The sequence below is a fragment of the Rhizobium sp. BK316 genome, from assembly GCF_014193695.1.
In the GTDB taxonomy this organism is placed as follows: domain Bacteria; phylum Pseudomonadota; class Alphaproteobacteria; order Rhizobiales; family Rhizobiaceae; genus Rhizobium.
Map to the genome: position 1 here is coordinate 168,755 of NZ_JACHZR010000005.1, position 57,671 is coordinate 226,425.

The 57,671-nt window shown below is 60.2% G+C and carries 51 protein-coding genes and 1 tRNA gene (2 of these 52 running past the window's edge); 33 read left to right on the top strand and 19 right to left on the bottom strand.

The genetic code is table 11. The features are described 5' to 3' along the window. Window positions 1–475, bottom strand: the 5' portion of a protein-coding gene (locus tag FHT87_RS24055; protein ID WP_183735248.1) for a DUF1036 domain-containing protein. The gene continues 11 nt to the left of window position 1, outside the view; only the first 475 of its 486 coding nucleotides appear in the window; it begins with the start codon at window positions 473–475; the stop codon falls past the left edge of the window. A 203-nt stretch (window positions 476–678) separates the two neighbouring features. Between FHT87_RS24055 and FHT87_RS24060 the strand changes: the two genes are divergently transcribed. The 3 genes from FHT87_RS24060 to FHT87_RS24070 all read left to right on the top strand — a co-directional run bounded on the left by FHT87_RS24060 (window position 679) and on the right by FHT87_RS24070 (window position 2,143). Then, window positions 679–1,467 carry an N-formylglutamate amidohydrolase gene (locus FHT87_RS24060; protein WP_183735464.1) on the top strand — a complete coding sequence of 263 codons (789 nt, stop codon included), beginning with the start codon at window positions 679–681 and terminating at the stop codon, window positions 1,465–1,467. 17 nt (window positions 1,468–1,484) lie between these two features. Continuing rightward, window positions 1,485–1,790 (top strand): DUF1244 domain-containing protein, encoded by a 306-nt coding sequence (locus FHT87_RS24065; protein ID WP_183735249.1) that lies wholly within the window; start codon window positions 1,485–1,487, stop codon window positions 1,788–1,790. Between the two features lie 89 nt (window positions 1,791–1,879). Continuing rightward, window positions 1,880–2,143, top strand: a complete 264-nt coding sequence (locus FHT87_RS24070; protein WP_007822869.1) for a DUF2312 domain-containing protein — start codon at window positions 1,880–1,882, stop codon at window positions 2,141–2,143. A gap of 156 nt (window positions 2,144–2,299) precedes the next feature. Here the strand turns inward: FHT87_RS24070 and FHT87_RS24075 are convergent, their stop codons facing one another. Further along, window positions 2,300–4,180: a DUF882 domain-containing protein gene (locus tag FHT87_RS24075; protein WP_183735250.1), complete on the bottom strand. Its 1,881-nt coding sequence runs from the start codon at window positions 4,178–4,180 to the stop codon at window positions 2,300–2,302. A gap of 179 nt (window positions 4,181–4,359) precedes the next feature. Further along, complete coding sequence (locus FHT87_RS24080; RefSeq protein ID WP_183735251.1) at window positions 4,360–5,904, bottom strand: sigma-54 dependent transcriptional regulator; 1,545 nt, start codon at window positions 5,902–5,904, stop codon at window positions 4,360–4,362. A 310-nt stretch (window positions 5,905–6,214) separates the two neighbouring features. Here FHT87_RS24080 and FHT87_RS24085 point away from each other — a divergent pair, with 310 nt between their 5' ends. The 13 genes from FHT87_RS24085 to FHT87_RS24145 all read left to right on the top strand — a co-directional run bounded on the left by FHT87_RS24085 (window position 6,215) and on the right by FHT87_RS24145 (window position 18,779). After that, the gene (locus FHT87_RS24085) at window positions 6,215–8,068 is read left to right on the top strand and encodes a M3 family oligoendopeptidase (RefSeq protein ID WP_183735252.1); all 1,854 of its coding nucleotides are present in this window, start codon (window positions 6,215–6,217) and stop codon (window positions 8,066–8,068) included. Between the two features lie 33 nt (window positions 8,069–8,101). Next, window positions 8,102–9,262 (top strand): aminodeoxychorismate synthase component I, encoded by a 1,161-nt coding sequence (locus tag FHT87_RS24090; protein ID WP_183805241.1) that lies wholly within the window; start codon window positions 8,102–8,104, stop codon window positions 9,260–9,262. Next, window positions 9,259–9,888 (top strand): aminotransferase class IV family protein, encoded by a 630-nt coding sequence (locus tag FHT87_RS24095; protein ID WP_183735254.1) that lies wholly within the window; start codon window positions 9,259–9,261, stop codon window positions 9,886–9,888. Before FHT87_RS24090 ends, FHT87_RS24095 begins: the two co-directional genes overlap by 4 nt. Before the next feature lie 2 nt (window positions 9,889–9,890). After that, complete coding sequence (locus FHT87_RS24100) at window positions 9,891–10,175, top strand: YciI family protein (protein ID WP_183735255.1); 285 nt, start codon at window positions 9,891–9,893, stop codon at window positions 10,173–10,175. A gap of 46 nt (window positions 10,176–10,221) precedes the next feature. Then, window positions 10,222–11,079 carry a DUF3445 domain-containing protein gene (locus tag FHT87_RS24105; protein ID WP_183735256.1) on the top strand — a complete coding sequence of 286 codons (858 nt, stop codon included), beginning with the start codon at window positions 10,222–10,224 and terminating at the stop codon, window positions 11,077–11,079. A gap of 132 nt (window positions 11,080–11,211) precedes the next feature. After that, on the top strand, window positions 11,212–12,657 hold the full coding sequence (locus FHT87_RS24110; protein WP_183735257.1) for a homospermidine synthase: 1,446 nt from the start codon (window positions 11,212–11,214) through the stop codon (window positions 12,655–12,657). 173 nt (window positions 12,658–12,830) lie between these two features. Beyond that, a complete protein-coding gene (omp10, locus tag FHT87_RS24115) occupies window positions 12,831–13,199 on the top strand; it encodes an outer membrane lipoprotein Omp10 (protein ID WP_183735258.1) in 369 nt (122 codons plus the stop codon). Window positions 13,200–13,228: 29 nt separating this feature from the next. Beyond that, window positions 13,229–13,549, top strand: a complete 321-nt coding sequence (locus FHT87_RS24120) for a hypothetical protein (RefSeq protein ID WP_183805243.1) — start codon at window positions 13,229–13,231, stop codon at window positions 13,547–13,549. Window positions 13,550–13,723: 174 nt separating this feature from the next. Continuing rightward, window positions 13,724–15,652 (top strand): 5'-nucleotidase C-terminal domain-containing protein, encoded by a 1,929-nt coding sequence (locus FHT87_RS24125; RefSeq protein WP_183805245.1) that lies wholly within the window; start codon window positions 13,724–13,726, stop codon window positions 15,650–15,652. A gap of 127 nt (window positions 15,653–15,779) precedes the next feature. Then, on the top strand, window positions 15,780–16,811 hold the full coding sequence (hemH, locus tag FHT87_RS24130; protein WP_183805247.1) for a ferrochelatase: 1,032 nt from the start codon (window positions 15,780–15,782) through the stop codon (window positions 16,809–16,811). A 141-nt stretch (window positions 16,812–16,952) separates the two neighbouring features. Then, the gene (locus tag FHT87_RS24135; RefSeq protein WP_183805248.1) at window positions 16,953–17,216 is read left to right on the top strand and encodes a hypothetical protein; all 264 of its coding nucleotides are present in this window, start codon (window positions 16,953–16,955) and stop codon (window positions 17,214–17,216) included. Between the two features lie 84 nt (window positions 17,217–17,300). After that, entirely contained in the window at window positions 17,301–18,320 is a 1,020-nt protein-coding gene (locus FHT87_RS24140) for an SPFH domain-containing protein (RefSeq protein ID WP_183805250.1), read from the top strand. Window positions 18,321–18,323: 3 nt separating this feature from the next. Next, window positions 18,324–18,779, top strand: coding sequence for an NfeD family protein (locus FHT87_RS24145; protein WP_183805252.1), 456 nt, complete (start codon window positions 18,324–18,326; stop codon window positions 18,777–18,779). Here FHT87_RS24145 and FHT87_RS24150 read toward each other — a convergent pair whose 3' ends face one another. Next, a complete protein-coding gene (locus tag FHT87_RS24150) occupies window positions 18,780–19,775 on the bottom strand; it encodes a KpsF/GutQ family sugar-phosphate isomerase (RefSeq protein WP_183735265.1) in 996 nt (331 codons plus the stop codon). 144 nt (window positions 19,776–19,919) lie between these two features. Here FHT87_RS24150 and FHT87_RS24155 point away from each other — a divergent pair, with 144 nt between their 5' ends. Continuing rightward, the gene (locus FHT87_RS24155; protein WP_183805254.1) at window positions 19,920–21,455 is read left to right on the top strand and encodes an outer membrane beta-barrel protein; all 1,536 of its coding nucleotides are present in this window, start codon (window positions 19,920–19,922) and stop codon (window positions 21,453–21,455) included. A 6-nt stretch (window positions 21,456–21,461) separates the two neighbouring features. Here the strand turns inward: FHT87_RS24155 and galU are convergent, their stop codons facing one another. Next, window positions 21,462–22,349: a UTP--glucose-1-phosphate uridylyltransferase GalU gene (gene galU, locus FHT87_RS24160; RefSeq protein ID WP_183735267.1), complete on the bottom strand. Its 888-nt coding sequence runs from the start codon at window positions 22,347–22,349 to the stop codon at window positions 21,462–21,464. Window positions 22,350–22,553: 204 nt separating this feature from the next. Between galU and FHT87_RS24165 the strand changes: the two genes are divergently transcribed. Beyond that, on the top strand, window positions 22,554–23,777 hold the full coding sequence (locus tag FHT87_RS24165) for a lytic murein transglycosylase (RefSeq protein WP_183805256.1): 1,224 nt from the start codon (window positions 22,554–22,556) through the stop codon (window positions 23,775–23,777). 192 nt (window positions 23,778–23,969) lie between these two features. Beyond that, window positions 23,970–25,181 (top strand): DUF459 domain-containing protein, encoded by a 1,212-nt coding sequence (locus FHT87_RS24170; protein ID WP_183805259.1) that lies wholly within the window; start codon window positions 23,970–23,972, stop codon window positions 25,179–25,181. Window positions 25,182–25,308: 127 nt separating this feature from the next. Here FHT87_RS24170 and FHT87_RS24175 read toward each other — a convergent pair whose 3' ends face one another. Both FHT87_RS24175 and gltB read right to left on the bottom strand, forming a co-directional pair. Next, window positions 25,309–26,763 (bottom strand): glutamate synthase subunit beta, encoded by a 1,455-nt coding sequence (locus FHT87_RS24175; RefSeq protein ID WP_183805417.1) that lies wholly within the window; start codon window positions 26,761–26,763, stop codon window positions 25,309–25,311. Between the two features lie 224 nt (window positions 26,764–26,987). Beyond that, the gene (gene gltB / locus FHT87_RS24180) at window positions 26,988–31,712 is read right to left on the bottom strand and encodes a glutamate synthase large subunit (RefSeq protein WP_183805261.1); all 4,725 of its coding nucleotides are present in this window, start codon (window positions 31,710–31,712) and stop codon (window positions 26,988–26,990) included. A 544-nt stretch (window positions 31,713–32,256) separates the two neighbouring features. On the opposite strand from gltB, the gene FHT87_RS24185 reads away from it, so the two are divergent. Then, complete coding sequence (locus FHT87_RS24185) at window positions 32,257–33,309, top strand: low specificity L-threonine aldolase (RefSeq protein ID WP_183805263.1); 1,053 nt, start codon at window positions 32,257–32,259, stop codon at window positions 33,307–33,309. A gap of 109 nt (window positions 33,310–33,418) precedes the next feature. Here the strand turns inward: FHT87_RS24185 and FHT87_RS24190 are convergent, their stop codons facing one another. Next, window positions 33,419–34,273: a LysR family transcriptional regulator gene (locus tag FHT87_RS24190; RefSeq protein ID WP_183805265.1), complete on the bottom strand. Its 855-nt coding sequence runs from the start codon at window positions 34,271–34,273 to the stop codon at window positions 33,419–33,421. A gap of 94 nt (window positions 34,274–34,367) precedes the next feature. Between FHT87_RS24190 and FHT87_RS24195 the strand changes: the two genes are divergently transcribed. After that, the gene (locus FHT87_RS24195; protein ID WP_183735273.1) at window positions 34,368–35,372 is read left to right on the top strand and encodes a bile acid:sodium symporter family protein; all 1,005 of its coding nucleotides are present in this window, start codon (window positions 34,368–34,370) and stop codon (window positions 35,370–35,372) included. Between the two features lie 75 nt (window positions 35,373–35,447). Here the strand turns inward: FHT87_RS24195 and FHT87_RS24200 are convergent, their stop codons facing one another. After that, window positions 35,448–35,918 (bottom strand): Hsp20 family protein, encoded by a 471-nt coding sequence (locus tag FHT87_RS24200; protein WP_183735274.1) that lies wholly within the window; start codon window positions 35,916–35,918, stop codon window positions 35,448–35,450. Window positions 35,919–36,525: 607 nt separating this feature from the next. On the opposite strand from FHT87_RS24200, the gene FHT87_RS24205 reads away from it, so the two are divergent. Further along, on the top strand, window positions 36,526–37,497 hold the full coding sequence (locus FHT87_RS24205) for an alpha/beta hydrolase (RefSeq protein ID WP_183805266.1): 972 nt from the start codon (window positions 36,526–36,528) through the stop codon (window positions 37,495–37,497). 57 nt (window positions 37,498–37,554) lie between these two features. Here FHT87_RS24205 and hisN read toward each other — a convergent pair whose 3' ends face one another. Continuing rightward, window positions 37,555–38,328: a histidinol-phosphatase gene (hisN, locus tag FHT87_RS24210; protein ID WP_183735277.1), complete on the bottom strand. Its 774-nt coding sequence runs from the start codon at window positions 38,326–38,328 to the stop codon at window positions 37,555–37,557. 251 nt (window positions 38,329–38,579) lie between these two features. Then, complete coding sequence (locus tag FHT87_RS24215) at window positions 38,580–39,461, bottom strand: N-formylglutamate amidohydrolase (RefSeq protein ID WP_183735278.1); 882 nt, start codon at window positions 39,459–39,461, stop codon at window positions 38,580–38,582. Window positions 39,462–39,650: 189 nt separating this feature from the next. Between FHT87_RS24215 and cpdR1 the strand changes: the two genes are divergently transcribed. From cpdR1 to FHT87_RS24235, 4 genes are all read left to right on the top strand, one after another. Then, window positions 39,651–40,013: a response regulator CpdR1 gene (gene cpdR1 / locus FHT87_RS24220; RefSeq protein ID WP_003542883.1), complete on the top strand. Its 363-nt coding sequence runs from the start codon at window positions 39,651–39,653 to the stop codon at window positions 40,011–40,013. 84 nt (window positions 40,014–40,097) lie between these two features. Continuing rightward, a tRNA-Val gene (locus FHT87_RS24225) sits at window positions 40,098–40,172 on the top strand. A 197-nt stretch (window positions 40,173–40,369) separates the two neighbouring features. Next, window positions 40,370–40,714 carry a hypothetical protein gene (locus FHT87_RS24230; protein WP_183735279.1) on the top strand — a complete coding sequence of 115 codons (345 nt, stop codon included), beginning with the start codon at window positions 40,370–40,372 and terminating at the stop codon, window positions 40,712–40,714. A gap of 110 nt (window positions 40,715–40,824) precedes the next feature. Beyond that, on the top strand, window positions 40,825–41,313 hold the full coding sequence (locus FHT87_RS24235; protein WP_183735280.1) for a hypothetical protein: 489 nt from the start codon (window positions 40,825–40,827) through the stop codon (window positions 41,311–41,313). 21 nt (window positions 41,314–41,334) lie between these two features. Here the strand turns inward: FHT87_RS24235 and FHT87_RS24240 are convergent, their stop codons facing one another. From FHT87_RS24240 to FHT87_RS24250, 3 genes are all read right to left on the bottom strand, one after another. Beyond that, window positions 41,335–42,051, bottom strand: coding sequence for a hypothetical protein (locus FHT87_RS24240; protein ID WP_183735281.1), 717 nt, complete (start codon window positions 42,049–42,051; stop codon window positions 41,335–41,337). A gap of 158 nt (window positions 42,052–42,209) precedes the next feature. Beyond that, window positions 42,210–42,389, bottom strand: coding sequence for a hypothetical protein (locus FHT87_RS24245; protein ID WP_183735282.1), 180 nt, complete (start codon window positions 42,387–42,389; stop codon window positions 42,210–42,212). Window positions 42,390–42,425: 36 nt separating this feature from the next. Next, the gene (locus FHT87_RS24250) at window positions 42,426–42,665 is read right to left on the bottom strand and encodes a hypothetical protein (RefSeq protein ID WP_183735283.1); all 240 of its coding nucleotides are present in this window, start codon (window positions 42,663–42,665) and stop codon (window positions 42,426–42,428) included. Window positions 42,666–43,039: 374 nt separating this feature from the next. Between FHT87_RS24250 and FHT87_RS24255 the strand changes: the two genes are divergently transcribed. Next, window positions 43,040–44,134, top strand: a complete 1,095-nt coding sequence (locus FHT87_RS24255; RefSeq protein WP_183735284.1) for a DUF475 domain-containing protein — start codon at window positions 43,040–43,042, stop codon at window positions 44,132–44,134. A 129-nt stretch (window positions 44,135–44,263) separates the two neighbouring features. On the opposite strand, the gene FHT87_RS24260 is transcribed toward FHT87_RS24255, so the two are convergent. The 5 genes from FHT87_RS24260 to FHT87_RS24280 all read right to left on the bottom strand — a co-directional run bounded on the left by FHT87_RS24260 (window position 44,264) and on the right by FHT87_RS24280 (window position 49,262). Further along, window positions 44,264–44,434: a hypothetical protein gene (locus tag FHT87_RS24260; RefSeq protein WP_183735285.1), complete on the bottom strand. Its 171-nt coding sequence runs from the start codon at window positions 44,432–44,434 to the stop codon at window positions 44,264–44,266. A gap of 274 nt (window positions 44,435–44,708) precedes the next feature. After that, complete coding sequence (locus FHT87_RS24265; RefSeq protein WP_183735286.1) at window positions 44,709–46,226, bottom strand: tripartite tricarboxylate transporter permease; 1,518 nt, start codon at window positions 46,224–46,226, stop codon at window positions 44,709–44,711. 94 nt (window positions 46,227–46,320) lie between these two features. Further along, window positions 46,321–46,812, bottom strand: coding sequence for a tripartite tricarboxylate transporter TctB family protein (locus FHT87_RS24270; RefSeq protein WP_183735287.1), 492 nt, complete (start codon window positions 46,810–46,812; stop codon window positions 46,321–46,323). Beyond that, window positions 46,809–47,753: a tripartite tricarboxylate transporter substrate binding protein gene (locus FHT87_RS24275; RefSeq protein WP_037103547.1), complete on the bottom strand. Its 945-nt coding sequence runs from the start codon at window positions 47,751–47,753 to the stop codon at window positions 46,809–46,811. Before FHT87_RS24275 ends, FHT87_RS24270 begins: the two co-directional genes overlap by 4 nt. A gap of 444 nt (window positions 47,754–48,197) precedes the next feature. After that, window positions 48,198–49,262: an ABC transporter substrate-binding protein gene (locus FHT87_RS24280; RefSeq protein WP_183805267.1), complete on the bottom strand. Its 1,065-nt coding sequence runs from the start codon at window positions 49,260–49,262 to the stop codon at window positions 48,198–48,200. A 95-nt stretch (window positions 49,263–49,357) separates the two neighbouring features. Here FHT87_RS24280 and FHT87_RS24285 point away from each other — a divergent pair, with 95 nt between their 5' ends. The 6 genes from FHT87_RS24285 to FHT87_RS24310 all read left to right on the top strand — a co-directional run. Continuing rightward, window positions 49,358–49,963, top strand: coding sequence for a TetR/AcrR family transcriptional regulator (locus FHT87_RS24285; protein ID WP_183735289.1), 606 nt, complete (start codon window positions 49,358–49,360; stop codon window positions 49,961–49,963). Next, complete coding sequence (locus FHT87_RS24290) at window positions 49,960–50,430, top strand: cupin domain-containing protein (protein WP_183805268.1); 471 nt, start codon at window positions 49,960–49,962, stop codon at window positions 50,428–50,430. The genes FHT87_RS24285 and FHT87_RS24290 overlap by 4 nt, the downstream gene beginning before the upstream one ends. A 157-nt stretch (window positions 50,431–50,587) precedes the next feature. Then, entirely contained in the window at window positions 50,588–51,265 is a 678-nt protein-coding gene (locus FHT87_RS24295; protein ID WP_183735291.1) for a response regulator transcription factor, read from the top strand. Further along, the gene (locus tag FHT87_RS24300; protein WP_183805269.1) at window positions 51,262–52,644 is read left to right on the top strand and encodes a sensor histidine kinase; all 1,383 of its coding nucleotides are present in this window, start codon (window positions 51,262–51,264) and stop codon (window positions 52,642–52,644) included. The genes FHT87_RS24295 and FHT87_RS24300 overlap by 4 nt, the downstream gene beginning before the upstream one ends. A gap of 107 nt (window positions 52,645–52,751) precedes the next feature. Continuing rightward, complete coding sequence (locus FHT87_RS24305) at window positions 52,752–56,072, top strand: transglutaminase family protein (protein WP_183805270.1); 3,321 nt, start codon at window positions 52,752–52,754, stop codon at window positions 56,070–56,072. 14 nt (window positions 56,073–56,086) lie between these two features. Beyond that, window positions 56,087–57,671: the 5' portion of a circularly permuted type 2 ATP-grasp protein gene (locus tag FHT87_RS24310; RefSeq protein ID WP_183805271.1), read on the top strand. The gene runs 833 nt beyond the window's last position; the window shows 1,585 of its 2,418 coding nt (coding positions 1–1,585); its start codon is at window positions 56,087–56,089; its stop codon lies beyond the right edge, outside the window.

The window sequence follows — 57,671 nt, forward strand, 5'->3', positions numbered from 1 at the left end:
TTTCTTGCGTCCCTGGGGTGTCGGAGAGTTGAACCATCCAGCTACCCTGGCGGCCCGTATCGTATTCCTTGAATCCCATCTTTTGATAACCCCGGGCATAGCAGTCCTGCACGCCCGCGATCTTGAATTCATTTTCCGCCACGCACATCTGCACGTCACCCGTCCATCGGCCTCCCCGGGCGGCATCTTCTGCGTAGAGGTAATAATAACGCGACTGTAATTCCCCCTCGATCAGCGTGGCGCAGGTCGTTGCCGGCACCTGCCACCAACCCTCGGTGACCCAGCCCTCCTTCGCGCGATATCCGATCGCAACGCCAACCAGATTTTGCGTACCATTGCATACACGGAAATCCGCGCGCGCGGCATCGGCGATGAAGAACGGCGAAACGGCTGCAAGAGCGAACAATGCGAGACGGACCAGCGGCCCGGACCGCGTGAGGAAACTTGGCGCGGCTTGGATCAACACGGCTCCCAAATAGCTCCACGGTTATTCGTTGTCCGTGTCTTCTTGCGCCGCCGTCAAGCGAAAGTCAACGCGATGCTAATCGATTATATTTCCTTTCATAACCGTCCGCTGAGCGCATCTCGTCGCGCTGGCCCTGCCCATCGCGCTTGAACCGGCCGAACGCGCATGCAATCACTGGCCAAAGACGCGAAATGACAATCGGCAATTTCCTGATGGACCACTTCCAATCCTTCGAAATCCTACCCGGCCAACATGACAAAGGCATGGTGATCCTCGGCGATCATGCCATGAACCGCCTGCCCGAACGATATGGCCGGCTCGGCCTGCCGGAAAGCGCCTTTCTCAGGCATATTGCTTACGACATCGGCATCGAGGGCCTGACCCGCCGGCTTTGTGCGCAACTGGGCGTACCCGGTGTGCTCGGCGGTTTTTCGCGCCTGCTGATCGACCCCAACAGAGGTGAGGACGATCCGACCCTGATCATGAAGATATCTGATGGCGCCATTATCCCCGGAAACCATCCGATTACTGAGGAGGAATGGAACTACCGGATCGAGGCCTTTCACAGACCCTATCACAATGCCGTGTCGGAGACGATCGACAGGGTGGCGAATGCGACCGGCAAAGCGCCGCTGGTGCTCTCCCTCCACTCCTTCACGCCCGCCTGGAAGGGCATTCCCCGTCCCTGGCATGCCGCAGTGCTTTGGGATAGCGACGACCGCGCCGTCGGTCCATTGCTTGAAAAACTGCGTGCCGATCCCGATCTCCTCGTCGGTGACAACGAACCCTATGACGGTGCGCTGAAGGGTGACACCATGTACCGCCATTGCATGATCACGGGCATCCCGCACGCGCTTCTGGAAGTACGCCAAGACCTCATCAGCGATGAGGCCGGTATCGAGGAATGGGCGGTGCGTCTGGCTCCAATCTTTGCGGAGATGAACGCCGATCCAGCCCTTCATGCATACAGCGTGCACACTTCACGCACCGGCCTCTATTGAGTAAAAGGACCTGGCCCATGACCACGCTCAGCAAGGAACAGAAGACGGAATTCGAGGCTGCCGCCTTCCGCCGGCTGATCACGCATCTTCGCGAACGAACCGACGTGCAGAACATCGATCTGATGAATCTTGCCGGCTTCTGCCGCAACTGCCTATCCAACTGGTACCGCGAGGCTGCGGAAGCCGAAGGCATCGCCGTCACGAAGGACGAATCGCGCGAGATCGTCTACGGGATGCCCTACGAGGACTGGAAGAACCTTCATCAGACGGAAGCATCGCCTGTGCAAAAGGCAGCTTTTGAGGTGAACAACCCGCATAAATAGGCCACGCGGTCTCAAATCGCCTTGACGCTGGCTGCACTTCGCGGCAGTCACTGGCAACCGAATGCATATCCCGAAATCAGGAGAACACGATGTCTGATGCACATGGCGTCGCCCGCGATCAGCTCCGCGCTTTTGTCGAGCGTATTGAACGCCTGGAAGAAGAAAAGAAGACAATCGCGGACGACATCAAGGACGTCTATGGCGAAGCCAAGGGCATGGGCTTCGACACCAAGATCCTCAAGAAGGTCGTTGCCCTTCGCAAGAAGGACGAGCAGGAACGCATGGAAGAAGATGCGATCCTCGACACCTACCTGCACGCCCTCGGCATGATCGAATCCCCGCCGGAAGGCTGAGGATCAGTCATCTGCTTTTCCAGAGAGCCGCCGCTTTGGTGGCTTTTCTTTTGGTCTCATCAAAATATCGGCGCCGATTTTCGCCTTGCCGGCAGCCACAAAAGCAAAAGCCGCCGGACATTGTTCGACGGCTTTTGCTTGTTCGGATATATCAGATCAGCGCGTGTTGAACTTGCGCACTTCCATGAAATTGACGGCCGTGCCGCTGAAGCGGGCGGGATCGACCGAAGCAGTCTTCACGAAGCCTTCGGCATACACCGCGGTCGGCTGGGCACGCAGCGTCTGACTGACGAAACGTGGAGCCTGCACCTTCTTAGAAGCCATTTCCAGGCGGGCGTTGGTGAGAGCCCACTGCGAAATCATCTTCTGCGTCAGCTTCGGCTCTGTGCGCATCGTCTGACGGCTTTCATCGGCAGCCACCGCTTCCTGCTTCGTCGGACGGCCACCCTTGGTGGGCAGGCCCTGCGCAACCGGACTGTCGATGACAGCAGGCTTCGGCGCCACGACCGGTGCAGCAAAGCTTGCAGACTTCGCCATCGGTGCAAGCGCTGCAAGCTGCAGCGGCGGCTTGTCGAGTGCCGGCGGGTTCTTCGGCGCGGCAGCGTTGATCGCCTGCTCCACCGTCTGCGGCTCAGGAGGCGCGTTCAAAGCAACCTGCGTGTCTCCGCTCTCATCCTGCTGCTTAGCAAGTGCTGCCACCATGGCTGGCGAAAGCGTATCCTGATCTGCCTCGTCTTCACCCGCTTCAGGATCGGCATTCTGCGCAGCAAGCAGATTTTCGGCAACGGCCGGACGTTCGGCCGGGGTCGGAACGCCCGTCGACATCAGGCTCGGGTCGACAGAAGCAAGTTCGGCATCACCCGGTGCACGACGCTGACCGAGCAGCGACGGAACCGGAATGCTGTAGCCGCTCAGATCGGCGAAATGCTCCGGCTCCTGCGGCTGGCCTGCCGGCATGGCGGCAAGGGCCTGCTGGGCGGCGTTACCCGCAGACGGCGGCACCAGGGCATTGGCAACCTCGTTGCCGGCAAGCTGGTTGCTGAAGGCCGGGCGAACCTGCGGCACCGGTGCATTGACGCTTGCGACTTCGGTCTGCGGCTGGGGTTCATCAGCTGCCGGGACAGCCTCAGCCTTCGGCGGCGTTGCCTTGGCGACAGCCACCGGTGTGCTATCCTCCGAATTATCCTCTTCCTCGTCGGCGCCGCCACCAAAGAGGTAGGCAAACAGTGTCTTCTGCTTGCGAGGTTCGTCATTGGAAACGGAAGCGCCGGCGCTTGCCATCATGATCTGGCTGCCGTTCGCCATGCGGCGCTTGTAATCGGCCATCGCCTGCTGGTAACCCGGCAGCGGCTTACCATCGGCGGGAATATGAATGGTATTGCCGTCAGGGAAGAGCCTGACCAGCTCGTCGCGGCTCATGCGCGGCCAGGCGCGAACGCCGCCGACATCCATATGCACGAAGGGCGAACCGGACTTCGGATAGAAACCGACGCCGCCGACCTGCATCTTCATGCCGATACCGCGCAGCGTGGCGAGCTTCACGTCGGGAATGAAGAAATCCATCGCCTTGCCGAGCATATGCTGGCTCTTTTCGGCGACACCGGACTTGCGCGAACGACCGCGCAGCATCTCGTTGGTGGCTGGTGAGCGGAAACCGCAGACGACGTTGATGTAATCCCTGGAGCCGGACTGGCGGTAAACTTCCCAGATGAGGTCGAAGAGCCGCGGGTCCATCTTCGTCGGCTGATTCTTGCGCCAGTCGCGAAGGAAGCGGTTGAGCTGCTCGAGACCCTTCGGGTCGAACTTGCCGTTGCGCTTGTAGGTGATGACTGCCTTTTCGCCGGTATGGATGAAATAGAGCTTCAGGCTGCGGGTATCGCCTGCAGCCTGAGACTGTGTGCTTACGAATACAGGTGAGGAAACCGCGAGCGCAAGAAGGGCGGCCGCTGCCGTCCTAACTGCCTTTCCGCCAATCTTGGCGCACAGCAAGCGCCAGCTCAAGCGCGAAAGCTTGGTGTTCCCATTCAAATTCGGCAACTCGATCCCCGTCAGACAGTCAATGTCCCGTGCTGTCTCAAATGGCTGTCAATTGCGGTCACACGATGGCAAAAATGCCACACATGATCAACCTTTTCTTTACATAGTGAACGAGCCGCTAACAAGTGGTTTATGGCGAGTAACCAAACATGGTTGCCTTATTCTTAACAAAAACGCCTCTATGCCGCATCTTTCTGAGGATTATCGGGGTCGATACCATAATCCTTGAGTTTCCGATAAAGTGTGGATCGCCCAATACCTAGCTTTCGCGCCACTTGACTCATTTGCCCGCGATAAAACTTTAACGCGAAACGAATCAATTCTTCCTCGACATCGGCAAGGCGGCGGACGTCACCGGACTGATTGACGCTCGGGATCGCGTTGTCGGGCACCTCCGGACCGCGGCGTATCGTCTCGGCGACGGATACCGCCTGATAGTCCTCGGGGAATTCGGCATCCGGATCGAGATGTGAATTATCGGCGACGAGCGCCAGGTGATCCACGACCTCGTAATTCGGAAGCTGGGCGGCGATCTGCGGGAAGTCCGATTCGGTCAGTTCCGGACCTTCGGCAAGCACGACGGCACGGAAGATCGCGTTTTCGAGCTGGCGGATGTTACCCGGCCAATCATAAGCGGTCAGCAGCGCCAGCGCGCCGGCATTGGCCGTCATGCGGCGGCCGTTCTTCTGCTCGCTGGAGAAGCGGTCGGTAAAAACGCGCACCAGATGAGGAATATCTTCCTTGCGTTTGCGCAGTGCTGGAATGGTGATCGGGAAGACGTTCAGGCGATAGTAGAGGTCCTCGCGGAAGCGGCCGTTCTTGACCTCTTCGATCAGATCCTTGTTCGTCGCCGAAATGAGGCGGACATTGACCTTGTGCGCAGTGCGCGCGCCGACGGTCTCGATCTCGCCCTGCTGGACAGCCCGCAGCAACTTCACCTGCACTTCGAGCGGCAGGTCGCCGATCTCGTCGAGGAAGATGGTGCCACCATCGGCTTCCATGAATTTGCCGATATGCTTTTCGGTCGCACCGGTAAAGGCGCCCTTTTCATGGCCGAAGAGAATGCTTTCGACGAGGTTATGCGGAATGGCGCCGCAATTGACCGTCACGAAAGGTTTGTTGGCCCGGTCACCGGCCGATTGGATCGCACGCGCCACCAGCTCCTTGCCGACACCCGATTCACCTTCGAGCACGACCGGGATGTTGGACTGCGAGGCGCGCTGCGCCAGATCGATGACGCGGATCATCGCCGGGCTTGCCGAAACGATATCGTCGAAGCCGACCGAGCCCGCCCGCGATCGGCGGCCGGCACGGGCCTTTACCTCGCGCTGGTCGAGCTTCATCGCATTGGAAATGGACGTGTTGATCCGTTCCGGAGAGACCGGCTTGACAACGAAATCGAAAGCGCCGGCGCGCATGGCCTGCACGACTGTCTCGATGCCGCCCTGTCCTGTCTGGACAATGACCGGAATCGGCGTGCCGAAATCATGCATCGCTTCGAGAAATTCGAGGCCGGTCATTTCCGGCATCATCAGATCGAGCACGATGACATTGAAAAGCCCGGGATCGCGCTTCACCATCTCCAGCCCGATGCGGCCGTTTTCGGCCTGATGCACCACATGGCCGCTGCGCTCGATAGCGTTCTTGAGCAGACGGCGCTGCACGGGATCGTCCTCGACCACAAGGATCTGCCCTGCCCCTTTGAGCTCATTGTAACCGGTCATTGTCGCCTCACTTCATGCGAAACCTTGAGGCGCACTCTGGCAGAAAGGCTTGAACATCCAGTTTTGAGAAACAATTGCATTTTAATTGTTATGACAGGCCGTTTTCGTGCCGTAACAGGGCCTTTTGCGCGCCGAAAACCCCTTAACACCGTGCCGTCCGGCGCCCAGAGCGCCGCGCGTCCATTCGGACGCGCAAAGGACGCTCTGTCTTTTGAAACTGCGCATCAAGCTTTCCGAAAATCGATTCCGATTTTCGGGCCGATGCTGTAGACAGTCAAACCTGTTATAAAAGAGGAAGAGGAACCGCCCCATGAGACACACGCTTGCGCACGCCGATCTTTATCTTTCGGCAACGGCTCCCACCGCAGCGGCAGCCCCGGCTCTGGGCGAGCTTCCGACCTGGAAGCTGCAGGATCTCTACCCTTCGGCTACCTCCACCGCCTTCGTCTCCGACATGGAAAAGGCCGGCAAGGCTGCTTCGGATTTCGAGGACAAATGGAAGGGCAAGCTTGCCGACGCAGCCGAAAAGAAGGGCGAGGAAGGCATCGGCCAGGCGCTGAAGGAATATGAGGCGCTCGACGACATTATGGGCCGCCTCGGCTCCTTCGCCGGCCTCACCTATTTCTCTGATACCTCCAACCCGGCAAACGGTAAGCTCTATGGCGATGTTCAAGCCAAACTGACAGAATATTCCGGCCGCCTGCTTTTCTTCGCGCTGGAGCTGAACCGCATCGACGATGCTGTTATCGATGCCTGCATGGCGAACGATCCGCTTGCCGGCCATTACCGCCCCTGGCTGGTCGATCTGCGCAAGGACAAGCCGTATCAGCTCGAAGACAAGCTGGAGCAGCTCTTCCTCGAAAAGTCGATGACGAGTGCTGCCGCCTTCAACCGCCTGTTCGATGAAACGATGGCGGAACTGCGCTTCGAGGTCGACGGCGAAAAGCTGCCGCTCGAAGTGGCGCTGAACATGCTTCAGGAAAAGGATCCGGACGTGCGCCGCAAGGCGGCGATGGCGCTCGCCGAAACTTTCAAGACCAATATCCGCACCTTCACGCTCATCACCAATACGCTCGCCAAGGACAAGGAAATCGCCGATCGCTGGCGCGGCTTCGAAGACATCGCCGATAGCCGCCATCTGGCAAACCGCGTCGAGCGCGAGGTCGTCGATGCCCTCGCCGTGGCTGTGAAGGAAGCCTATCCGCGCCTCTCGCATCGCTATTACAAGATGAAGGCGAAGTGGCTCGGCATGGAGCAGATGAATTTCTGGGATCGCAACGCGCCACTTCCGGAAACCTCGAACGCCCTTATCTCCTGGTCCGAAGCCAAGGACACCGTGCTTTCCGCCTACGCTAATTTCGCGCCGGAAATGGCTGATATCGCCAGGCGCTTCTTTGATGAACAGTGGATCGATGCGCCCGTTCGCCCCGGCAAGGCGCCGGGCGCCTTCGCCCATCCAACCGTTCCGTCCGCCCATCCCTATGTGCTCGTCAACTATATGGGCAAGCCGCGCGATGTCATGACGCTTGCCCATGAACTCGGCCACGGCGTGCATCAGGTCCTTGCCGGCGCGCAAGGCGCCCTCATGTGCCAGACGCCGCTGACCCTTGCCGAAACCGCTTCCGTCTTCGGCGAAATGCTGACCTTCCGCGCACTGCTGGACCGGACGACTGACAACCGTGAACGCAAGGCGATGCTGGCCCAGAAGGTCGAGGACATGATCAACACGGTCGTGCGCCAGATCGCCTTCTACGAATTCGAGCGCAAGGTCCACACCGCCCGCAAGGCCGGCGAACTGACATCAGACGATATCGGCGAACTCTGGCTCTCCGTCCAGTCGGAAAGCCTCGGGCCGGCCATCAAGATTTCCGAGGGCTACGAGACCTATTGGGCCTATATCCCCCACTTCATCCATTCGCCCTTCTATGTCTATGCCTATGCTTTCGGCGACTGCCTGGTGAACTCGCTCTACGCCGTCTACCAGAAGGCCGAGACAGGCTTTCAGGAGAAGTATTTCGAACTGCTGAAAGCCGGCGGCACCAAGCATCATTCCGAACTGCTGAAGCCCTTCGGCCTCGACGCGACCGATCCCTCCTTCTGGAGCAAGGGCCTGTCGATGATCGAAGGATTGATTGAGGAGCTCGAGGCGCTGGATAAGGCATAAGCTGCCGAAGCCCGCACCTTTGCTGGAAAGGCAATGGCAGCGTCCGAACCCTTCATTTTGTTCCGGGACGATACGACCGGCGAAGTCATGCTCTTCGCCGGCCCCGAAGATATCATCATCGCCCGCACGCGCGCAGAGTTCCTGCCGGCGCTCAAGCGGATGGAAGAGGCGCGAAAGGCCGGCAAATGGCTTGCCGGTTATATATCCTATGAGGCCGGCCATCTTTTCGAAGGAAAACTGGCCGGCTTTGCGCAAGAGAACCGGGAGACGCCACTGTTGCTGTTCGGCGTTTTCGATGCGCCGCAGCCGGATGATCATCCTCTCGCAAAACCGCGGCAACGCCTCGAAAACGAGGAGTTCCTGACGGCCCCGAAGGCGGGCTGGAATTTCCCTATATATAAAGAGCGTTTCGAACGCCTGCATCAGCATCTGCGCCTCGGCGATATCTATCAGGCCAACCTGACGATGCCGATCGAAGCCCGCTGGAGCGGCGATCCGCTCGCAGCCTTCTGGTCGCTGATCGACCGCCAGCCTGTGAAATACGGTGCGTTTGCCAATCTCGGCGGCCCCATCATTCTTTCCCGCTCTCCGGAACTGTTTTTCCGTACCGACGAGAATGGCTGGATCGAGACGCATCCCATGAAGGGCACGGCAAAGCGCGGTGCGACACCTGCCGAAGATGCCGAAATCGTCGAAGCCATGAGGACCGACATCAAGACGCAGGCGGAAAACCGCATGATCGTCGACCTCTTGCGCAACGATATCTCACGCATCACCGAAGTCGGTACGCTCGACGTTCCCAAACTCTTTGACATCGAGACCTATCCCACAGTCCACCAGATGGTGAGCCACGTGCAGGCGAAGCTCCTGCCCGATCTCTCCGTCAGCGACATATTCGCGGCGCTCTTCCCCTGCGGCTCGATCACAGGTGCGCCGAAGATACGCGCTATGGAAATTCTCCACGACCTCGAAGACACGCCGCGTGATGCCTATTGCGGCGCGATAGGCATGATCTCGCCCGGTGGCGCCATGCGCTTCTCCGTCGGCATCCGCACTATGACGCTGTTCGATAACGGCAAGGCCGTCTTCAACGTCGGAGGCGGCATCGTCTTCGATTCAACCGCCGAAGCCGAATATGAGGAATGCCTGCTCAAGGCCCGCTTCGCCGTCGGCGACCAAGGGATTGCCCGATGACGGATTTTTCGCTGATCGAAACGCTGCGCTGGCAACCGGACGAAGGGTTCATTCGCCTGCGCCTGCATCTCGCCCGCCTCTCCCGCTCCGCCCGCCGCATCGGTTTTCCCGAGCCGCTGGATGCGGCTGCCAAGTTGGAAGAAGCGCTGAAGGGGGAACGCGAACCGCGCCGTGTCAGGCTGACGTTTGACCATCAGGGCCATATCGACGTTACCACGGCGCCCTTCGTCCCGCTTCCGCCCGACGCCGTCTGGACCCTTCGTATCTCGAACACCCGTGTCAATTCCGCCGACAGGCTGCTGCGCATCAAGACCACGCGCCGTGACATCTACGAGGCCGCACGCGCCGAGTTCACACTGCAACAGGCGGATGAAGTCATCCTGCTCAACGAGCGGCAGGAAGTCTGCGAGGGAACCATCACATCCATTTTCCTTGATGACGGTACCGGCATTTTCACGACACCGCCGATCTCCTGCGGCCTACTCGCCGGCGTGCTGCGCACCGAGCTCATCTGCCAGCGCAAGGCCCACGTTGGCCGCATCACGCTTGATGATCTCGACAACGATGCGCTTTACGTTGGAAATTCGCTGCGCGGCCTGATCCGCGCCACGCTGCAAAAGGACTGAGCATGTTTATCCTCTCCCTGACCTATGTGAAGCCGAACGAAGAGGCCGACAGGCACATGGAGCCGCATATGGCATGGGTGAAGGAGGGGTATGCCAGGGGCTGGTTCCTTGCCTCCGGCCGCAAGGTGCCGCGCACCGGCGGCGTCATCCTCGCCGTCGGCGACCGCGCGTTGATCGAAACCTATGTGGCGGCCGATCCCTTCATCATTCATGGCGTTGCCGAATATGACGTCACCGAAGTCGCGCTGACCACGGTGACCGAAGGGCTGGAGGCTTTGAAACGCTGAGCCGCAAACCGCGCCGGCTGGTTATCGGTCTCAAAAGGGAGCGGCGATGAAACGTCCGTCTTATATGCCCTATGACGGCTCGGCCCGACCCTTCACGATCGGCTTGATGCCGCTCGACCCTGTCCGCTGGATCGAACCCGACGACGATCTCAACCGCTACCTCGCGGAAAAGGCGCGGCTGGCAAACGAGCGCTTCGATGACATCTTCGTCGCTGAGGAAGGGACTGAAACGGCTCAGCTGGAGGCGCTGGATCTTCTCCTCGCGCACCTTGCCGGGCGGCATCCGGCAATGCACCGTCAGGATATTTCGGCTCTACCGCCTCTGTTCAAGGCCGGTTCGCTCGTTCAGGACGATCTCGTCCTCATGCGCCGCAAGGCCGATGGCTGGCATCTCGTTGCCGCCCACGTCGCCTTTCCCTCTTCGTGGTCGCTGCGCGAGAAGTTCGGCCGCCCGATGCACGAGATCCATGCCGATGTGCCCGGTTTCGGCGAAGGCACACGCAACGCTGCGCTCATCACCCGCATCTTCGATAGTCTGCGCGTTGCCCAGCCAGTCGAGCGGCTGAACTGGTCGATCAACACGACGGCCGATCTCTTCCTCCCCGTTTCGAAACATCGCCGGCCGCCTTACGCCGAAGCCTTCACGCTCGAAGAGCGTTTCGTCCGCGTCGAGCGCCAGACCCTGCACAAGCTTGCCGTCTCCGGCGATATCCTCTTCACCATCCGCATCTATATCGATCCGATCGCTGTGGTCGCCCGCCATCCGCGCGCGGCTGAGATCGCCGCACGTTTCGCCGATCAACTGGAAGCGCTCGACGAACATCAGGCCGCCTACAAGGGCCTGACGTTGCAACGAGACGAGCTCGTGCGGAAATTGCGGGCGCTTTGCAGCGCCGATATTTGACCTTTGCAGGGGGATCGCTCTTTATTGTGACGCCATTTTGTGATTAGAGCCGGTCACTTCGCGAGCTTCGCGGCATTTTCATATGAATTCTTTAGGCTAAAGGCCTTCGTTCCCTTCCAACAGGAGAAAAGAATGACGGAACAGAACTATCCGGTATATGGCGAAATTACCGGTCCGATCGTCATGATCGGCTTTGGCTCCATCGGCCGCGGCACGCTGCCCCTGATCGAGCGCCATTTCAAATTCGACAAGAGCCGGATGGTCGTCATCGACCCGCGCACGGACGATGCCCACATTCTGGAAAAGCACGGCGTCAAGCACATTCAGGCATATGTGACGAAGGACAACTACAAGGAACTGCTGAAGCCGCTGCTGACCGAAGGCGAAGGCCAGGGCTTCTGCGTCAACCTCTCCGTCGATACCTCGTCGCTCGACATTATCAAGCTCTGCCGCAAGCTTGACGTGCTTTATATCGATACCGTCGTCGAGCCCTGGCTCGGCTTCTACTTCGACAAGGACATGAAGAACGAGGAGCGCACCAACTACGCTCTGCGCGAAACCGTTCGCAAGGAAAAGGCCAAGAACCCGGGCGGCACCACAGCCGTTTCCACCTGCGGCGCAAATCCGGGCATGGTCTCCTGGTTCGTCAAGCAGGCGCTGCTCAACCTCGCCAAGGATATCGGCTTGAAGTTCGACGAGCCGGGCCAGGACGACCGCGAAGAATGGGCAAAGCTCATGAAGAAGGTCGGCGTCAAGGGCATCCATATCGCCGAACGCGACACGCAGCGCACCATCCATCCGAAGCCGCTCAACGTATTCTGGAACACCTGGTCGGTCGAAGGCTTCATCTCCGAAGGCCTGCAGCCGGCAGAACTCGGCTGGGGCACCCATGAAAACTGGATGCCGAAGAACGCCAAGAAGCACAAGAAGGGCTCCAAAGCCGCTATCTTCCTGGAGCAGCCCGGCGCCAACACCCGCGTACGCACCTGGTGCCCGACGCCCGGCCCTCAATACGGCTTCCTCGTCACTCACAACGAGTCGATCTCGATCGCCGATTTCTTCTCGGTAAGAGACAAGGACGGCGACGTCACCTATCGTCCGACCTGCCACTATGCCTACCATCCGGCCAATGACGCCGTTCTCTCGCTGCATGAGATGTTCGGCAACGGCGGTACGGCACAGCCAGTCCATCACGTTCTCGATGAGAACGAATTGGTCGACGGCGTCGACGAGCTCGGCGTGCTGCTCTATGGCCACGACAAGAACGCCTACTGGTACGGTTCGCGCCTGTCGCTGGAAGAAACCCGCCGCATCGCTCCCTACCAGAATGCAACCGGCCTGCAGGTGACTTCTGCCGTTCTCGCCGGCATGGTCTGGGCTCTCGAAAACCCGAAGGCCGGCATCGTCGAAGCCGACGAGATGGATTACAGGCGCTGCCTCGAAGTGCAGCTGCCTTATCTCGGCCCGGTCGAAGGCCACTACACCGACTGGACCCCACTCGACGGTCGTCCGGGCCTGTTCCCGGAAGACATCGACACCAAGGATCCGTGGCAGTTCAAGAACATCCTCGTTCGCTGAGTCCTGTCGTAATGCTTTCGAAGATGCCCGCTGCAAGGCGGGCATTTTTGTAACGCCTGCTGTCTAAATGCCGGTCGTCTGCCGCCGAAGGCTTGCCTTCGCAGAAGGCCCGCGCCATGTTTTTGGCGGACTGTTGCGGATAGTTTCCGCCTAGATTCGCCGGGAGAAGCCCTATGAAAATCAGAACTGGTCTCGTTCTTGTGGTTGCATCGGCAGCTCTTGCCGCCTGTGTCTCCTCCGGCCCGCGCCCCCTCCCCGTCGCGTCAGGACCCGCTCCCGCCGGTGTCGAAGGAACCTGGGCCGATCCGAACGGTATCGTCTCCACCTTCCAGGGCGGCACCTTCACCACGCGCACGACTGACAGCAACCAGCTTCTGGCCTCCGGCACCTATATCAAAACCTCGCCATCGCTGGTGGAAATCAACATGACTTCGCTGGTTCGCAACACCCAGTCGAAGGTCAATTGCGCCCTCGTCACGACAAGCCAGCTAAACTGCACCTCGGATGCCGGCGCGCAGTTCGTCCTGACGCGCCGCAGCTGAAAAGAGCAGATGGGCGTGGGCTAAGCACTATGCGGGCTTTCGCCGGTTACCTTGCCCTGTTGCTCGCAACGCCGCTTGCGGCACTTGCCGTCGTCTTACCGGTCAACGTCTATCGTGCACAGGGCATCGCCGCTCCCGATTGCGACGGGCCGCTGCAGGTGCTGATCTTCGCCTTGCCGGCAGTCCTGATCTATGGCGCAGGCGCATTCCTTGCCTATCGGGCCGGTCGGCGCTCTCACCGCGTCGTCTCCCTTCTTTGCTTGATCATCGCGCTCGCCACACTTCCCAACATCGCAGAGGCCGCGCACGAACTCTACCGAAACGTCGCCGACCACGAATGCGTGGGATAGCCAGTCGGCTTTTTTGCCCACCTCCCCTTGGAAAGCGCCTCCCTTGGCCCAGCTTTCCCTTGCGGCCGTGCATCGTCTGATGGAACATCCGCACGCCGGGAAACTGCCCCGACGAACTATGGAAGGGATCGGCGAAGATCAGGGGGATCTTCGCCCTCAATCAGGAGAACAGGGATGACGAAGTCTTTCAGCTTCGGTCTTTTGACAGCGTCTATTCTGGCGCTGAGCACAAGCGCCGCATTTGCAGATTACGAACTCAATATTCTTCATATCAACGATTTCCACTCGCGCATCGAATCGATCAACAAGTTCGATTCCACGTGCTCTGCCGAGGAAGAAGGCAAGAACGAGTGCTTCGGCGGAGCCGCACGGCTGAAGGTCGCCATCGACCAGCGCCGCCAAGCCTTGACAGGTAAAAACACGCTGCTGCTCAACGCCGGCGACAACTTCCAGGGTTCGCTCTTCTACACGACCTACAAGGGCGCAGCTGAAGCCGAAATGCTGAACCTCATGAAGTTCGACGCCATGACGGTCGGCAATCATGAATTCGACGACAGCGAGGATGGGCTCGCAACCTTCCTCGACAAGGTGCAATTCCCGGTCGTCACCGCCAACGTCAAGGCAAGTGCCGCCTCCAAGATCGGCGACCGCGTCAAGCCTTCCCTCGTGCTTGATGTCGGCGGTCAGAAGATCGGCATCGTCGGCGCCGTCACCAACGATACGCCGGAGCTTTCCTCGCCCGGCCCGAACGTGACGATTGCCGATGACATCAAGAGCATCACGGCAGAGGTCGAGAAACTGAAGGGCGAAGGCGTCAATAAGATCATTGCGCTCACCCATGTCGGCTACCCGCGCGACCTTGCCCTGATTGCCAAGATCCCCGATGTCGACGTGGTCGTTGGCGGCCATTCGCACAGCCTGCTCTCGAACACCGACCCGAAGGCCGAAGGCCCCTACCCGACAATGGTCGACAACCCCGGCGGCTACAAGGTGCCGGTAGTGCAGGCAGCCTCCTACAGCAAGTATCTCGGCGATCTCGTCGTGAACTTCGATGACAACGGCGTCGTCAAGGATGCCAAGGGCGATCCCATCCTGATCGATTCCTCCTTCACACCCGATCCGGCCGTCGCGGCACGCATTGTCGAACTGGCAAAGCCGATTGAAGAACTGCGCAAGAAGGTGATCGGCTCCTCCGAAGGCCCGATCGAAGGCGACCGCAAGGTCTGCCGCGCCAAGGAATGCTCGATGGGCAATCTGGTGGCCGACGCCATGCTCGACCGCACCAGGAACCAGGGCGTGACCATCGCCATCCAGAACGGCGGCGGCCTGCGCGCTTCCATCGATGGCGGCGACGTCACGCAAGGCGAAGTCATCACCGTGCTGCCCTTCCAGAATACGCTTGCAACCTTCGAGTTGACGGGCGCCGACATCGTCAAGGCGCTTGAGAACGGCGTTAGCCAGGTTGATCAGGGCGCCGGTCGTTTCCCACAGGTCGCCGGCCTGAAATTCTCCTTCGACCAGTCGAAGCCGGTCGGCAGCCGCGTCAGCGACGTCCAGGTCAAGGACGGCGACAGCTTCGTGCCGATCGACAATGCAAAGACCTACAGCGTTGCCACCAACAATTTCATGCGCGCCGGCGGCGACGGTTATGTCGCCTTCAAGGATGGCCAGAATGCCTATGACTACGGTCCGGACCTAGCCGATGTGACCGCCGAATATATCGCTGCGCATTCGCCGTATAAGCCCTATACGGACGGCCGCGTCACCGAAATCGCGCAGGCGGCACCCGCTCCCTCCACCGAGCCGGCTCCTGCACCGGCTCCTTCTAGCGAACCGGCCCCCGCCCCTACAGCGCCAGCCCCTTCGGCTGAACCGGCTCCGACACCGGCGCCCGCCGCCCCTGCTCCGGCGACACCGGCGCCGGCAACCTCCGCACCATCAACACCTTCGACCCACGTCATCGTTGCCGGCGATACTCTCTGGGATCTCGCCAAAACCTTCTATGGCGACGGCGCCGAATGGCGCAGATTGTCCGAAGCCAACGGCAGCCCGAACCCGCGTCATCTGCGGATCGGCGAGGAAATCCAGGTTCCGGCCAAGTAAGACGATTTGTCCCGATCATGAGAGCCGGTCCGGGGTTCCCCGGGCCGGCTTTTCTTCTTATAGGGTGAACCGTGATCGGCCGGCTGCGTATGAGCCGGCGAGACACGAAAAGCGCGTTGGGGCAAGAATGACAGATACTTCACTCCGCCCGGCGGACCATCCCGCCGTCAAATTCGGCAAGGTCGGCGTCCTGCTGGTCAATCTTGGCACGCCTGACGGCACCGATTATACGTCCATGCGCCGCTACCTGCGCGAATTCCTGACCGACAAACGCGTCATCGAATGGTCGCCCTGGAAGTGGTACCCGATCCTGTTCGGCATCGTCCTCAACACGCGCCCGCAAAAGGTCGGCAAGGCCTATGAGACGATCTGGAACAAGGATCTGAACGAAAGCTGGCTGCGCACCTATACCCGCAACCAGTCCGACTTCATGGCTGAACGCCTGAAGGACCTGCCCAACGTCAAGGTCGATTGGGCGATGCGCTACGGAACCCCATCGATCCCCTCGCGCATCGAAGCGCTGAAGGACGAAGGTTGCGACCGCATCCTGCTCTTTCCGCTCTATCCGCAATATGCGGCCGCCACCACGGCAACCGTCAACGACAAGGCCTTCCAGAAGCTGCTCGCCATGCGCTGGCAGCCGGCGCTGCGCACGGTGCCGGATTATCACGACGACGAGACCTATATCGAAGCGCTCGCAAAATCCGTCGAGCAGCATCTCGCTACTCTCGACTGGAAGCCGGAGATGCTGCTTGCCTCCTTCCACGGCATTCCACTCTCCTATTCCCAGCAGGGCGATCCCTATTACTGTCAGTGCCAGAAAACCGGCCGCCTGTTGCGTGAGCGTCTAGGGCTCACGAAAGAGAACTTCATGGTCACCTTCCAATCCCGCTTCGGACCGGAAGAATGGCTGCAGCCCTATACCGACAAGACCGTCGAGAAGCTGGCGCAGGACGGCGTCAAGCGCATCGCCGTCATGAACCCCGGCTTCGTTTCCGACTGTCTGGAGACGCTGGAGGAGATCGCGGAACAGGCCGCCCATTCTTTCAAGCACAATGGCGGCGAGCACTTCACGCATATTCCCTGCCTGAATGACAGCGAGGACGGCATGCAGGTGCTGGAGAAGGTCGTGCGTCGCGAGCTGTTGGGCTGGGCATGATCAGCCTGGCGGCAGATTTTCTGGCGCACTGCAATAGATAAAGACGTCCTTCGCCCCAGATCTACGGAAGGGCCGAAGCCAGCGACCGCAACTGCGGTGCGCAGGTTCCCGGTCTGAGGCTTATTCATCTGGACGTATTTCATGACTGCAGGTTTCAGAAAATTGATTGTCTTTGCCTGTGTGCTTGTCATTGCGGGTGGCGGTTATCTCGCTTGGGAGCAATATCAACGGATGCATCGCGGCGGGCCACCCAAGGGCATCGTCGGTCAGGTGGCCTGCCAGCTCCGCCTGCGCGACGTCAAGGCCAGCAATCTGAGCCCGGACGATCAGCCATTCCTCACAAATTGCCTGATGGGCGGCTACATCACAAAGAGCGACCTGGACGACGTCGGCCTATCACCCTGATTTGACAGGCGAGACCCGTCATTCCGTCCTTGCAAAGAACGTGCTAATTCACCACGTCAGATAGGTGGGGTGAGGGAGGAATACATGCTGCTGAGCGGCTTCGATATTCTCGTGATCGTATTGGTGATTTTCGTCATCCTGGTGCTCTTTGCGGGTATCAAGACGGTTCCGCAGGGTTATCGCTACACGATCGAGCGCTTCGGCCGCTATACGCGTACGCTGGAACCCGGCCTGAACCTGATCACCCCTTTCATCGAGCGAGTCGGCGCCCGGATGAACGTGATGGAGCAGGTGCTGAACGTGCCGACCCAGGAGGTGATTACCAAGGACAATGCCTCGGTCTCTGCCGATGCCGTGTCCTTCTACCAGGTGCTGAATGCCGCTCAGGCCGCCTATCAGGTTTCCAACCTGGAAAATGCGATCCTGAACCTCACCATGACCAATATTCGCTCTGTCATGGGCTCCATGGATCTCGATGAGCTGCTCTCCAATCGCGACGCGATCAACGACCGGCTGTTGCGCGTCGTGGACGAGGCCGTGCAGCCCTGGGGCATCAAGGTCACTCGCGTCGAGATCAAGGATATCCAGCCGCCGCGCGATCTCGTCGATGCGATGGCCCGCCAGATGAAGGCCGAGCGCGAGAAACGTGCCCAGGTGCTGGAAGCTGAAGGTTCGCGCAATGCGCAGATCCTGAGAGCCGAAGGCGCCAAGCAGTCCGCCATCCTTCAGGCCGAAGGCCAGCGCGAAGCGGCCTTCCGCAATGCCGAAGCCCGCGAGCGTCTGGCCGAAGCAGAAGCCAAGGCGACGAAGATGGTCTCGGAAGCGATCGCCGCCGGCAACATCCAGGCAATCAACTATTTCGTGGCGCAGAAATACACCGAAGCACTGACCTCGATCGGCCAGGCGAACAATGCCAAGGTCGTGCTGATGCCGATGGAGGCCTCTTCCATTCTCGGCTCGCTCGGTGGCATCGGCGCGATTGCCCGCGAGGTCTTTGGCGACGGCAGCAATCCGCCCTCGCCTCCGCGCTCCGGTCCCGCGCGCTCGACACCACCCGTCAGCCCGGTTCCACCCAATCCCTTCAATCCCAATCCGGAGAGCTGAGCCATGCTGGCGAAGATCGTCGGCGAACTTGGGCCGTGGAGCTGGTGGGTAGCAGGCCTCGTGCTGCTTGCCGCCGAGATGATCGTGCCGGGCTTCTTCCTGGTCTGGATCGGCCTTGCGGCACTTGCCGTCGGCGTCTTGTCGCTGCTTTTCTGGGATGCTGCCTTCTGGATCTGGGAAATTCAGGCGATTCTTTTCGCCGTGTCTGCAGTTGTCTCCACGCTCATCGGCCGGCGGCTGACGCTGCGGAACGACACGACGGACGAGCCGTTCCTCAATCAGCGCGGCGCGAGCCTCGTTGGCCGCACTGCGACGCTACGCGAACCGATCCGCGAGGGCCGCGGCCGCATTCGTCTCGACGATACGATGTGGCAGGTCATGGGGCCGGATCTCCCAGCCGGGACGCAGGTCAAAGTGGTTTCAAGCAACGGCCGCGACCTGACGGTCGAGCCGACCTGATCAGGCGACACCGATCCGCAAGAGATCATGGAAGTGAACCAGGCCGATCGGACGCTGGTCGTCATCAGTGACGATAAGCGCGCCGATCTTGTATTGCTCGAGCAGCGCCAGGGCTGCCGTCGCCAGGATCGTCGGCCTGACCGTCTTCGGCGCGCGCGTCATGATGTCGTCGACCGTCAGCTCCGCAAGATTGCGGCTGAGGTTGCGGGACATGTCACCATCCGTGACGATGCCGCAAAGCCGGCCTTCGGCATCCAGCACGCCGACGCAGCCGAAATGCTTATGCGACAACACTTTGATCGCCTCCGGCACGGACGTGCCCTTCGGGACCAGCGGCAGGCGGTCACCCGTATGCATGATGTCGGTAACATGCATCAGGCTCGCACCCAGCTTGCCACCGGGATGGAAGACATGGAAATCCGTCGCCGTGAAGCCACGCGCGTCAAGAAGCGCAATCGCCAGCGCGTCGCCGAGCGCAAGCTGCATCATCGTCGATGTGGTTGGCGCCAGCCCATTCGGACAGGCCTCTTCCTCGTTGGGGATCAGCAGCACGATATCGGCGGCCGTTGCCAGTGAGGACTGCGGGCTGCAAGTCATTGCAATCAGCGGAATGGAAAAACGCCGCGTGTAGGAAATGATGCTCTTCAGTTCCGCGCTTTCACCGCCTTTGGAGATCGCCAGCACCAGATCATCGCCGGCGATCATGCCGAGATCGCCGTGATTGGCTTCCGCCGCATGCACGAAAAAGGCAGGTGTGCCTGTGGAAGCGAAAGTGGCAGCGATCTTCGTGCCGATATGGCCGCTTTTGCCGACGCCGGTCACGATCACGCGGCCGGAATTCTCGCCGATCATCTCGACCGCACGGGCAAAGGGTCCAGCCAGCCCATCATCGAAAGCGCGTTCGAGCGCCTCGAGGGCGCGTCTTTCGATGCTGATCGTGCGCTTGCCCGACTCCAGCACGCTGTTTTCGACGAGTTTCACCGCTCTCCTGATCATGGCAATGCGTTAGACCTTTTCACTTTGCCTGTCCACCCGACAATGTTTCCCATGTATGAACGCGCGGCCCGCACGGCAACGAATGGTTAACCACAAGGCTTTACGCTTGGGTAAGACTTAAAAGCATTTCAGGCGCGGATTTGAATGGGCCAGGGAAAACAGACGAGCAGTGTGACGCCGCTCCGCGCCATGAGCCGTGCCGTCTCCGTTGCGGCTATCGGCCTGCTGATTGCACCTGTCGCTGATGCGCAACAGACGACATCGCAGCAGCAATCGGCAAGCACTACGAATTCGCGCACCGGGGCTACCTCCGCCACACAGCGCGCCGGCGCGAACAATGCGCCGGACTTCGGTGACGCAGGCGACACCACGGCCGCTCCCGCCAATGCCGCCGCCCAAGGCGCAGATTCGGTCGCAGCACCTGCCTTGGCGACGCAGACCGATGACGAGATTACCGGCGCAATCCTCGACGAGGATATGCGCAGGCTGAACACTCGCGAGCCGCGCTTTGACGAAACGTCAACGCGAAAAGTGCCGGCAAGCGCCTCGACCGAAGAAACGCCGGGCATCCCCCTCGGCAGCTTCGTGCTGCGCCCAAGCGTCACCCAGACGATCAACAGCGAGATCACGAAGGACGGCGGCACAAAAAAGAGCCGCGGCTTCCTCGAAACCGATGTGGGCGCGACGCTGACCTCCGACTGGAGCCGGCATCAGTTGACCGTCATCTCCGCGGGCGCCTGGCAGAAAAACATCAGCGGCGAGGGTGAAGAGCAGCCTTCCTTCAAGATCGATGGCGATCTGCGGCTGGACCTGTCGCGCGACACGGTCGGCCACATCACCGGCGGCTATAATTTCTATCGCGAGGATACGGATGATCCGGACGCGATCCCCAACGCCGATCAGCAGTCCGATGTGCAGGTATTTACCGGCGGTGCTTCCATCGAGCACGATTTCGGGATCTTGCGCGGAACGGCCGCCGTTGCACTCTTCCGCTCGATCTATTCGGACGCCACGCTCTCGAACGGCACGACGGTTTCGCTGAGCGACCGCAATCAGACGACAGGCACGGTGCGCGGCCGTATCGGCTATGAACTGTCGCCGGCACTCATTCCGTTCATCGAAGCGTCAGTTGGCAAAACCAATTATGACGAACGCACCGATTCCTCGGGTTACCAGCGTTCGGGAGATAGCTACGGCGCCAAGGGCGGCGTGCAGGTCGATATGGGCGAAAAGCTCAAGGGCGAGGTTGCGGTCGGTTATGCAACGGCGAACTTCGATGACAACAGGCTGAAACCGATCGATACGGCAATACTCGATGCCAGCCTGCTCTGGTCGCCGATCCGCGGAACGAATGTCAATCTCAATCTCCAGACCAGCATCCAGCCTTCCACCTCGGCAGGCGACAGCGGCTATGTCTCGCATCAGCTGACGACAACAGTTGATCATCAGCTGCGCGACTATCTGGTGGCGACGGTCATCGGCGGCGTGACGCTGCGCGATTATCCGAGCGGCAGCACCATAAGTGACGAGACGGTTTACACTGCCTCGTCTGGTCTTGTCTGGAATATTAACCGTTACCTCGACTTCACCAGCACGCTTGGCTACGAGCTGACGACACGCAAGGAAGGCGACGACTCGCAGCAATGGCGAGCCGGCGTCGGTCTCAAATTGAAGCGCTGAACAAGCTTAGTTCAGACGGGCGAGCAGGTTCCTGAAGCCGTCTTCGACGCTCGGGCGAATGTCCGCACGCTCGAGAGCAAAGGCAACGTTGGCGAGGATGAAACCATCCTTGGCACCGCAGTCGTAAGTCTCGCCCTTGAAGTGATAGCCTGCGAAATCCTGTTCCTTGAGCAGCTTCAGCATGCCGTCGGTGAGCTGGATCTCGTTGCCGGCGCCGCGTTCCTGGCTTTCCAGGATCTTGAAGACTTCCGGCTGCAGGATGTAGCGACCGTTGATGAAGAAGTTGGAAGGAGCGGTGCCCTTGGCCGGCTTTTCCACCATGCCTGTGATGCGGAAGCCTTCGCCGATCGCATCACCAACGCCGACGATGCCGTATTTGTGAGCCTGATCGGGAGCACATTCCTCGACAGCGATAATGTTGCCGCCGCTGTGCTCGTAGAGCTCAATCATGCCCTTCATGCAGCCCTTTTTATCCTTCATGATCATGTCGGGCAGAAGCAGCGCGAAAGGCTCGTCGCCGACGATCTCGCGGGCGCACCAGACGGCGTGGCCGAGGCCGAGCGGCTCCTGCTGACGGGTAAAGCTCACCGTGCCTGCCTTGGGAAGCTGCTGCTGCAGGAGGGTGATTTCCGCCTTCTTGGCGCGCTCCTTGAGCGTCTGCTCAAGTTCGAAATGAATATCGAAGTAGTCTTCGATGACGTGCTTGTTACGGCCAGTAACAAATACCAGATGTTCAATGCCTGCTTCAAGTGCTTCGTCGACGACATACTGAATAATTGGCTTGTCGACAACAGTCAGCATTTCCTTCGGAACCGCTTTGGTAGCCGGAAGGAACCGCGTTCCCAGTCCCGCGACTGGAAATACTGCCTTACGAACTTTCTTATGCTGAGCCACACCGATCTCCTGTTTTGACTATACCGCTTTTACCTAAACGCTATATCGATTTGAACTAGTATAGAATTGCTACCGTTTTGCAAATGGTGACTGCCCCGGCCGCCCATGGTAAAGAATTTGTTGACTCCGTTCCTGTAATTTCGGCGTAGAGCGGACATGACGTACCGCCTTGGCTAAAACTGAAGATGACGGATACGACTGCCGATGACCCAGAAATACACAAACTCCCTTCGTGGTCTTGCTCTCGCCATCGTTGTCGCCACCGCGGCTGGACTGGCCCCCAATAACGCAAAAGCCGATGCCCGGTTCCAGAAGTGGATCGCGGACTTCTACCAAACTGCTGCTCAGAGTGGCATCAGTAAGGCAACGTACCAAAAAGCCTTTTCTGGGGTAAGCGAACCCGATCCCACAGTCCTCGAAAAGGCCACCTATCAGCCTGAATTTACATCGAAGATTTGGGACTATGTCGATTCCCGCGTCAACCCCTACACTGTGGAAATCGGCCGCAAGATGGCTGCCAAACATGCCAGGACGTTCGATGCCATCCAGCGCCAGTTCGGCGTCGACAAGTCGATTCTGCTGGCGATCTGGTCGATGGAATCAAATTACGGCGCCGTTCTCGCAAAAGATGAGCGTCTTCACTATGTGCCGCGAGCACTGGCCACCCTTGCCTATGCCGATCCCAAGCGCGGCAAATACGCCAAGAAGCAGTTGATCGCAGCCCTGAAGATCCTGCAGAACGGTGACGTCCCCGCCAGGGAGATGACTGGCTCCTGGGCCGGCGCCATGGGCCACACCCAATTCATCCCGACGAGCTATCTTCTTTACGCGGTCGACGCGGATGGCAATGGCCATCGCGACATCTGGAATTCCGTGCCCGATGCGCTGGCTACCTCGGCGAATCTTCTGATGAAGAATGGCTGGGATGCAGGCAGAACCTGGGGTTATGAGGTCGCAGTACCTGCTTCTGCGGCAAAGCAGGTCGGCAAGACGCACACGCTTGCCCAGTGGGCAGCGCTCGGTCTCAAACGCCCGAGCGGTAAGCCCTTCAAGGATGGGCAGAGCCGCGCCGTCTTGAAGATGCCGGCCGGTTCCGATGGTCCAGGTTTCCTGATGACGGCCAACTTCTTCACGATCAAGAACTACAATGCCTCCGACAGCTATGCACTCGCCGTCGGCCTGCTCGCAGACCAGATCGCCGGCTACGGCGGCATGCAGCAGCGCTGGCCGCGCCCGGAAGGCGCTCTCGACATCACCGAAAAGTTCGAACTGCAGACGCGTTTGAAGACGCTCGGCTATTATAGCGGCGATGTCGACGGCAATTTCGGCTCCGGCTCCAAGGCTGCGATCGCCGCCGTACAGGAGCGTATCGGCATGCAGCCGGATGGTGAGCCATCACTTTCGCTTCTCCACGCGCTGCGCCGCTAGAGCGCCGTGCGTCCAATCGGACGCACAAAAGACGCTCTATCCCTTTGAATCTACGCATCAGGCCTTCCGAAAATCGATTCCGATTTTCGGGCCGATGCTGTAGAAGCGGGAAAAGCGTGACCTAAATAATGATGTGGAGTGGACGGAAAGCCGCCGCCTATGCAAGATGCCCGGCAGATGCGGAACTGCCCGATGACGAAAAAAACTAACCGGACCAGATGGATTCGCGTGCTTGTATTTGCCGCAGCCGCGCTTTCCCTTTGCCTCGGCTCGATGGTGCCGGTGCACTATGCCGAAGCGCAGGAGCTTCGCTACCAGCGCCGGTCCATCCTCGATTTCTTTCTCGGGCGCCGCTACATCGATGAGAATCCGCAGCCCGAAATGCGGGACCAGCCGAGACGGCAGCAGCAGCGCCGGCGCCCGCCAGCAGCACAGAAGGCCGTAGCCCCGACCCGAACGGCGCCCGTAACGCCGGCTGAGCCGGTTGTTCAAAAGCTGGACAGCGCCCAGAAAATCCTTGTTGTCGGCGACTTCCTCGCCGGTGGCCTCGGTGACGGCCTCACTGCGGCCTTCGAAACCTCTCCAGGTGTCGTGGTCGAAGCCCGCAGCAATGTGTCATCGGGTCTCGTACGCGACGACTATTACAACTGGCCCGGCGAATTGCCGAAGATGATCGACGAACTGAAGCCGGCGATGGTCGTCGTCATGATCGGCGCCAATGATCGCCAGCAGATGGTGACGGATGCCGGCAAGGAAAAATTCCGTACCGATGGCTGGTTCACCGAATACCAGCGCCGCGTGCTGGCCTTCGGCAAGGAAATAACGAGCCGCAAGATCCCGTTGCTCTGGGTCGGACTTCCCGCCTTCGAATCCGATTCGATGACATCCGACGCCGTGCAGATGAACCAACTCTATCGCAACCAGATGGAAAGCGTCGGCGGCGAATTCGTCGATATCTGGGACGGCTTCGTGGATGAGAACGGTAAATTCATCGTCACCGGCTCCGACGTCAACGGCCAGCAAGTGCGCCTGCGCACCACTGACGGCATCAACCTGACACAGGCGGGCCGCCGCAAGCTCGCCTTCTATGTCGAAAAACCGGCGCGCCGCATTCTCGGCACCCAGGCGAGTCCCGACCTCGTGCGCCTCGATCCCGGCAACCTCCCGGCGCTGACGCTGCCGACCGATCCGGTGGAACATACGCAGCCGATCAGCCTGTCCGACCCGAACCTTGATGGTGGAGCCGAATTGCTCGGCGCCAGTAGGGCTATGCCTGTGACGCTGACGAAATCACCGCGCGATCTCCTGGTCGAGCAAGGAGAAATGGCACCGGCGCCTGCAGGCCGCATCGACGACTATCGCATGCCGACGCTGGGGACGACGGCGGAAATTTCCATAAAATGAGAAAAGACCGCCCGAGCGGCCCTTTGCATGAGGCTTGCCTGAAGTGCCGGCGAGTCAAATGGCCGCACCACGAAAAACTCCGCCGGGATGCGGCGGAGTTTATCACCTGATCAATTCTTCCGGCAAATCAGCGCGGCAGAACCGTCGAGCCCATCAGCGCTTCGTCGATGGCGCGTGCTGCCTGGCGGCCTTCACGGATCGCCCAGACAACCAGAGACTGGCCACGGCGCACGTCGCCCGCCGTCCAGAGCTTGTCGACCGAAGTCTTGTAGTCGCGGTCGTTGGCGACAACATTGGTCGAGCCACGCTTGTCGGTGTTGAGCGTCAGCTTGCCATCGAGCTCCTTCAGCACGCTGTCTTTGAACGGGCCGCTGAAGCCGATGGCGATGAAGGCGAGATCCGCCTTGATGACAAAATCCGTTCCCGGAACCGGGCGGCGGCGCTCGTCGACCTCGCAGCACTTCACGCCGGTCAGCACACCGTCTTCACCGACGAATTCGAGCGTCGCGACCTGGAATTCGCGGATCGCGCCTTCGGCCTGCGAAGAGGAAGTACGCATCTTCGTTGCCCAGAAGGGCCAGACGGCGAGTTTGTCTTCCTTCTCCGGCGGTTGCGGGCGAATGTCGAGCTGGGTCACCTTGACCGCCCCCTGACGGAAGGCCGTGCCGACGCAATCCGAAGCCGTATCACCACCGCCGACGACGACCACATGCTTGCCGCCGGCCAGGATCGGATCGGACGGCCAGCCGGTGCTGTCGATGTTTTCACGGCCGACGCGCTTGTTCTGCTGCACCAGATAGGGCATCGCGTCATGAACGCCGGCGAGATCGGTGCCTGGAATGCCGGCTTCACGCGGTGTCTCGGAACCGCCGCTGTAAAGCACGGCATCATGATCAGCCAGAAGCTGTTCGACCTTGACGTCGACGCCGACATTGACGCCGCAATGGAAGGTCACGCCCTCGCCCTTCATCTGCTCGACACGGCGATCGATGAAGTTCTTCTCCATCTTGAAGTCCGGAATGCCGTAGCGCAGCAGGCCACCCGGCTTTGTCTCGCGCTCATAGACATGCACATCATGGCCGGCGCGGCCGAGCTGCTGGGCTGCCGCCATACCGGCGGGACCGGAGCCGATGATCGCCACCTTCTTGCCGGTATGGATCGTCGCCGGCTGCGGACGGATGAAGCCGAGTTCGTAGGCCTTGTCGGCGATTGCCTGTTCGACCGTCTTGATTGCGACCGGGGTATCCTCAAGGTTCAGCGTGCAGGCTTCCTCGCACGGAGCCGGGCAGACGCGGCCGGTAAATTCCGGGAAGTTGTTGGTCGAATGCAGGTTCTGGATCGCCGCTTCCCAGTTGTTATTGTACACAAGGTCGTTCCAATCAGGAATCTGGTTATGAACAGGGCAGCCGGTCGGGCCGTGGCAATAGGGGATGCCACAGTCCATGCAGCGGGCTGCCTGTTTCTGCACTTCCGGGTCCGACATCGGGATCGTGAATTCACGGAAATGCCGGATGCGGTCCGACGCCGGCTGATACTTCGCTACCTGCCGATCGATTTCCAGAAACCCTGTTACCTTACCCATATTTTCGTCCCTTACCCTCATGACCGCCTCGCCTGCGGCCAGTTGTCTGTTCAGCCTCGATCGCGGAGGCAGGTTGTTTGCTTTGACCGTCATCAGAACATATCCCTGATTTCCATCCACGCGGTCGCGCCAGCTTCAAGCTCGCGGCTGATCGTCGTTGAGTCATTGAGATATTTCAGTCATCCGCCACGCGCTGTTGAGGCGTGGCGGATTGTTCGGTGCAATTACTCGGCAGCGATACCCATCCGGCTGCGCTCCATTTCCTCAAGCGCGCGGCGATATTCGACCGGCATGACCTTGCGGAATTTCGGGCGGTAGTCACCCCAGTGCTCAAGGATTTCCTTGGCACGGGTAGAGCCCGTGTAGTGCAGGTGGTTGGAGATCAGCTGGTAGAGCCGTTCCTCATCGTGGCGCGTCATGTCACCGGAGACGTCGACACGCCCCTTGTGCATGAGGTCGCCGCCGTGGTGGTGCAGCTTCTCCAGCATGTCGTCCTCTTCCGGAACCGGCTCGAGCTCGACCATGGCCATGTTGCAGCGGCTGGCGAAATCGCCGGCCTCGTCGAGAACATAGGCCACGCCGCCGGACATGCCGGCTGCGAAGTTGCGGCCCGTTCCGCCGAGCACGACAACCACGCCGCCCGTCATATATTCGCAGCCGTGGTCGCCCACGCCCTCGATGACGGCGATCGCGCCGGAGTTACGAACGGCAAAGCGCTCGCCCGCGACACCGCGGAAGTAGCACTCACCTTCGGTCGCGCCGTAGAGCACCGTATTGCCGACGATGATCGAGTTCTCAGCCACGATCCTCGAATTGTCAGGCGGACGGATGATGATCTTGCCGCCCGAAAGACCCTTGCCGACATAGTCGTTGCCGTCGCCGACGAGGTTGAAGGTGATGCCCCGCGCCAGGAACGCGCCGAAGCTCTGCCCCGCCGTGCCCTTCAGGGTGACGTTGATCGTGTCTTCCTTCAGGCCGCGATGGTTATAACGCTTGGCCACTTCGCCCGAGAGCATCGCGCCGGCCGAACGGTCCACGTTCTTGATGTCGACCTCGAAGGCAACGGGCGTCTTCGACGCCAGCGCCGGTTCGGCCGCCGCAATCATCTTGCGGTCGAGAATGTCGTCGATCGGATGCTTCTGGCGTGTCGTCCAGTAAGTCTCTTCCTTGGGTGCATCGACCTTGTGGAAGATCTTCGCGAAATCGAGTCCCCTAGCCTTCCAGTGCGCCAGCATCTCATCCTTCTCGAGCAGCTCGGAAGCGCCGATGATCTCATCGAGCCTGGTGAAGCCGAGGGAGGACAGAATTTCGCGCACTTCGTTGGCGATGAAGAAGAAATAGTTGACGACGTGCTCGGGCGTACCCTTGAAGCGCTTGCGCAGGACCGGGTCCTGCGTCGCCACGCCGACCGGACAGGTATTGAGGTGGCACTTGCGCATCATGATGCAGCCGGCAGCAATCAGCGGAGCCGTCGCAAAGCCGAATTCGTCAGCGCCGAGCAGCGCACCGATAATAACGTCGCGGCCTGTCTTCAGACCACCGTCGACCTGCAGGGCGACGCGCGAGCGCAGACCGTTCAGCACGAGCGTCTGCTGGGTTTCGGCAAGACCTATTTCCCACGGGCTGCCGGCATGCTTCAGCGAGGTGAGCGGCGAAGCGCCCGTACCGCCGTCGAAGCCGGACACCGTGATATGGTCGGCGCGCGCCTTCGCAACGCCGGCAGCAACCGTGCCGACGCCGACCTCCGAGACGAGCTTGACCGAGACATCCGAGGTCGGGTTGACGTTCTTCAGATCGTAGATCAGCTGCGCCAGATCTTCGATCGAGTAGATGTCATGGTGCGGCGGCGGCGAAATCAGGCCGACGCCCGGCGTGGAGTGACGGGTCTTGGCAACGACCGCATCGACCTTATGACCGGGCAGCTGGCCGCCTTCGCCGGGCTTGGCACCCTGCGCGACCTTGATCTGCAGCACATCGGCATTGACCAGATATTCCGTCGTCACGCCGAAACGGCCGGACGCGATCTGCTTGATGGCCGAACGCTCGGGGTTCGACGAACCATTCGGCAGCGGCATGTAGCGATCGCTCTCTTCGCCACCCTCACCGGTGTTCGACTTGCCGCCGATCCGGTTCATGGCGATCGCCAGCGTCGTATGCGCCTCGCGGCTGATCGAGCCGAAGGACATGGCGCCGGTGGAGAAGCGCTTGACGATATCGATTGCCGGCTCGACGTTATCGATCGGTACCGGCTTGCGGCCGAGTGCCTCGGCGCTCTTGATCTTGAAGAGGCCGCGGATCGTGTTCATACGAAGCGCCGAGGTGTTCACCATCTCGGCGAATTCGCGGTAGCGATCCTCGGCATTGCCACGCACCGCATGCTGCAGGGCAGCGACGGCATCCGGCGTCCAGGCATGGCTTTCGCCGCGCATGCGGTAGGCATATTCGCCGCCGATATCGAGCGTGCTTGCCAGGATCGGGTCGCGGCCGAAGGCTGCCTTGTGGCGAACAACGGTCTCGCGCGCGATCTCTTCGAGCCCAACACCTTCGATAGTCGTCGCCGTGCCGAAGAAATACTTGTCGACGAATTCCGATTGCAGGCCGATCGCATCGAAGATCTGCGCGCCGCAATAGGACTGGTAGGTCGAGATGCCCATCTTGGACATGACCTTGAGGATGCCCTTACCGACCGCCTTGATGTAGCGATAGACGACTTCACTGGCATCGACTTCCTTGGGGAATTCGCCCTTGGCATGCATGTCGAGCAGCGTGTCGAAGGCGAGATAGGGGTTGATCGCTTCGGCGCCGTAACCGGCCAGCAGGCAGAAATGATGCACTTCGCGCGGCTCGCCGGTTTCGACGACGAGACCGACCGAGGTACGCAGCCCCTTGCGGATCAGATGATGGTGCACGGCAGCGGTTGCAAGCAGCGCGGGAATGGCGATGCGGTCCGGCCCGACCTGGCGGTCGGACAGCACGATGATGTTGTAGCCACCCTTGACGGCTGCTTCCGCACGCTCGCAGAGACGATCGAGCATTTCCGGCATGCCTTCGGCACCCCGCTCCACATCATAGGTGAAGTCGAGCGTCTTGGTGTCGAAACGGTCCTCCGTATGGCCGATGGAGCGGATCTTTTCGAGATCGCCGTTGGTCAGGATCGGCTGGCGCACTTCGAGGCGCTTGGCGTTCGCCATGCCTTCATGGTCGAGAATGTTCGGACGCGGACCGATGAAGGAGACGAGGCTCATGACGAGTTCTTCGCGGATCGGGTCGATCGGCGGGTTCGTCACCTGCGCGAAGTTCTGCTTGAAGTAGGTATAGAGCAGCTTCGACTTCTCGGACATGGCCGAGATCGGCGTATCCGTGCCCATCGAGCCGATCGCCTCCTGGCCCGTCGTCGCCATCGGCGACATCAGGATCCTGGTGTCCTCGGTCGTGTACCCGAAGGCCTGCTGGCGGTCGAGCAGCGAGACGTCGCGGCGAAGCGCACGCGGTTCGACCGGCTTCAGGTCTTCGAGGATCAGCTGCGTGCGGTTCAGCCAGCTGCGATAGGGATGTGCGTTCGCAAGCTGCGCCTTCACCTCGTCGTCAGAGATGATGCGGCCCTCTTCCATGTCGATCAGCAGCATCTTGCCCGGCTGCAGGCGCCATTTCTGGATGATGTTTTCTTCCGCGACCGGCAGCGTGCCGGCTTCGGAAGCGAGGATGACACGGTCGTCATCGGTGACGAGATAGCGGGCTGGACGCAGACCGTTACGGTCGAGCGTGGCACCGATCTGCTTGCCGTCGGTGAAGGCAACGGCTGCCGGTCCATCCCACGGCTCCATGAGAGCGGCATGATATTCGTAGAATGCCTTGCGCTCCGGCGACATGGACTGATTGCCGGCCCAGGCTTCCGGAATCAGCATCATGACCGCATGCGACAGCGAATAGCCGCCGCGCAGAAGGAATTCGAGTGCGTTGTCGAAACAGGCCGTGTCCGACTGGCCCTCATAGGAGATCGGCCAGAGCTTGGAGATATCCTCGCCGAAAAGCGGAGAGGAGACCGAAGCCTGACGCGCCGCCATCCAGTTGACGTTGCCGCGCAGCGTATTGATTTCACCGTTATGGGCGACCATGCGGTAGGGGTGCGCAAGCTTCCAGGACGGGAAGGTGTTGGTCGAGAACCGCTGGTGCACGAGAGCGACAGCGCTTTCGAAGCGCGGGTCTGACAAGTCCTTATAGTAGGCACCGACCTGGTAAGCCAGGAACATGCCCTTGTAGACGACGGTCGTGCTCGACAGCGACACCGGATAGAAGTGGCTCTCTTCACCGTCGAACTCATCATAGATCCGGTTGGAGATGACCTTGCGAAGGGTGAAGAGCCGGCGCTCGAATTCGTCGTTCGTCGCAGCATCCTTGCCGGCACCAATGAAGACCTGCACATGATGCGGCTCGGTCGCGGCAATCGCCGGCGCCTTCGAGAGCGAGGAATTGTCGACCGGTACGTCGCGGAAGCCGATGAAGACTTGGCCTTCTTCGGTGATAACGTCCTTGATGACCTTCTTGAAATGTTCGATCTGCTTTTCGTCACGCGGCATGAAGATATGGCCGACGCCATATTCGCCGGCCTTCGGCAGGGTAATGTCCTGCTTGGCCATCTCCTCACGGAAGAAGCGATCGGGAATCTGCACGAGAATACCCGCACCGTCGCCCATCAGCGGATCGGCGCCGACGGCACCGCGGTGCGTCAGGTTTTCGAGGATGAAGAGACCGTCCTTGACGATCTGGTGGGACTTCTGACCCTTCATATGCGCGACGAAGCCGACACCGCAGGCGTCATGTTCGTTGCGCGGATCGTAAAGCCCCTGTTTTTTCGGCAGGCCGGAGGCGGATTTACGCGTATTGGCCGTTGCGTGCACATCTGCTGCCGCGAACTGGCCAATACCCATGGATGGCGTCATCTTCGTCATCGTCTTCCTCCTGTCGAAGCCCGCGGGACTGCGGGCGGCTTTTTGTCGCGCTCCGCACCCTGAAGATAGGTCCGGCGCGTGACAGCGCTGTTGCATTGTGAAGATCCGGTCGCAGACACCTGCTTTTCAACGAAAGCAAACCGTCGCGTTCCGCGCCTGCCATTCGCCTCCGCGCGCCGCCATGTGAAGGCTTGGCGCTCGAAAGAACTATAGCGTGAAAGCCGCTCTGTGCCAGGGCTTTTGGCGCCTCTTCGGCCGGGAAGGCCAAAATAGGACAGCAACCCTGTCCTAGTTCATCCGTTCAATGCCAGAAACAATTCCTCTTCGCAAGGGCATCCTCTTAAAAAAACATCAATTTGCGACGGAAGATTGCCAAATCGGCCAAAACAGCGACATAAAATTACACAGAGAGAAACCATTTTGTTTTTTGATTACGCAGTTCAATTTCTGTGATGCATTCCGGCTTCCGCCCTTGATCCTGTGAAGCTTTGGCGTAATGTCCCTTCCCGAACCTCCCGCCCCATCATTTTCAATGGTTTCCTCCATGATTTTTGCCTCTGACAATTGGGCTGGCGCCCATAAATCCATTGCCGAACGCCTGCTTGCCGAATCCGCCGGGTTTGCGGCCGCTTATGGCAACAGCGATCTCGACAAAAGGGTAGAAGCCCGCTTCTCCGAGATCTTCGAACGCGAGGTTTCCGTCTTCTTCGTCGCCACCGGCACAGCGGCCAACTCTCTGGCACTGGCAAGCGTCCAGCGCCCCGGCGGGATCACCTTCTGCCATTCGGAAGCCCACGTGATCGAGGATGAATGCGGCGCGCCGGAATTCTTCTCCGGCTCCGCCCGCCTCATGGCCGTCGAAGGTGAGGCCGGCAAGATCGATCCGGCCAGGCTCTCGGCAAAGATCGCGCACTTCCCCGAAGATGCCCTCCGTCATGGCCGCGCCAGCGCCGTCACCATCACACAATCGACCGAAATCGGTACCGTCTATTCGCTGCCGGAAATCGGCGAAATTTCCTCGATCGCCAAGAAACGGGGACTGCCCCTGCACATGGACGGTGCGCGCTTTGCCAATGCGCTGGTTGCATTGAATGCAACACCTGCCGAAATGACCTGGAAGCGCGGCGTCGATATGCTCTCCTTCGGCGGAACGAAGAATGGCTGCTGGTGCGCGGAAGCGATCGTCTTCTTCAATCCGGAGCAGGCGAAGGAAATGCATTTCATTCGCAAGCGCGCCGCCCAGCACTTCTCCAAGTCGCGCTTCATCGCAGCTCAGTTCGATGCCTATTTCGAAAACGGCCTCTGGCTCGATCTCGCCCGCCATTCCAACGGCATGGCAGACCGCCTGCGCGCCGGTATCGGTACCAGCAATTCCGCTCGCCTCGCCTGGCCGACAGCCTCGAACGAAGTCTTCGCCGTCATTCCGAAGTCCGCAGCGAAGACGGCAGAAGCCAGGGGCGCAAAATTCTACGCGTGGCCAATCCCGGCCGGCACATCGGATCTCGTTTCGGAAGGTGAAACGCTCATTCGGCTGGTCACCAGCTTCGCCACGACCGAGACCGATGTCGACGGCTTCCTGAAGTGCCTGGCGGCCTGATTTTCGAAAGCACCGGACGCCCGCTCACAAGGTGGTGTGTTCCGGTCTCTTTTGGAACAAAGCCGGTTTCTTCGAATGAAAGTCCCGCCGTTCGGGCGGGATTTTGCACTCAGGCAGACCGCAACCCCCTGACCTTCTTCAAAATATCCTCCGAAAGGGCCGCCACCAACGCCTGATCGGCTCCCTTGCGCGGCACCAGAACGAATTCGACATCCTCCAGCACCGGTAACTTGCCTGGAGCGATTTCCTTCAGACCCGAGGGCGCCATGCTGCGCGGCTGCACCAACACCCCCATGCCGGCGCGCGCCGCAGCCGTCAGCCCGCTCAGGCTGCCGCAGGTGCAGACGATGCGCCAGGCCACACCATGCCGCCCGAGCGCCTCCAGCGCGATGGCGCGCGTGACGCTCGGCGGCGGAAAGGCGATCAGCGGCAATGGACTGGAGGAAAGCACATGCTGAGGATCACGGGCCAGCCAGACCAACGGCTCCCGATAGACGAGCCTTCCGAGCTCGTCGCCGAGCCTGCGCTTGGCAAGCACGAGGTCGATCGCTCCCGCATCCTGCATTTCGTAGAGCACACCCGAAAGTGCGACCGTCAGTTCCAGATCGACGGAGGGATGCGAGCGCACGAAGTCTTCCAGCACCGCCGGCAACTGGCTCGTCACGAAATCTTCGGAAACGCCGAGCCGCAGGCGTCCCCGCAGGCTGCCGCCTTTAAACAACGACTGCACCTGCCCCTCGATCAACAGCATGGCACGCGCATGCGTAAGCAGGGCCTCGCCGTCACCGGTCAGCACGACCTTGTGCGTATCCCGCTCCAGCAGCCGGCGCCCGAGCGAGGTCTCCAGCCTCTGAATGTGCTGGCTGACCGTCGACTGCCCGAGGCCCAGCCTTTCAGCAGCAAGCGTGAAGCTGCCCATTTGTTCGACGGTAACGAAACTGCGAAGCTGTGAGAGATCCAGCATGCCTAAAATCCAGATTTATGATAACTGTTATTTCTTGCATCCTGGATCATAATGAGCGACAGAACAATGACTCATTTATTCCAGCGAGACCGCTATGCGCCGCTTTTTGCCCGATACATTCACGATCCTGCTCGTCTGCACTGTTATCCTTGCCTCGATCTTCCCGGCGAGCGGCACGTTTGCCGACTGGTTCGGTGTAGCGACCGATATCGCCATCGCGCTGCTGTTCTTCCTGCATGGCGCGCGCCTTTCACGCGATGTCGTCATTGCTGGCCTGCTGCACTGGCGGCTGCATCTGGTGATCCTGCTGACGACCTTCGGTATTTTCCCGATCCTTGGTCTCGCAGTGGGTCTCATTCCAGATTCGATCCTGCCGCAGCCGCTCTATCTCGGCATTCTCTTCCTCTGCGTGCTGCCGTCGACGGTCCAATCCTCCATTGCCTTCACCTCAATGGCCGGCGGCAACGTGCCGGCGGCGATCTGCTCGGCTTCAGCTTCCAATATCTTCGGCATGTTCCTGACGCCGCTGCTCGTCGGCCTGCTTTTCTCGGTCGGCGGCCATGGCGGCTTTTCCTTCGACGCGCTCGAACAGATCCTGCTCCAGCTTCTGGCCCCCTTCGTCGTTGGCCAGATCCTGCAGCCCTGGATCGGCGACTGGATCCGCTCCAAGAAGAAGATCCTGATGCCCGTCGACCGCGGCTCCATCCTGATGGTCGTCTATCTAGCCTTCTCGACGGCTGTCGTCGAAGGTCTGTGGCACACCTTCTCGATCGCCGACATCGCCGCCGTGATCATTGCCGACATGGTGCTGCTTGCCCTCGTTCTCGTTATCACCATGTATGGCAGCCGCTGGCTGGGCTTCAGCAAGGCCGATGAGATCACCATCACCTTTTGCGGCTCGAAAAAGAGCCTCGCAAGCGGCGTACCGATGGCAAACGTCATCTTCGCCGGCCAGTCGATCGGCGCAATCGTCCTGCCGCTGATGCTCTTCCATCAGATCCAGCTGATGGTCTGCGCCGTTATCGCCCAAAAATATGCGGCGGCCGCAGCCCGCCGAGCGACCGAAAAGCAGCTTGAAGAAGCTGCAAGCCCAGCCTGATCGAACAAAATGACCACAAACAAAAACGGCGCCCCCTCAAGGGCGCCGTCTTTGTTTGATCCGTCTGAAAGCGAATTAGTTGTTGACGACCTGTGCTTCGATTGCCTTCGGAGCTTCGACCGGCTCTGCGGCAATCGCAATCTTGCGGGGCTTCAGAGCCTCCGGGATGCTGCGCAGAAGGTCGATGTGCAGGAGGCCGTTCTTCAACGAAGCGGCGGTTACTTCGACATGGTCGGCAAGCTGGAAGCGGCGCTCGAATGCGCGCTTTGCGATGCCGCGATACAGGTACTCGCTGCCATCGGCATTTTCTTCGCGCTTTTCACCCTTCACGGTGAGCGCATGGGCATGCGATTCGATAGCGAGTTCGGTTTCGTCGAAGCCCGCAACGGCCATGGTAATGCGATAGGTATTCTCACCGGTCCGCTCGATATTATAGGGCGGATAGGTTGGGACCTGCTCCGGCTGGGCAAGGCTGTCAAGCATCGTGAAGAGACGGTCGAAACCGACGGTGGAACGATAAAGGGGAGAGAAGTCTACGTGACGCATGATGTCCTCCTTGGGAAGCGACGTGTTGCGATATGATGCCCCTGAAACCCCATCTTGGCGGCTTCGGGACGGTTGTGCGGACCCTTCCGGCGTCCGCAAAGTTCAGATGGTGATGGCTTTCCGAGACTTCAAGCCCCTCGCCAAATCGCTGGAATCCTGCGTGAACCCTGCATGAACGGCAGGTTCGGCGAAGGTTCAGACGCCGCTCGCTAGAGATAGGCGCATCGGGTGACACTGGCCCGAAGGCTGGAGTGTATCGTCCCTTCTTCTTCAGCCTAGATTCGGCCGGCCAAGAGCTCCCTCAGCTCCGCCGGCCTTTTTTCTTCAGGCATAAAGCTCTGCAAGCTGATTCTGCGTCGCGTCCAATCCGTTAGCCGCGCCATCTTGATGGCTCAGCATGAGAGCGCTGACAATGCACGACAGGGCCACTGAATCGCCGCTTGAAAATATCGAAAGAGGGCGGCCGCTCCCTTTGCCGCCAACCTGCCGTATAGAAAAATCTGAATATATTATACTTCTCTTATATTGAGCGGCAATTTCGCCATTGATTTTCCCAGCTTCTGCGATATCCCCTAGTATACCTCTCACGCGAAGAAACATTCAGCCTATGGAACAGGTTCTTCATTCGACTCCAGACAATCCGGCGCCGGAGAACCGCACCGAGGGCTTTTTCGAAACCCACGACGGTCAGAGGTTGCGTTTTGCCGTCTTCCGGTCGCAAACACCGGTCGCCCACGGAACAGTGGTCCTCCTGCACGGACGCAGCGAATATATCGAGAAGTATTTCGAAACGATCCGCGACCTCACCGCCAAGGGGCTCTGGGTCGCGACCTATGATCTGCGCGGTCAGGGTGGCTCGTCCCGGCTGATCAAGAAACGCAATCACGGCCACATCCGCCGCTTTTCCGATTACGAACGCGATCTCGACACGTTCCTCGAAAAGGTCGTGCTGCCGGATACCCGCCTGCCCTTCTACATGCTCGCCCATTCCACAGGCGCGCTGATTGCGCTTTCCGCCGCCCCTTATCTGTCGACGCGCATCGAGCGCATGGTGCTATCAGCCCCTTTCCTTGGCCTTATTGGCCAGGCTGCTTCCGAGGGTATTATCCGCACGGTATCAGCCACGCTCAGCGCCATCGGCCTCGGCGGCGTGCCGCTCGGCAAGATGAAAGAGCTGGAATTCCCTGATAACCCTCTCACGTCGGATGAAACGCGTTTCGAACGGAATGCGGCGATCGCAAAGGCCCACCCGGAGCTCGCTCTCGGAGCGCCAACCGCCCGCTGGATGCACGAATGCATGAAAGCGATCGACCGGGTGACCCAGCCCTACCATCTCTTTTCGATTACCATCCCCTCCGTCGTCATCGCGCCGACGCGCGACGGGCTGGTGCCTTATACGGCGCAGGAACGGCTCTCACGCTATTTCCGCGCCGGTCAGCTTGTCCCGATCAACGGTGCCCGCCACGAGATATTCCAGGAAAGGGATATGTATCGCACAGCCGCGCTTGCCGCCTTCCATGCCTTCATTCCCGGCAGCGACGCCGAGGCGACTGACGAAGTGACGGCGATCGGCGTCTGAGCCTTTTCTTACGCATATCGCTGTCGCAAAACCACTACGCACTTTTGTGCGACATGTTTAGCGCTGTAGGATGGCGATCGCCTCTTCGTAAACCGCCCTGCTGCCGGCTGCGATGATCGAGCCACCGTTTTCCGGCCGCCCGCCGTCCCAGGTGGTCATGATCCCGCCGGCGCCTTCGATGACAGGAATGATCCCGCCGACGTCATAGGGTTTGAGGCTATTCTCGATGACGAGATCGACATGGCCTGCTGCCAGCAGCGCATAGGCATAACAATCACAGCCGTAGCGGAAGAGCCTGACCTTGCTTTCGATCTCACGATATTTCTCCATCTCCTCGCCGACGAAGAGATGCGGCGAGGTGGTGAAGAGTATCGCACTCGAAAGGGCGTCACAGTCGCGCACCTGCAGCCGGCGCTCACCCTCCGGCCCGCTATAGGTCGAGCCATTCTCATCGCCGAAATACCGCTCACCGGTGAAGGGCTGCTCGATCATGCCGGCAACCGCCCGGCCATTCTTCTGCAGGCCGATCAACGTTCCCCAAACCGGAACGCCGGAAATGAAGGCGCGTGTGCCGTCGATCGGATCGATCACCCACACATGCTCGCGATCGAGACCGACATTGCCATGCTCTTCGCCGAGAATGCCGTGCTCGGGGAAATTCGCCTCGATCAGCGCACGAATAGCCGTCTCGGCGGCCCTGTCGCCTTCCGTGACCGGATCGAAGCCCGATGACAGCTTGTTGGTTACATTGATGCCCGAGCGAAAGCGCGGCAGGGTTTCTGCCTTTGCAGCTTCGGCGAGACGGTTGAAGAACGAACGGTCGGGAAGCATGGAGAAATCCACATAGCTGGCGGGGAATGGCGTTTTTCATAGCGAAAAAGCGGCGGAATGCAAATACAACAGGCAATTTCCGATTAGCTGCCTAAAGATTTTGCAGTGCAATATATTGCTTGACAATTGTGCAATGCAGCAGTAGTTTCTTACCTACAGTCTTCTGACTGTAAATACCCTCCTTGGGTGTTTCCTCCCTAGACTTAGCCGCGCTGACAAAGCGCGGTTTTTTTTGACCTGAAGACTGAAAATTACTCGGCCGCCAGGGCTCGGTCGCCGGCAAATTTCTCGACATAATCAGCCATCTGCCGCATGAACGACGTGATGGCGCTCACAACGGTGTCGAAATCAGGCCGCTTCTCCAGCGTTACCTCATCGACATAGATCGAGCGGTTGACCTCGATCTGCAGCGCATGCAGCCCGCGTGACGGCCGGCCGTAATGCTCTGTGATGAAGCCGCCGGCATAGGGCTTGTTGCGGATCGCCGCAAAACCCATCTCCTCGAGAATGCCGATCGCCGTGCGCGACAGTTCAGCCGAAGCGCTGGTGCCGTAACGATCGCCGATGATGAAGTCCGGCCGCGCATTACTGCCGGCGACACGCACATTGCCCGGCATGGAATGGCAGTCGATCAGGACACCGAAGCCGAATTGCACGTGCGTGCGTGCAATCAGCCGCCGCAGCGCGAAGTGATAGGGCTTATAGACGCTTTCGACACGTTCCAGCCCTTCCTGAACGGGTAGCCGGCGCGCATAGATTTCCATGTTCTCAGCCACGATGCGTGGAATCGTACCAAGCCCGCCCGCAACCCTGAGCGAGTTGATATTCGCATAAGGCGGCAGCAGCCCGTCGAACATGCGCGGATCGAGTTCGTAGGGCTCGCGATTGACGTCGAGATAAGCGCGCGGGAAATTCGCAAGCAGCAGCGGTGCGCCGAGATCCACGGCCGCGCCGAACAGTTCATCGACATAATGGTCTTCAGAACGGCGTATCGAGATACCTTCCAGCCGCGACTGCGCGATGAATTCCGGTGGATAAATGCGGCCGCTGTGAGGGGAGTTGTAGACGAAGGGAATGGTCTGCGACACGGGCTCATGCACTTCAAAAAGCTCGTATTCGCGTATTTCCGGCACTTCCTGCCCTCTTTACCATGTCATCAAGTGGCTGTGACGGCCATGTTGCCAGTTGCCTGCCCTTAAGTCCATACTACATAGAAGGGATGGCGGTCGCGGCCAGGGCGATTTCACCGGTTGTTTACCGGGCGAAGTCTAGTGTAGACGGCTGGTATCCCATAAAACACTAGTGATCAGCGGTCCGGATTAATGACTCAGAAGATACTTCTCGCCGAAGACGACAACGACATGCGCCGCTTCCTGGTGAAGGCGCTCGAAAAGGCCGGCTACAAGGTCCTTTCCTACGACAACGGCGCGAGCGCTTATGACCGCCTGCGTGAAGAGCCCTTCTCCTTGTTGCTGACCGATATCGTCATGCCGGAAATGGACGGCATCGAGCTGGCGCGCCGCGCGACCGAACTCGATCCTGACCTGAAGGTCATGTTCATCACCGGCTTTGCAGCCGTTGCGCTGAACCCTGATTCGAAGGCTCCGAAGGATGCAAAGGTCCTTTCCAAGCCTTTCCACCTGCGCGACCTCGTCGACGAGGTCAACAAGATGCTTGCCGCGTAAGGCGTCTTGGCGGCTCGTCACAAAACTTCAAAAAAGCCTATTGACGGCTCCGGAGGTTTTGTGATCTATGCGCCGACATCGGATGGGCGTGTAGCTCAGCGGGAGAGCACTACGTTGACATCGTAGGGGTCACAAGTTCGATCCTTGTCACGCCCACCATCCTAATTCGCTGAAAAGCAAGGCCTTTCGGGAAGTCGAAAGGCCTTTTTCATTTTGGCGATATGCCGTTTGCAAATCATCTCACGCCTGCGCAGCATCGCAACTCAATCAGCAAGGCAGTCCTACAGACTTCCCCCGAAGGAAGGCTTGACCAATCGGTTGCAATGTTGTTTCGCTCTCCCTCATTGGGGGTGCGCATGAAAATCACTATTGGATTGATATTGCTGTTGATGCTGAACTCGGGCCCGGCTTCCGCAAAGGAAGATATGAAGTTCCGCACGCTGATGGAAAGCAAGCAGACAAGTGTCGTCGAAATGCTAATCGGCGCAGCCGGACTGACACTTTTATTTGTGAACGACGAACTCAAAGATGCAGGCCAACCGCGGCTATACTGCCCACCGCGAGACCGCGCGATTTCAAACACCGAATATGTTGCCATTGTGAAGAAATATCTGGAACTGCACCCAGATATCGGCGAGGAAACGTTCCAGGTTTATCCCTACGTCCTGCTCACGTCGCTGAAGCGAATGTATCCCTGCTGACAGGATAAGAGAGAGCGCCGAAACCAAATTCGGACACAGAGCCATGCCATGCGCGATAATGGAACCTGAGGCATTGATTCGCCTCGTCAGGACACGGGGTTCGAATCGAAATGAAATTATCTGCGCTTGCCATCGCCGCCTTCTCCACCCTCACTTTTGCCGCTGCAGCGCAGGCGGATGACAATTTTCCGGGCGCGCCCGGCGTCATCGCGCTTGGCGGCAAGTGCCAGAAGCTGGTCGTCGCCAAGTTCGACGCCACGAAGGGCTGCAAGGGAGAGCTGGCAAGTGTGACGCTCGTCAACGGCACCGTCACCTTCATCTTCACCTCTGATGGCAAGCTGCTAGGCTTCCAGGGCGATGGGAAGGGCATCAAGCCTGCATCCAATGGCAATGCCCGCCTGCCGCTCAGTCTCGTCACCACGGGCGTCGGCAACAAGATGACGGGCGAGGTGAAGGTTGCAGGCTTCTGCACCTTCGGCAATCCCTATGCCGGCAAGCCGACAGCCATCGAATGCACGGCGGAAAGCAAGGATGCGGCCTTCACGGGCAGCTTCCGCACCAGCGGCAAGGCACCGGCACGCAAAAACGGTGGAAAATAAGAGATCGTTAGACTGACGGCCTCAGGCGCACCAGGAGCCTGAAGCAGATCCCGGCTTCCTCGCTAGGCCCTCATTGATAAGACGCGTACCGAAGGAGCGCCCGTCGCGCGAAATGACGCGCGGCGCGCCACGGTCATCCGCTTTGCCGGCAGCATTCATATTGAACGGACCGGCATTCAGCAGCGCCAGCAGCCGCGATTTGGCGGCAAAGGCGATCTTCCGTTCGTCTTCACAGCGCGCGCGATCGACATCCGGGCTCACCATATCAGCGATGACGATCTTCTCACCCTTGTACCAGAAGGTGCCGGCATCGCCGACGCAATTGATATGTTCGCCTTGCCCGCAATATCCAAAGGCGGCTTTGGCGGTTTCCGAAGAAGACGGGGCAACAGGGGAGATGGAGGCCGGCACGATCTTTGCCGTCGGAACCGGAACCGAGGGGACCGCCATGGGCGGCACCGGATCGTTCGTCTGCCGTGGCTTGGCGGCAGGTGCTGCGACAGCAACCTGCTTCGGCGCTTCCTTGGATGCCTGAGGCTTGGCTTCAGCCGCTTCGCGGATAACGGCAGCCGGTGCCTTGCCAAGCATCGGGCGAATGGTTTTCCAGTTGTCATAGGCGGCAATGGCGCCCACCGCGGCGATGCCGAGCACCAGCCAGGGCATCGCGCCTCCGGAGGATGCGCTGCTCTTCCTTTTTGCCGGCGCCTTGCGGCGGCCGCGTGTCGCTGTCTTGGCCATCGATCCGATTCCCTTGAATGGGCCGGATTATCGCCGCGCAATCCTTTCCGAAAGGTTGGCAAGGCATCGCCGCGGATCGCTTTCCCAAACCGAAATTCGCCGGACATGAAAACGCCCGGCTTCATGGCCGGGCGTCTCGCACAAGTTCTACCTGGGACTCAGCAGCCTTGCGCTGCCGAAGGTGCAGCAGCGGGCGTCTTCGCCGTTTGCTCGCTTGGCGGCACGGATGGCGTCTCGCGCTTGCCGACATCGATCCGGCGCTCGGCCGCCTCGCGTACGGCCTGCCACTCATATTCGTGCTGGATGAAGATATCACGCGGCACAAGATTGATTGTCATTCGCATCTCACCTGTCTTGTCGTTACGGAACTGGTTTCAACGGACGGGCTTTGCGAGCTTGGCATTGTCGCTCTTGATGTCAGGTCCGCCCTTGGAAAGGTCGCTGCCGGTGACATGCGCCGGCACATGGATGTCGTGGAAGACACCCGGCGTAAGCGTCAGGTCGACCTGGTGCGGCGGAAGCACCTGGGCTTTCTGCATGCGATTAGGACTTGCCCGCTTCATGCGGTCCGAGGCTTCCGTGCGCTTATCGGGAACATGGGTCGAATTCTGCATCGTCGCCCTCCTTCAAGAATATCTCAGATGTTTTCATCGGCTCAGCTAGGTCGTAACGGGCGAGAGCCCCGCATGGTTCCAAAGAAATCGCCAGCTCTGCCCGATCGGGTATCTTGACTGGCGCGACAACTTCACTACCTACTGGAGCACCCGCCGCCTCATCCAGACATCGGCTGCGGGGGAACCCTGGTGCCGGGCCCCTCTGGCGAGAGTTTTTACGGCGCTCTCGTGATGTCGGTACCGCCTGCAAATTAGCCGGCGGATTTTTCATCGATGAAAAAGCTCACCATGCCAAACGCGCATGCCCTTAGTGGTACGCGTTTTTCTGCTTTCACCCCATTTTCCGACCAGGTTTGCGGCTGCGAGGTGCAGCCATGAACCAGCTCCAATCCCACAAATCCTCGCTCGGCTATTTCCGCTGGGCCTTCATCGTCACGGCGGTCGGCCTTGCACTCGGCGCCTTCCTTGGCTGGCAGTCGACCGGTACGCTCGGTGGCATGGCCACCGTTTTCTTCATCTGCGCCGTGCTGGCCGTTCTGGAGATTTCGCTCTCCTTCGACAATGCCATCGTCAACGCCAACAAACTCAAGGAAATGACTCCCGTCTGGCAACACCGCTTCCTGACATGGGGCATCGTCATTGCCGTTTTCGGCATGCGTATCGTCTTTCCGCTGGCAATCGTCGCCATCGCGGCAAAGATTGGCCCATGGGAAGCGCTCGTGCTGGCGGCACGTGAACCGGCTGAATATGCCCGCATCATGAATGATGCGCATCTGCCGATCGCGGCCTTCGGCGGCACCTTCCTGATGATGGTCGGCCTGACTTACTTCTTCAACCATGAGAAGGAAGTCCACTGGATCGGTTCGCTGGAGCGGCTGATGGCGCGTTCGGCCACGATCAAGGGCATCGAGATCGCCTTCGTGCTCCTGCTGATCCTACTTTTCTCCTATCTCCTGGAGGGTGAGGACGCGACCACCTTCGTCTACTGCGCCATCTACGGTCTCGTGACCTTCCTGGTGGTGGAAGTCATCGGCGGCATCCTCGATGCATCGCAGCGCGCGATGAGCGAGGCGGCAAAAGGTGGCCTCGGCGCCTTCATCTATCTGGAAGTGCTGGATGCCAGCTTCTCCTTTGATGGCGTCATCGGCGCCTTCGCGCTGACGCAGAACCTCTTCATCATCGCCATCGGCCTCGGCATCGGCGCCATGTATGTACGCTCCATGACGATCATGCTGGTAGAAAAGGGAACGCTCGCCGAATACCGCTATCTGGAACATGGCGCCTTCTACGCCATCCTGATCCTCTCGGTGATCATGTATGTGCAGACCATGGTGCACATACCCGAGGTCATTACCGGCCTCGGTGGTGCCGCCCTGATCGGCATCTCGCTCTGGTCCTCGATCCGCCACAACAGGCAGGAGCGGCAGAAGGAAGCGCATGTTCCCGAGCGAGAGCGCCTGCACGCCTGATAATAAGAAAGCCGCGGTGGTCTGGCGCTGCGGCTTGCATAGTTCAAAAAAACAAAGCCCGCGACCAACGGTTGCGGGCTCATTCATTCAATGGGTACTTTGGTATTCAATCTATGCGTCCGGCACGTCTTACCGGATGACACGGCCGAAGGTCACCGGATCGATCCCAAGTTCCTGCAGATCACGGGCGCGCGGCTTGCGACCGCCCTCGACAGCGGCACTGACTGCATTTGCGGCACCGAGCGCTGCGAAAGCGCGTGCCAGGAAACCATTGTGGATCGACTTTCTAATAGCGGACATCTTCTTTCCTCTCGCTCTGTGATTGACTGCTCATAGGTGGGAAGACAGGGCTGCCCCTACAACGCGCAGGAAATCACCGCTGCTATGCGAAAAGCGCATATTTCTTCGCCGGCGAAAGAACAAAGTTCAAGGCTCATGTAAATTTCATTTATAAATTCATATACTTACGGAATGGTTTGTTTCCAGGCGCCGATAAAAAATAACAAACAGCAAAGAAAAGGCCGGCCATGTCGCCACGGCCGGCCCGAATTAGGGGTCAGGGTCGTCTTTTGTTTTAGTCTTCATTTGCCGCAAGCTGAGAGAGAACCTGGCCGCGGCCACGCAATCTCAGAATCAGCGGAATGAGGAAGGCCGCGGCCGCGACGATCAATAGGCCGCAGGCGATCGGCGACATGACGAGCGTGGTCACGTCACCCTGGCTGATCGAGAGCGCTCGGCGAAGCTGCTGCTCAGCGAGCGGCCCGAGGATGAGGCCGACGACAGTAGGGGCGATCGGATAACCGAAGATCCGCATGATATAACCGAGCACGCCGAAGCCAAGCAGCATGCCGAGCTCGAAGACCGACGGGTTGGCCCCGATGGTGCCGAGTGTCGCAAACAGCAGGATGCCTGCATAAAGCCACGGCTTCGGAACCGTCAGCAGGCGAACCCAGAGGCCAATCATCGGCAGGTTCAACACCAGCAGCATCGCATTGGCGATCAGCAAGCTGGCGATGAGACCCCAGACGAGCTGCGGATTGGTCGCAAAAAGCAGCGGACCCGGTTGCAGGCCGTACTGCTGGAAACCGGCGAGCATGATAGCCGCCGTCGCAGATGTCGGCAGGCCGAGCGTCAGCAGCGGCACCAGGGTGCCGGCGGCCGAGGCATTGTTGGCGGCCTCAGGACCGGCGACGCCTTCAATGGCGCCATGGCCGAATTCCTCGGGGTTCTTCGACAGACGTTTTTCTGTGGCATAGGAAAGGAAAGTGCCAATTTCGGCACCGCCTGCCGGCATGGCGCCGATCGGGAAGCCGATGATCGTGCCGCGCAGCCACGGCTTCCAGGAACGCGCCCAGTCCTGGGCATTCATCCAGAGCGAGCCACGCACCGCTTCCACCTTGTCCTCACCGCGATTGCCCTGGGCGGCAATATAAAGCGTCTCGCCGATGGCGAACATCGCGACGGCGAGCGTCGTCACCTCGATACCGTCGAGCAGGTCCGGAATACCGAATGAAAGGCGAGCCTGGCCCGTCTGCTGGTCGATGCCGACCATGGCGAGCGCAAAGCCGATGAAGAGCGAGGTGAGACCGCGCAGCGCCGAATCCCCGAAGGCGGAGGAGACGGTAACGAAAGCAAGCACCATCAGCGCAAAATATTCGCGCGGACCGAAAACAAGTGCCAGCTTGACGATATAGGGCGCGACGAAAGCAAGGCCGAGCGTGGCGATGAGGCCGGCAACGAAGGAGCCGATGGCGGCTGTCGCCAGCGCCGGCCCGCCACGGCCCGCACGCGCCATCTTATTACCCTCGAGCGCAGTGACGATCGAGGCGCTTTCACCCGGCGTATTCAGGAGGATCGAGGTGGTCGAGCCGCCGTACATGCCGCCGTAATAGATACCGGCAAACATGATGAGCGAACCGCCCGGATCGAGCTTGTAGGTGGCGGGCAAGAGCAGCGCCACGGTCAGCGCCGGGCCAATGCCCGGCAGCACGCCGACGGCGGTACCCAGAGTCACGCCGATGAAGGCATAGAGCAGGTTGATCGGCTGCGCAGCAACCAGAATACCCTGCCAGAGGAATTCGAATGTGCTCATGTCTTTGTCCCAAGCGGCGGCTCCTTAGGGGGCACTAGGACCGTCCGCGCAAAAAGCAAAAAAACTGAAAGCGCCCGGCGCAAGGCCGCCGCTGTCAGAAGAACAGGTGTTCGAGCGGGCCGGCCGGCAGCGTCAGCTGTAGCAATTGCGAGAAGATCGCCCAGACGATGAAACTCATGATGATGCCGATGGGCAACGAGATCCAGATCTGGCGCTTGCCGAAACCGCGTGCGGTCAGCGCAAAGAGCACGCCGGTCGCAATTGAGAAGCCGGCGGTGCGCAGGAGCAGCATCTGCCCGGCGAGGCCCGCGATGATCCAGATAACGGGCGCCACTTCCTGATGCTCGCGTTCCGGAAAATCGCCGCGCCAGGCTTCGATCGCCGTCCATATGCCAAGACAGAACAGGCCGAGGGCGACAAGCTGCGGGACGGTCGACGGGCCGATGCGATCATATTGCGCGATCGTCTTCAGATGCGAGGCATCCCAGAAGACCACGGCAGCGACCACGATGAGGAAAGCGGCAATGATCAGCGCCGCCCAATCGGGGCGGCGCTTCGTTGCCGATGAGGTATCGGCTTCGCTCATTGAACGAGACCGATATCTTTGAGAATGCCTTCGGTAGCAGAGACATCCTTTTCGAGCTGCGCCTTGAACTCGTCACCTGCGAGGTAGGTATCGGCCCAGCCCTTGGTCTTCAAGGTTTCCTGCCACGCGGCAGACTTGTGCAGCTTGTCGAAGTCGGCCGCGATCGAGGCGACTTCTTCATCGGTCAAACCCGGAGCGGCAGCGACCATGCGCCAGTTCTGGATGGAAACGTCGGTACCGGCTTCCTTGAAGGTCGGAGCGTCGACGCCGGCAATGCGGGCATCACTGGAAACGCCGAGCAGGCGCAGCGTGCCGGCCTTGACCTGCGATTCGAACTCGCTGTAGCTCGAAATGCCGGCCGTGACCTGACCGCCGAGGATAGCCGCGAGTGCTTCGCCGCCGCCAGAGAAGGCGACATAGTTGATCTTCGTCGGATCGACGCCGGACGCCTTGGCGATCAGGCCGACGGCGATATGGTCCGTGCCGCCGGCAGAACCGCCACCCCAGGAAACGGCGCCCGGATCAGCCTTCAGCTTGGTGACGAGATCGGCAAGCGTCTTGATGTCGGACGCGGCCGGAACGACGATGGCTTCATACTCGCCGGTCAAACGGGCGATCGGGGTGACGTCCTTCAGCGTGACGACCGACTTGTTGGTCAACAGGGCGCCGACCATGACGTAGCCACCGACGATGAGAGCGTTGGGATTGCCGGCACTCTGGCTGCTGAACTGGGCAAGACCGATAGAACCGCCGGCACCCGGTACGTTCTGAACCTGAACGCTCTTGGAAATGCCTTCCTGCTGCAGCACCGTCTGCAGCGAGCGGGCCGTCTGGTCCCAGCCGCCGCCGGGCGCTGCCGGAGCGATGATGGTGTAATCGGCCGCGTACGCCGGCAGCGCAATCGCCGCTGCCAAAAGGGTTGCGATGAAAGTATGCTTCACGATGTGTCCTCCGTGCTGCGGCTGAGCGAACCGCCAGTGCTATTTTTGAAAATGGAGAGAGATCACCGATCGATGGACGTAATTGTCCTGATAGCGAGCGGAAGTCCTCCCGGAATTCTTCAACTCTCCGCCTCCACGGAGAGGAAGTAGCCCAAGCCATCATATGAAGCTGTCATTTAGCTGACATCGGCAGGATATCCAGTGCGGCAAGACACTTTTTTGCCGTAATTCGACTACCGCTCGCCACAGCCAAGCGAGTAGCCGCGCCAAGGATGGCACAATGGTCGTGCCGGCTGAATATCTGGAAGTGGTGATCCACAAAGGCTGATTGCCGCTGTCGCGGGATCAATGCGGAACGGCGGGACTCGCCAGAGGTAAACCTCGCCCTTTATACGTTTTCGACTTGGAATTCGCTGCTGAACTGCAGCATTGGCGAGCGAGGTTTTACTGCGTGCGCAGCACCTCGTTCCAGTGCGCAATCAGCCGCGCCCGCTTTACCTGATCGAGATAGACCATCAGGCCGGGGCTGACCGGTACAGGGCGCAACTGTGCGCCGAGAAGTTCCTGCAACGTATTGGCGGTATTCTCGCCCGCCACTTCCGGGCTGACGGCTGGGATCTGCAACTCGCGGGCCATGATCGTCTGGCCTTCCTTCGACATGAAGAAGGCGAGGTAGCGACGACCGAGCTCCGGCTCTGCGGCAGCCTGCGGCACCAGGCCGATCCGCGACATCACGACGGTGTAGTCCTTCGGCAACACGATGCCGACATCGGAGTGACGCGAGGCCCAGTCGGCTGCATAGGAGCCGAGGATATTATAGCCGAGCACGAAGCGCCCGTCGGCCACGCGCTCGAGGATCGCCGAGCTGGTGGAATATAGTTTTACGCCCGCCGCCCCCATCGCGCCGATCACCGACCAGATATCGCCGAACTGTTCCTGGTCTCGCGCCATAAACAAAAAGCCGACGCCGGAACGCTCGATGTCATAGGTGCCGATCCGCCCATGGACATCGTTGCCCTTGCGCTTCAGATAATCGACGAATTCCGCCCGCGAGCTCGGCACCGTTTCATGGACAAAGCTGGGCTTATGATAGACGAAGACGGCCGGCTCGAAGGTCAGCGCATAGGCCGTATTGCGCCAGTTCGCCCATTTCGGCCACTGTGCACTCATCGGCAGATTGCTCACCTGCGCATAACCGTCGTTCGAAAGCTTCACCTGCAGGTCCATGGCAGAAGAGAAGGCGAAGTCCGCCGTCTTGTGGCCGGCATCCGTCTCCCTGACGATCCGGTCGTAGATGTCTCCCGTCAGCATGTCCTCATATTTGACCGCCACATCCGGATTGGCCTCCTGAAAGCCGCGGATCATCGGCTGCGCGAGCGGTTCGTCAAGTGACGAATAGACTGTCAGCACCGGCGCATCGGAATTGCCCGACTTCGCCGGATAGAAGACCTGATCCGCGGCGGCAAGAGCGGGCACCAGGCACAAGAACAGAATGAAAAAGCTCCTCATGAACGGAGAATGCCTCACGGCTCGCAAAGGCACAAGCAGCCCACTTGACAGCTGGAAAAGTTAATGTCATTATAAGTGACATGAATACATTATCAGTGACAAAATATGAAAGCCCGTTAAGGGCCGAGCAGGCGCAGGCCACCCGGGAGCGCATCCTGGCCGGCGTTCGCACCATGTTCGAACAGAATCCGGACAATGCTCTGGGTTTCGACGAACTCGCCGCCGTCTCCGGCGTCAATCGCCGGACGATCTTTCGGCACTTCCCCACCAAGGAAGCGCTACTGGAGGCTTTCTGGAACGACGCGAACGCTTCGCTCGGCGTCCGCTTCTGGCCGGAAAGCGAGAAGGACCTGACCGACCTGCCGCCCGCGCTCTTCGCCTCGCTCGACGGTATCGAGGGGATCGTGCGCGCCTCGCATGCGAGCGGCGCCGGCCGGCAGATGCGTCTCCAGGCCAATGACGAACGACAGGTCGCCTTCCGCAAGAGCCTGGCGGGGATTTCGAAGAACCTGCCGCCGGAGCGCGCAAGGCAGCTCGAAGCCACGGTGCAGCTGCTGTTCAGCGCCACGGCCTGGCAGACGATGAAGGATTATTGGGGCCTTTCCGGCGAAGACGCCGGCAAGGCCGCCGCATGGGCAATCGAAGCCCTGCTCGATGCGGCAAGGAAAGACGGGCACAACAAAATGGAAAAATCGAAATGAACACCAACAGCTCTGCAAAGGTCCATCCGCTGGTCACGGCCAACACCTTCTGGGTCATGGGCGACCAGGTTCGCAAGCGCGGCAAGCTCGAAGGCACCGCCTTCAATGTTATCGACGTCATCATTCCCCCGGGCAGCTGCACGCCACCGCATACCCATGCCTCGCCGGAAATCTTCCGTATCCTGGAAGGTACGGTGCGCATCTGGAGCATGATCGGCGGCAAGCCTGTCGAGACCGACGCGGTTGCCGGCGATGTCGTGACCATTCCGGCCCATGCGCCGCATGCCTATCAGAACATCAGCCCTGTCCAGGCCGTGATGATGTCGATCGTCGATGATGACATGATCGCCTTCTTTGAAGCCGCCGCTTCCCATGAAGCGCCGAAAGGTCCGCCCACGCCGGAAGCGATCGGCCGTATCATGAGGCTGACCGCCACGCACGGCATCAACATTCTCCAGGCTGCATAATCCGTTTTCTGAGAGCACGGGGGCGACCCTCGGTCGGATAGGGCCGAGGGGAGCGTCATTCATCCTGCCATTCTCCATTCACCAATTCCCACAATCGCTGTGACATCGGGCTGCCATTCCTGATAAACTCCCCGAAAAAAATCGAGGGAAACATCCGTTGCGCATCCTGCTCACCGAAGACAATATCGCACTGGCCGACGGCCTGTCGGCGATCTTGCGCGGCACGGGCCATGCGGTGGATGTCGTCCATGACGGGGCCTCGGCCAATGCCGTCATCGCGGCAGAAAATTTCGATCTCGTCATACTCGATCTGAACCTGCCGGAGATGGACGGGCTCGATGTATTGCGCGCCATGCGCGCCCGCGGCAACCGGGCTGCCGTGCTCATCCTGACGGCCCGCGGCTCGCCGGAAGAACGTGTGAAGGGCCTGGATCTCGGTGCCGATGACTACCTCATCAAGCCCTTCGATATCGCCGAATTCGAGGCACGTGTCCGCGTGTTGTTGCGTCGTCAGGCGGGACTGCATTCCTCGACCGTCAGCTTCGGATCGATCTCGCTCGACCTGAATTCCCGCGCCTTTTCTGCCGGCGCCACACCGCTCGATATCCCTGCCCGCGAACTTGGCCTCCTGGAAATCCTCTTCATGCGCGCCGGCAAGGTCGTCGCCAAGGAAGCGATCATACAATCACTGACCGCTTTCGATGACGACATTTCAACCAATGCCATCGAGCAATATGTCAGCCGCCTGAGAAAAAGGCTTTCGCCGCATGGCCTGACGGTCAAGACCGCCCGCGGCATCGGCTATTATCTCGACAAGCTGCCCGAGGCCTCATGACGGCTGCCTATTCGCTCCGGCGCCGACTGCTTTTCTGGCTGCTTGTCTCGACCGCCGTTATCGGCACGCTGGCGCTTGCCGATACCTGGCGGGAGGCGGTACAGACATCGAACATCGTCTCCGACCGCGTGCTCGCCGGTTCCGCGCTGGCAATCGCCGAACGTGTCGTCGTTGCCGACGACGGCACACTCGAAGTGGACATTCCCTATGTCGCGCTGGAAATGCTGACCTCGGCAGCACAGGACCGCGTCTTTTATCGGGTCGATGGCCCACCCGGAACATTCATAACCGGCTATCAGGCTCTTCCCGTATTGAAGGAAACACAGGGCGGTACGGCCGCCTTCGCCGACGACCTCTTCCGCGGCGAGCCGATCCGCGTCGCGACCTTGGGGCGCTCCGCCTCGACTGGCATCCGCTCCGTGCCTTTCGTCGTCACTGTCGCCGAAACCACCATTGCCCGCCGTCAACTTGCGCAGGCGATTCTCGTCCGCTCGGCATTGCGCCTCGCGGTGATGATTGCCGGTGCAGCCGTCATCGTCTGGATTTCTGTGACTGTCGCGCTGCGACCGCTCTACAAGCTTGGCGATGCCATCGGCGAACGCAACCCCGACGATCTGCATCCGATCGAACAATCCGTGCCGAGCGAGGTGCAGCCGCTCGTCGATACCGTCAACTCCTTCATGGTGCGCCTGCAATCGGCCCTCGATGCGCTGCGCAATTTCACCGGCAATGCCAGCCATCAGCTCCGCACGCCTCTGACGATCATCCGCACACAACTTGCCCTTTCGGCCCGTGCCGGCTCCTTGGATGAAGCGCAGCACGCCGCGCTCAAGGGCGATCAGGCCGTTGCGCATGCCGAGCGCATCCTTGCCCAGCTTCTGCTGATGGCCAAGATCGACGCCGCGACCGCCAAGGAAGCGCTGACCGCCTCGGCAATGGATCTCACCGCTATCGCCCAGGAGATCACCGGTGAGCAGATCCCACGGGCTGCTGAAGCCGGCATCGATCTCGGCTTCGAGGGTGAAGGCCCCGCGATGATCCGCGCCGAACCGCTGCTGATCGGCGAATTGCTGCGTAATCTCGCCGGCAATGCGATCGCCTATGCCGGTAAGGGCGCAGAAGTGACTGTGCGTATTCTTGAAGATGCCGAAACGGTGCGGCTGGAAGTCGAGGACAACGGTCCGGGCATTCCGCCCGAAAAGCTGGAGGCCGTCAGAAAGCGTTTCTCCCGTGGCAATGATTCAGGTGCCCCCGGCGCCGGCCTCGGCCTGCCGATCGTGGAGGAAATTGCCCATCTTTTCAACGCGAGACTGGTACTCATACCGGGCCGCGGCGGCAAGGGACTCAAGGCGTCGGTGACGTTCAACAGGGCTGCTTGAACGCCGTTACAGTGTTAACCTTTCCGCCTTGCATTCTTTCGCTGCATTGCACACACTGGCTTTGGGAACAGCTAAGCCGATCAACGGCCCGCGGACAAAAGAGCAATATGTCGATCAAAGCCAGCATCTATCATCTGACCCATTATCAATATGACAAACCGGTCCGCCTCGGCCCACAAATCATCCGCCTGAAGCCGGCTTCGCATTCGAAAACGCGGGTCTTGAGTCATTCCCTGAAGGTCACGCCGGCCAACCATTTCGTGAACCTGCAGCAGGACCCATACGGCAATTATCTCGCCCGCTTCGTCTTTCCTGACCCGGTCACCGAATTCAAGATCGAGGTCGATCTCGTCGCCGACATGACGGTCTACAATCCCTTCGACTTCTTCGTCGAGGAAGAAGCGACAATGTGGCCCTTCGATTATCCGGAAACGCTCCGCGAAGACCTGTCGATCTATATGAAGCCGGAAGAGCCTGGCCCGCGCCTGAAAGCCTTCCTCGAAACGCTCGATCGTTCAGCGCAGAAGACTGTCGACATGGTGGTCGGCCTCAACATGCGCCTGCAGCAGCAGATCGGCTATGTGATCCGCATGGAAACCGGCGTGCAGACGCCGGAAGAAACACTTGAGATAGCCAAGGGCTCCTGCCGCGACACGAGCTGGCTGCTCGTCCAGATCCTGCGTCATCTCGGCCTCGCCGCGCGCTTCGTCTCCGGTTATCTCATCCAGCTCACCCCTGATCTCAAGGCGCTCGATGGCCCCTCGGGCACGGAATATGATTTCACCGACCTGCATGCCTGGGCGGAAGTCTATCTGCCCGGCGCCGGCTGGATCGGCCTCGACCCGACCTCGGGCCTTCTGACCGGCGAAAGCCATATCCCGCTTGCCGCGACACCGCATTTTCGCAACGCCGCACCGATTTCAGGCGGCTATTTCGGCGAAGCGGAGACCGAATTCGCCTTTGACATGAAGGTCGCCCGTGTCGCCGAACATCCGCGCATCACCAAGCCTTTTTCCGACGATGCCTGGGACGAGCTGAACGCGCTTGGCGAAAAGGTCGATCGTATCCTGGAAGCGGAAGATGTGCGCCTGACCATGGGCGGCGAGCCGACTTTTGTTTCCATCGACGATTTCCAGTCTGACGAATGGAACACCGAGGCCGTCGGCCCGACGAAACGTGAGAAAGCCGACGCACTCATCCGGCGGCTGCGAACCCGTTTCGCGCCCAATGGTTTCCTGCATTACGGCCAGGGCAAATGGTATCCGGGCGAAAGCCTGCCGCGATGGACCTTCTCGCTCTACTGGCGCAAGGACGGCCTGCCCATTTGGTCGAATGACAATCTCGTCGCTACCGAGGGCCGCAACTATCAGGTCACGGAGGACGATGCCGGCCGTCTGCTGACAGCAATCGCCGGCGAGCTGGATCTTTCGCCCGATTATGTGACCCCCGCTTTCGAAGATCCCGCCGAATGGCTGGTCAAGGAAGCGAGCCTCCCCGAGAACGTCGATCCATCGAATTCGAAACTGGAAGATGCCGAGGAGCGAAGCCGCATTGCCCGCGTCTTCGATCGCGGGCTGACGCGCCCGACCGGCTATGTGCTGCCCGTCCAGGCCTGGAATGCGCGCGCCACCGGCCGCAGCTGGATGAGCGAGAAATGGTCGACCCGGCGGGGCCGCATCTTCCTCATGCCGGGCGACAGCCCTGTGGGCTACCGCCTGCCGCTCAATTCCCTCGCCTATATCCCGCCCTCGCAATACCCCTATATCAATCCGCTCGATCCCTTCGTACAGCGGTCCGAACTGCCGGATTTCGGACAGGATGGCGGACGTCCGCTGCAGGCCGCGCATTTCCAGCCCTTCACCGGTCAGCAGCCGACCATGCCGCAATCGGTCAACGAGATCGGCGGCCATGTCCGCACGGCTCTCTCCGTCGAGCCACGCGACGGCCGGCTCTGCGTTTTCATGCCGCCGACCGAGACGTTGGAAGATTATCTCGATCTCATCGCCTCGACCGAACGTGCGGCCGCCGCTCTCGGCCTTGCGGTCCATATCGAAGGGTATGCGCCGCCCCAGGACGAGCGCATCAACGTCATCCGCGTCGCGCCCGACCCTGGCGTCATCGAGGTCAACATTCATCCTTCCTCGACCTGGAAGGAAACGGTCGACATCACCACCGCAATCTATGAGGAGGCTCGCGAGGGCCGCCTCGGCGCCGACAAATTCATGATCGATGGCCGCCACACCGGCACCGGCGGCGGCAACCATGTCGTTGTCGGCGGCAGTAACCCGAACAACAGTCCTTTCCTGCGCCGTCCGGATCTGCTGAAAAGCCTCGTGCTGCACTGGCAGCGTCATCCGTCGCTGTCCTACCTCTTTTCGGGGCTCTTCATCGGCCCGACCAGCCAGGCGCCGCGTATCGACGAAGCCCGCCACGACAGCCTCTACGAGCTGGAAATCGCGATGGCGCAGATCCCCGCGCCCGGCCGCGGCCTGCAGCCTCTGCCCTGGCTCGTCGATCGCCTGTTCCGCAACCTGCTGATCGACGTGACCGGCAATACCCATCGCGCCGAGATCTGCATCGACAAGCTCTTCTCACCCGATGGCCCGACCGGCCGCCTCGGCCTCGTGGAATTCCGCGGCTTCGAAATGCCGCCGAACGCCCGCATGTCGCTCGCCCAGCAATTGCTGGTGCGCGCGCTGATCGCCCGCTTCTGGATGAACCCGGCCGATGGCAAGTTCGTGCGCTGGGGGACCGCGCTGCACGATCGCTTCATGCTGCCGCATTATGTCTGGCAGGATTTCATCGATGTCCTCGCGGATCTTCGCGAAAACGGCTTCGACCTCAGTCCCGAATGGTTCAAGGCCCAGCTCGAATTCCGTTTCCCCTTCTGCGGCGAAGTCGAATACGAAGGCTCGAAGCTGGAACTCAGGCAGGCGCTGGAACCCTGGCATGTCATGGGCGAACAGGGAGCGGTCGGCGGCACCGTGCGTTATGTCGATTCGTCCGTCGAGCGCCTGCAGGTTCGCCTCGAAACCAGCAACGCCTCGCGCTACACCGTCACCTGCAACGGCCGAACCCTGCCGTTGACACCGACCGGTACGTCCGGAGTGTCCGTCGCTGGCGTGCGCTTCAAGGCCTGGCAGCCGGCTTCCGGCCTGCACCCTGTACTGCCGGTGAATACGCCTTTGACTTTTGATATTTATGATACATGGTCGAAACGTTCGATCGGCGGCTGCATCTATCACGTTGCCCATCCGGGTGGTCGGAACTATGAAACCTTCCCGGTCAACGGCAACGAGGCGGAAGCACGACGGCTTGCCCGTTTCGAACCGTGGGGACATACGGCGGGTGGTTATATTCCACGCGCCGAAACGGTTTCGCCTGAATTCCCGCTCACGCTGGATCTGAGGCGGCCCGCTGGAATTTGAAGAAATTGGGTCTGATGGGCAAGAAGCCTGCACTGGAATTGAGGAACGAGATCGAAGAACGCGCCGGCGCGGATGCGGTCTTCGACTATGCTCCTCTATCCGGCATTGCCGACGAGATGGTGGACAACAACGGTTCCATCCGCCCCGTCTGGCAGCGTTTCCTCTCTCATCTGAACGTTATGCCGGAAAAGGATCTGACCGAGCGCTTCGCCCGCGCCGACCGCTACCTGCGCGATGCCGGCGTCTTCTATCGGGCTTACGGCGCCAAGGGCAGCGGCGAGCGCGCCTGGCCGCTCTCCCACATCCCGGTGCTGATCGACGAGCGCGAATGGCAGGTGCTTTCGGCGGGCCTCGTGCAGCGCGCCGATCTGCTCGAAGCGATGGTCGCCGATATCTACTGCGACAACAAGCTCGTCGAGGAGGGCATCGTTCCGCCGGCCCTCATTGCTGCCAATCCGGAATTCCAGCGACCTCTGGTTGGCGTAAAACCGGCAACCGGGCACTATCTGCACTTCTGCGCCTTTGAGATCGGCCGTGGCCCTGATGGCAATTGGTGGGTACTTGCCGACCGCACGCAAGCTCCCTCGGGCGCGGGATTCGCGCTGGAAAACCGGGTAGCGACCACCCGATCCTTTTCCGACGTCTATGCCGAAACGCCGGTTCACCGTCTCGCCTCTTTCTTCGGTGCCTTCCGCGACGCGCTGCAGACGATGAAACATTCGGGCGACGACCGCATCGCGGTTCTGACCCCCGGCCCGGCCAACGAAACCTATTACGAACACGCCTATATTGCCCGCTACCTCGGCTTCATGCTGCTGGAAGGCGAGGATCTGACTGTCGTCAACGGCCGCATCATGGTGCGCACCGTCGCCGGCCTGAAGCCGATCGGCGTACTCTGGCGTCGTCTCGATTCCGCCTATGCCGATCCGCTGGAATTGAACCAGAATTCGCATATCGGCACGCCTGGCCTTGTCGAAGCGCTGCGCGCCGAAACCGTCACCATCGTCAATGCGCTCGGCACCGGCGTTCTTGAGACGCGCGCCTTGCTTGCCTTCATGCCCGCCGTCTGTCGTGCGCTGCTGGGCGAGGATCTTCGCCTGCCGTCCATTGCCACATGGTGGTGCGGCCAAAAGGATGAGCGCGACCATGTGGCTGCCAATATCGAGAAGATGGTGATCGGCCCTGCCTATTCCCGCGCGCCCTTCTTCGATGACGGTGGCGAATCCGTCCTCGGTTCGTCGCTGCGCGCCACCGCGAAGAACTCGATTGCAGACTGGCTGACAAGCGACGGCGCAAAACTTGTCGGTCAGGAAGTCGTCACCCTCTCCACAACCCCCGCCTGGGTCAACGGCAAGCTGACCCCGCGGCCGATGTCATTGCGCGTCTTCGCCGCGCGCACCGCCAACGGCTGGCAGATCATGCCCGGCGGCTTTGCCCGCATCGGCTCGGGAGACGATGCCGCCGCCATCGCCATGCAGTCCGGCGGCGCGGCCGCCGACGTCTGGATCGTCAGCGACAAGCCGGTCGAGCGCCACACTCTCCTGCCCGCCGAAGGCAGCTTCACCCGCAACATGCCGGGGAGCCTGCCGAGCCGCGCGG

Excerpts from the sequence above, each read along its gene's own strand:
- FHT87_RS24060 (WP_183735464.1), top strand. The coding sequence starts at position 679 with ATGGACCACTTCCAATCCTTCGAAATCCTACCCGGCCAACATGACAAA.
- FHT87_RS24065 (WP_183735249.1), top strand. The coding sequence starts at position 1,485 with ATGACCACGCTCAGCAAGGAACAGAAGACGGAATTCGAGGCTGCCGCC.
- FHT87_RS24070 (WP_007822869.1), top strand. The coding sequence starts at position 1,880 with ATGTCTGATGCACATGGCGTCGCCCGCGATCAGCTCCGCGCTTTTGTC.
- FHT87_RS24080 (WP_183735251.1), bottom strand. The coding sequence starts at position 5,904 with ATGACCGGTTACAATGAGCTCAAAGGGGCAGGGCAGATCCTTGTGGTC.
- FHT87_RS24085 (WP_183735252.1), top strand. The coding sequence starts at position 6,215 with ATGAGACACACGCTTGCGCACGCCGATCTTTATCTTTCGGCAACGGCT.
- FHT87_RS24090 (WP_183805241.1), top strand. The coding sequence starts at position 8,102 with ATGGCAGCGTCCGAACCCTTCATTTTGTTCCGGGACGATACGACCGGC.
- FHT87_RS24095 (WP_183735254.1), top strand. The coding sequence starts at position 9,259 with ATGACGGATTTTTCGCTGATCGAAACGCTGCGCTGGCAACCGGACGAA.
- FHT87_RS24100 (WP_183735255.1), top strand. The coding sequence starts at position 9,891 with ATGTTTATCCTCTCCCTGACCTATGTGAAGCCGAACGAAGAGGCCGAC.
- FHT87_RS24105 (WP_183735256.1), top strand. The coding sequence starts at position 10,222 with ATGAAACGTCCGTCTTATATGCCCTATGACGGCTCGGCCCGACCCTTC.
- FHT87_RS24110 (WP_183735257.1), top strand. The coding sequence starts at position 11,212 with ATGACGGAACAGAACTATCCGGTATATGGCGAAATTACCGGTCCGATC.
- omp10 (WP_183735258.1), top strand. The coding sequence starts at position 12,831 with ATGAAAATCAGAACTGGTCTCGTTCTTGTGGTTGCATCGGCAGCTCTT.
- FHT87_RS24120 (WP_183805243.1), top strand. The coding sequence starts at position 13,229 with ATGCGGGCTTTCGCCGGTTACCTTGCCCTGTTGCTCGCAACGCCGCTT.
- FHT87_RS24125 (WP_183805245.1), top strand. The coding sequence starts at position 13,724 with ATGACGAAGTCTTTCAGCTTCGGTCTTTTGACAGCGTCTATTCTGGCG.
- hemH (WP_183805247.1), top strand. The coding sequence starts at position 15,780 with ATGACAGATACTTCACTCCGCCCGGCGGACCATCCCGCCGTCAAATTC.
- FHT87_RS24135 (WP_183805248.1), top strand. The coding sequence starts at position 16,953 with ATGACTGCAGGTTTCAGAAAATTGATTGTCTTTGCCTGTGTGCTTGTC.
- FHT87_RS24140 (WP_183805250.1), top strand. The coding sequence starts at position 17,301 with ATGCTGCTGAGCGGCTTCGATATTCTCGTGATCGTATTGGTGATTTTC.
- FHT87_RS24145 (WP_183805252.1), top strand. The coding sequence starts at position 18,324 with ATGCTGGCGAAGATCGTCGGCGAACTTGGGCCGTGGAGCTGGTGGGTA.
- FHT87_RS24150 (WP_183735265.1), bottom strand. The coding sequence starts at position 19,775 with ATGATCAGGAGAGCGGTGAAACTCGTCGAAAACAGCGTGCTGGAGTCG.
- FHT87_RS24155 (WP_183805254.1), top strand. The coding sequence starts at position 19,920 with ATGGGCCAGGGAAAACAGACGAGCAGTGTGACGCCGCTCCGCGCCATG.
- FHT87_RS24165 (WP_183805256.1), top strand. The coding sequence starts at position 22,554 with ATGACCCAGAAATACACAAACTCCCTTCGTGGTCTTGCTCTCGCCATC.
- FHT87_RS24170 (WP_183805259.1), top strand. The coding sequence starts at position 23,970 with ATGACGAAAAAAACTAACCGGACCAGATGGATTCGCGTGCTTGTATTT.
- FHT87_RS24175 (WP_183805417.1), bottom strand. The coding sequence starts at position 26,763 with ATGGGTAAGGTAACAGGGTTTCTGGAAATCGATCGGCAGGTAGCGAAG.
- gltB (WP_183805261.1), bottom strand. The coding sequence starts at position 31,712 with ATGACGAAGATGACGCCATCCATGGGTATTGGCCAGTTCGCGGCAGCA.
- FHT87_RS24185 (WP_183805263.1), top strand. The coding sequence starts at position 32,257 with ATGATTTTTGCCTCTGACAATTGGGCTGGCGCCCATAAATCCATTGCC.
- FHT87_RS24190 (WP_183805265.1), bottom strand. The coding sequence starts at position 34,273 with ATGCTGGATCTCTCACAGCTTCGCAGTTTCGTTACCGTCGAACAAATG.
- FHT87_RS24195 (WP_183735273.1), top strand. The coding sequence starts at position 34,368 with ATGCGCCGCTTTTTGCCCGATACATTCACGATCCTGCTCGTCTGCACT.
- FHT87_RS24200 (WP_183735274.1), bottom strand. The coding sequence starts at position 35,918 with ATGCGTCACGTAGACTTCTCTCCCCTTTATCGTTCCACCGTCGGTTTC.
- FHT87_RS24205 (WP_183805266.1), top strand. The coding sequence starts at position 36,526 with ATGGAACAGGTTCTTCATTCGACTCCAGACAATCCGGCGCCGGAGAAC.
- hisN (WP_183735277.1), bottom strand. The coding sequence starts at position 38,328 with ATGCTTCCCGACCGTTCGTTCTTCAACCGTCTCGCCGAAGCTGCAAAG.
- cpdR1 (WP_003542883.1), top strand. The coding sequence starts at position 39,651 with ATGACTCAGAAGATACTTCTCGCCGAAGACGACAACGACATGCGCCGC.
- FHT87_RS24230 (WP_183735279.1), top strand. The coding sequence starts at position 40,370 with ATGAAAATCACTATTGGATTGATATTGCTGTTGATGCTGAACTCGGGC.
- FHT87_RS24235 (WP_183735280.1), top strand. The coding sequence starts at position 40,825 with ATGAAATTATCTGCGCTTGCCATCGCCGCCTTCTCCACCCTCACTTTT.
- FHT87_RS24240 (WP_183735281.1), bottom strand. The coding sequence starts at position 42,051 with ATGGCCAAGACAGCGACACGCGGCCGCCGCAAGGCGCCGGCAAAAAGG.
- FHT87_RS24245 (WP_183735282.1), bottom strand. The coding sequence starts at position 42,389 with ATGACAATCAATCTTGTGCCGCGTGATATCTTCATCCAGCACGAATAT.
- FHT87_RS24250 (WP_183735283.1), bottom strand. The coding sequence starts at position 42,665 with ATGCAGAATTCGACCCATGTTCCCGATAAGCGCACGGAAGCCTCGGAC.
- FHT87_RS24255 (WP_183735284.1), top strand. The coding sequence starts at position 43,040 with ATGAACCAGCTCCAATCCCACAAATCCTCGCTCGGCTATTTCCGCTGG.
- FHT87_RS24260 (WP_183735285.1), bottom strand. The coding sequence starts at position 44,434 with ATGTCCGCTATTAGAAAGTCGATCCACAATGGTTTCCTGGCACGCGCT.
- FHT87_RS24265 (WP_183735286.1), bottom strand. The coding sequence starts at position 46,226 with ATGAGCACATTCGAATTCCTCTGGCAGGGTATTCTGGTTGCTGCGCAG.
- FHT87_RS24270 (WP_183735287.1), bottom strand. The coding sequence starts at position 46,812 with ATGAGCGAAGCCGATACCTCATCGGCAACGAAGCGCCGCCCCGATTGG.
- FHT87_RS24280 (WP_183805267.1), bottom strand. The coding sequence starts at position 49,262 with ATGAGGAGCTTTTTCATTCTGTTCTTGTGCCTGGTGCCCGCTCTTGCC.
- FHT87_RS24290 (WP_183805268.1), top strand. The coding sequence starts at position 49,960 with ATGAACACCAACAGCTCTGCAAAGGTCCATCCGCTGGTCACGGCCAAC.
- FHT87_RS24300 (WP_183805269.1), top strand. The coding sequence starts at position 51,262 with ATGACGGCTGCCTATTCGCTCCGGCGCCGACTGCTTTTCTGGCTGCTT.
- FHT87_RS24305 (WP_183805270.1), top strand. The coding sequence starts at position 52,752 with ATGTCGATCAAAGCCAGCATCTATCATCTGACCCATTATCAATATGAC.